The organism is Streptomyces sp. NPDC044571 (assembly GCF_040647115.1).
Classification (GTDB): domain Bacteria; phylum Actinomycetota; class Actinomycetes; order Streptomycetales; family Streptomycetaceae; genus Streptomyces.
In genome coordinates, this window is record NZ_JBEZBN010000047.1 from 1 (window position 1) to 49,083 (window position 49,083).

42 protein-coding genes are annotated in these 49,083 nt (G+C 72.1%); 10 read left to right on the forward strand and 32 right to left on the reverse strand.

Translation table 11 applies throughout. The features are described from left to right. Positions 1–209: 209 nt before the first annotated feature. The 4 genes from AB0B01_RS23205 to eccB all read right to left on the reverse strand — a co-directional run bounded on the left by AB0B01_RS23205 (position 210) and on the right by eccB (position 4,012). Positions 210–518 (reverse strand): WXG100 family type VII secretion target, encoded by a 309-nt coding sequence (locus AB0B01_RS23205; RefSeq protein ID WP_361722222.1) that lies wholly within the window; start codon positions 516–518, stop codon positions 210–212. A gap of 56 nt (positions 519–574) precedes the next feature. Beyond that, entirely contained in the window at positions 575–913 is a 339-nt protein-coding gene (locus AB0B01_RS23210) for a hypothetical protein (RefSeq protein ID WP_361722225.1), read from the reverse strand. Between the two features lie 214 nt (positions 914–1,127). After that, entirely contained in the window at positions 1,128–2,393 is a 1,266-nt protein-coding gene (gene mycP, locus AB0B01_RS23215; protein ID WP_361722228.1) for a type VII secretion-associated serine protease mycosin, read from the reverse strand. An 11-nt stretch (positions 2,394–2,404) separates the two neighbouring features. After that, complete coding sequence (eccB, locus tag AB0B01_RS23220) at positions 2,405–4,012, reverse strand: type VII secretion protein EccB (RefSeq protein WP_361722231.1); 1,608 nt, start codon at positions 4,010–4,012, stop codon at positions 2,405–2,407. 274 nt (positions 4,013–4,286) lie between these two features. Between eccB and eccE the strand changes: the two genes are divergently transcribed. From eccE to AB0B01_RS23235, 3 genes are all read left to right on the forward strand, one after another. Beyond that, positions 4,287–5,561, forward strand: coding sequence for a type VII secretion protein EccE (gene eccE / locus AB0B01_RS23225; protein WP_361722234.1), 1,275 nt, complete (start codon positions 4,287–4,289; stop codon positions 5,559–5,561). Next, complete coding sequence (locus AB0B01_RS23230; protein ID WP_361722237.1) at positions 5,558–6,256, forward strand: hypothetical protein; 699 nt, start codon at positions 5,558–5,560, stop codon at positions 6,254–6,256. The genes eccE and AB0B01_RS23230 overlap by 4 nt, the downstream gene beginning before the upstream one ends. A gap of 214 nt (positions 6,257–6,470) precedes the next feature. Then, a complete protein-coding gene (locus tag AB0B01_RS23235; protein ID WP_361722240.1) occupies positions 6,471–8,897 on the forward strand; it encodes an SCO5717 family growth-regulating ATPase in 2,427 nt (808 codons plus the stop codon). 125 nt (positions 8,898–9,022) lie between these two features. On the opposite strand, the gene AB0B01_RS23240 is transcribed toward AB0B01_RS23235, so the two are convergent. From AB0B01_RS23240 to rimP, 8 genes are all read right to left on the reverse strand, one after another. After that, positions 9,023–9,979 (reverse strand): bifunctional riboflavin kinase/FAD synthetase, encoded by a 957-nt coding sequence (locus tag AB0B01_RS23240; RefSeq protein ID WP_361722243.1) that lies wholly within the window; start codon positions 9,977–9,979, stop codon positions 9,023–9,025. A gap of 400 nt (positions 9,980–10,379) precedes the next feature. Beyond that, complete coding sequence (gene truB, locus AB0B01_RS23245) at positions 10,380–11,288, reverse strand: tRNA pseudouridine(55) synthase TruB (RefSeq protein WP_361722246.1); 909 nt, start codon at positions 11,286–11,288, stop codon at positions 10,380–10,382. Next, positions 11,285–11,734 carry a 30S ribosome-binding factor RbfA gene (gene rbfA, locus AB0B01_RS23250; protein WP_030011581.1) on the reverse strand — a complete coding sequence of 150 codons (450 nt, stop codon included), beginning with the start codon at positions 11,732–11,734 and terminating at the stop codon, positions 11,285–11,287. Before rbfA ends, truB begins: the two co-directional genes overlap by 4 nt. A 28-nt stretch (positions 11,735–11,762) precedes the next feature. Further along, positions 11,763–12,056, reverse strand: coding sequence for a DUF503 domain-containing protein (locus tag AB0B01_RS23255; RefSeq protein WP_361722249.1), 294 nt, complete (start codon positions 12,054–12,056; stop codon positions 11,763–11,765). A gap of 154 nt (positions 12,057–12,210) precedes the next feature. After that, entirely contained in the window at positions 12,211–15,330 is a 3,120-nt protein-coding gene (gene infB / locus AB0B01_RS23260; RefSeq protein WP_361722252.1) for a translation initiation factor IF-2, read from the reverse strand. A gap of 156 nt (positions 15,331–15,486) precedes the next feature. Beyond that, complete coding sequence (locus AB0B01_RS23265; RefSeq protein ID WP_356847814.1) at positions 15,487–15,774, reverse strand: YlxR family protein; 288 nt, start codon at positions 15,772–15,774, stop codon at positions 15,487–15,489. 119 nt (positions 15,775–15,893) lie between these two features. Beyond that, positions 15,894–16,904 carry a transcription termination factor NusA gene (nusA, locus tag AB0B01_RS23270; protein WP_361722255.1) on the reverse strand — a complete coding sequence of 337 codons (1,011 nt, stop codon included), beginning with the start codon at positions 16,902–16,904 and terminating at the stop codon, positions 15,894–15,896. Positions 16,905–16,906: 2 nt separating this feature from the next. Then, positions 16,907–17,419, reverse strand: a complete 513-nt coding sequence (rimP, locus tag AB0B01_RS23275; protein WP_361722258.1) for a ribosome maturation factor RimP — start codon at positions 17,417–17,419, stop codon at positions 16,907–16,909. A 155-nt stretch (positions 17,420–17,574) separates the two neighbouring features. Between rimP and AB0B01_RS23280 the strand changes: the two genes are divergently transcribed. Genes AB0B01_RS23280 through AB0B01_RS23295 form a run of 4 tightly spaced genes read left to right on the forward strand, consistent with a single transcriptional unit; the run spans position 17,575 to position 20,553 of the window. Further along, positions 17,575–18,126: a hypothetical protein gene (locus AB0B01_RS23280; protein ID WP_361722261.1), complete on the forward strand. Its 552-nt coding sequence runs from the start codon at positions 17,575–17,577 to the stop codon at positions 18,124–18,126. Then, on the forward strand, positions 18,123–18,581 hold the full coding sequence (locus tag AB0B01_RS23285) for a ferritin-like domain-containing protein (protein ID WP_361722264.1): 459 nt from the start codon (positions 18,123–18,125) through the stop codon (positions 18,579–18,581). The genes AB0B01_RS23280 and AB0B01_RS23285 overlap by 4 nt, the downstream gene beginning before the upstream one ends. A 16-nt stretch (positions 18,582–18,597) precedes the next feature. Next, on the forward strand, positions 18,598–19,500 hold the full coding sequence (locus AB0B01_RS23290) for an aminoglycoside phosphotransferase family protein (RefSeq protein ID WP_361722267.1): 903 nt from the start codon (positions 18,598–18,600) through the stop codon (positions 19,498–19,500). Positions 19,501–19,554: 54 nt separating this feature from the next. Continuing rightward, the gene (locus AB0B01_RS23295; RefSeq protein ID WP_361722270.1) at positions 19,555–20,553 is read left to right on the forward strand and encodes an SPFH domain-containing protein; all 999 of its coding nucleotides are present in this window, start codon (positions 19,555–19,557) and stop codon (positions 20,551–20,553) included. A 99-nt stretch (positions 20,554–20,652) separates the two neighbouring features. On the opposite strand, the gene AB0B01_RS23300 is transcribed toward AB0B01_RS23295, so the two are convergent. The 13 genes from AB0B01_RS23300 to AB0B01_RS23360 form a co-directional block, all read right to left on the reverse strand. Then, entirely contained in the window at positions 20,653–22,356 is a 1,704-nt protein-coding gene (locus AB0B01_RS23300) for a proline--tRNA ligase (protein WP_361722273.1), read from the reverse strand. 65 nt (positions 22,357–22,421) lie between these two features. Continuing rightward, a complete protein-coding gene (locus tag AB0B01_RS23305; protein ID WP_361722276.1) occupies positions 22,422–22,994 on the reverse strand; it encodes a GNAT family N-acetyltransferase in 573 nt (190 codons plus the stop codon). A gap of 49 nt (positions 22,995–23,043) precedes the next feature. Continuing rightward, positions 23,044–23,886, reverse strand: coding sequence for a GNAT family N-acetyltransferase (locus AB0B01_RS23310; RefSeq protein WP_361722279.1), 843 nt, complete (start codon positions 23,884–23,886; stop codon positions 23,044–23,046). Positions 23,887–24,025: 139 nt separating this feature from the next. Further along, positions 24,026–25,183, reverse strand: a complete 1,158-nt coding sequence (ispG, locus tag AB0B01_RS23315) for a flavodoxin-dependent (E)-4-hydroxy-3-methylbut-2-enyl-diphosphate synthase (protein WP_361722282.1) — start codon at positions 25,181–25,183, stop codon at positions 24,026–24,028. Positions 25,184–25,358: 175 nt separating this feature from the next. After that, complete coding sequence (locus AB0B01_RS23320) at positions 25,359–26,660, reverse strand: site-2 protease family protein (RefSeq protein WP_361722285.1); 1,302 nt, start codon at positions 26,658–26,660, stop codon at positions 25,359–25,361. Continuing rightward, positions 26,657–27,910 (reverse strand): 1-deoxy-D-xylulose-5-phosphate reductoisomerase, encoded by a 1,254-nt coding sequence (dxr, locus tag AB0B01_RS23325; protein ID WP_361722288.1) that lies wholly within the window; start codon positions 27,908–27,910, stop codon positions 26,657–26,659. The genes AB0B01_RS23320 and dxr overlap by 4 nt, the downstream gene beginning before the upstream one ends. Before the next feature lie 21 nt (positions 27,911–27,931). Beyond that, positions 27,932–29,266 (reverse strand): hypothetical protein, encoded by a 1,335-nt coding sequence (locus AB0B01_RS23330; RefSeq protein ID WP_361722291.1) that lies wholly within the window; start codon positions 29,264–29,266, stop codon positions 27,932–27,934. 68 nt (positions 29,267–29,334) lie between these two features. Continuing rightward, positions 29,335–31,278 carry an acyl-CoA dehydrogenase family protein gene (locus AB0B01_RS23335; protein ID WP_361722294.1) on the reverse strand — a complete coding sequence of 648 codons (1,944 nt, stop codon included), beginning with the start codon at positions 31,276–31,278 and terminating at the stop codon, positions 29,335–29,337. 274 nt (positions 31,279–31,552) lie between these two features. Then, the gene (locus AB0B01_RS23340; protein WP_361722297.1) at positions 31,553–31,891 is read right to left on the reverse strand and encodes a type II toxin-antitoxin system PemK/MazF family toxin; all 339 of its coding nucleotides are present in this window, start codon (positions 31,889–31,891) and stop codon (positions 31,553–31,555) included. Then, positions 31,885–32,229, reverse strand: coding sequence for a hypothetical protein (locus AB0B01_RS23345; RefSeq protein WP_361722300.1), 345 nt, complete (start codon positions 32,227–32,229; stop codon positions 31,885–31,887). The genes AB0B01_RS23340 and AB0B01_RS23345 overlap by 7 nt, the downstream gene beginning before the upstream one ends. Positions 32,230–32,466: 237 nt before the next feature. Next, entirely contained in the window at positions 32,467–33,912 is a 1,446-nt protein-coding gene (locus AB0B01_RS23350) for an aldehyde dehydrogenase family protein (protein ID WP_361722303.1), read from the reverse strand. A 168-nt stretch (positions 33,913–34,080) separates the two neighbouring features. Then, on the reverse strand, positions 34,081–35,661 hold the full coding sequence (locus tag AB0B01_RS23355) for a PucR family transcriptional regulator (RefSeq protein WP_361722306.1): 1,581 nt from the start codon (positions 35,659–35,661) through the stop codon (positions 34,081–34,083). A gap of 87 nt (positions 35,662–35,748) precedes the next feature. Then, the gene (locus tag AB0B01_RS23360; RefSeq protein WP_361722309.1) at positions 35,749–38,112 is read right to left on the reverse strand and encodes an ATP/GTP-binding protein; all 2,364 of its coding nucleotides are present in this window, start codon (positions 38,110–38,112) and stop codon (positions 35,749–35,751) included. 245 nt (positions 38,113–38,357) lie between these two features. Here AB0B01_RS23360 and gabT point away from each other — a divergent pair, with 245 nt between their 5' ends. Both gabT and AB0B01_RS23370 read left to right on the forward strand, forming a co-directional pair. Continuing rightward, on the forward strand, positions 38,358–39,692 hold the full coding sequence (gene gabT / locus AB0B01_RS23365; protein WP_361722312.1) for a 4-aminobutyrate--2-oxoglutarate transaminase: 1,335 nt from the start codon (positions 38,358–38,360) through the stop codon (positions 39,690–39,692). A 430-nt stretch (positions 39,693–40,122) separates the two neighbouring features. Continuing rightward, on the forward strand, positions 40,123–40,593 hold the full coding sequence (locus AB0B01_RS23370) for a phosphatase PAP2 family protein (RefSeq protein ID WP_361722315.1): 471 nt from the start codon (positions 40,123–40,125) through the stop codon (positions 40,591–40,593). 164 nt (positions 40,594–40,757) lie between these two features. On the opposite strand, the gene AB0B01_RS23375 is transcribed toward AB0B01_RS23370, so the two are convergent. The 7 genes from AB0B01_RS23375 to AB0B01_RS23405 form a co-directional block, all read right to left on the reverse strand. Further along, entirely contained in the window at positions 40,758–40,925 is a 168-nt protein-coding gene (locus AB0B01_RS23375; protein WP_361722337.1) for a hypothetical protein, read from the reverse strand. Between the two features lie 135 nt (positions 40,926–41,060). Further along, on the reverse strand, positions 41,061–42,479 hold the full coding sequence (locus tag AB0B01_RS23380) for an FAD-dependent oxidoreductase (protein WP_361722317.1): 1,419 nt from the start codon (positions 42,477–42,479) through the stop codon (positions 41,061–41,063). Between the two features lie 21 nt (positions 42,480–42,500). Continuing rightward, the gene (locus AB0B01_RS23385; RefSeq protein WP_361722320.1) at positions 42,501–43,307 is read right to left on the reverse strand and encodes an ABC transporter permease; all 807 of its coding nucleotides are present in this window, start codon (positions 43,305–43,307) and stop codon (positions 42,501–42,503) included. Next, positions 43,307–44,236, reverse strand: a complete 930-nt coding sequence (locus AB0B01_RS23390) for an ABC transporter permease (RefSeq protein WP_361722322.1) — start codon at positions 44,234–44,236, stop codon at positions 43,307–43,309. The genes AB0B01_RS23385 and AB0B01_RS23390 overlap by 1 nt, the downstream gene beginning before the upstream one ends. Continuing rightward, entirely contained in the window at positions 44,233–45,384 is a 1,152-nt protein-coding gene (locus AB0B01_RS23395; protein WP_361722325.1) for an ABC transporter ATP-binding protein, read from the reverse strand. Before AB0B01_RS23395 ends, AB0B01_RS23390 begins: the two co-directional genes overlap by 4 nt. 68 nt (positions 45,385–45,452) lie before the next feature. Beyond that, positions 45,453–46,703 carry a spermidine/putrescine ABC transporter substrate-binding protein gene (locus AB0B01_RS23400; protein WP_361722328.1) on the reverse strand — a complete coding sequence of 417 codons (1,251 nt, stop codon included), beginning with the start codon at positions 46,701–46,703 and terminating at the stop codon, positions 45,453–45,455. 49 nt (positions 46,704–46,752) lie between these two features. Next, positions 46,753–48,267, reverse strand: coding sequence for a gamma-aminobutyraldehyde dehydrogenase (locus tag AB0B01_RS23405; RefSeq protein ID WP_361722331.1), 1,515 nt, complete (start codon positions 48,265–48,267; stop codon positions 46,753–46,755). A 182-nt stretch (positions 48,268–48,449) separates the two neighbouring features. Between AB0B01_RS23405 and AB0B01_RS23410 the strand changes: the two genes are divergently transcribed. Then, positions 48,450–49,001, forward strand: coding sequence for an NADAR family protein (locus AB0B01_RS23410; RefSeq protein ID WP_361722334.1), 552 nt, complete (start codon positions 48,450–48,452; stop codon positions 48,999–49,001). Positions 49,002–49,083 lie beyond the last annotated feature (82 nt).

Sequence of the window (49,083 nt, forward strand, 5' to 3'; positions counted from 1 at the left end):
GCCAGAAGGGCGTCCAGGTTTGTCTTCACACACTGACCAACGGGCGCCCTTCGCCATGGTCGCGACCAGCACAGACATCGGACTCATTCATCTAGGCCGCTGCCGGACGCTTCCGGATACGACGACGGGGCGCGCCCGATGCGGGCGCGCCCCGTGGTCACGTACGGCAGGGCCCGGCAGGCCCCGGTGGGCCGGGAGGCCCGGGTGGCTCAGTAGGCCTCGGTGAACAGGCGCGAGGCCTTCACGTCGGTGGCCCGGTACTGGCCCTTGCCGTGCTCGATGAGCGTGGCGACCTTTTCCAGCTGGTGGTGCATGTGGTCGGCCTTGGCCTTGTACTTCCCCTGGAGGGTGACGTAGGCGGCGTGCGCCTCACCGTCCCAGGTGTCGGTCACGACCTTCAGGGCCTGGTCCATCTCCTGGAGGTCCGTGACGATCTTCTTCGAGACGATCCGGATGCGGTTGGCCATCTCCTGGACGCTCTCATACCGAACCCGGGTGTGCCCGTCGGTACCAGCCATGATCTTCTCCTTCGCGCGGGGCTGAGTGGGGAACGACGTGACGTGACGACGTCAGGTCAGATGCTGTTGAGACCCGAACCCGAACCGCCGCCGGAGGACTGGACGGCCTTGAAGGCCGCGCGCACGTCGTCGTCCTGGGCGTTGCTCAGGTTCTTGGTCTGCGCGACCGCGTTGTGCAGCACTCCGAGCAGCCGTCGGATCTCGTCGTGGTCCTCGTTCACGACCGTCTGGGCGTCGATGAAGCCCGAGGCACCCACACCGGTCCAGCCGGCGCTCACCGTGGCGAGGATGTCGGCCAGCTCGCGGGACTGGGTGGTGACGGCGTTGGCCGTCGTCTCGATCTTGTTCTTCGCCTGGACGATCGGATCGTCTGCGAGACCGAAATTGTTGCTCATCCGAAGCTCCTCACTTCTCAATTCGCCGGCAGAACCGGCGGATTGCGCAGCAGAGCGGACGTTCCCGGCACGGTTTTGAGCCACATGCTTCCGGAACTCCCCCTCCGCTTCACGCGATCCCCCGATCACAGTCGTGAAGCCTGGTGTCACTCTAGCCAGTTCATCGCACTGCCCCAACACCGGTGGGCTGCTTCCGTTGATGAACTGTGACTGTTCACTGCAAACGGCGACGGCGTCGCCGTGCGTCACGGATGACGGTCGCCGTACCGGTGATGACCGCGATCAACACGCCCCCGATGCCCAGAGCGTACGTCCCGAACCGCTCCTCGCGCTCCTGCGCCGTCTCCGACAGCTGCATCGGCGCCGCCTCCGGGGCGGCCGCCGGGGGCGGTCCGGGGTCCGGGACGGGCGCCTTCGGGGTGTCGTGGTCCTGGGTGAGCGCGCGCACCGGGTCGACGACGCCCCAACCGACGTAGTCGTCACGGCCGTTGACGGAGCGTTCGGCGGTGCCCTCGATCTGCCAGACGACCTGCTGCGGCGTCCACTCGGGGTGCTTGGCGCGCAGCAGGGCCGCGACGCCGGCGACGTACGGGGCCGAGAAGCTGGTGCCGTTGTCGATGCACTGGCCGAAGCCCGGGACGGTGGAGACCATGTCGACGCCGGGTGCCGCGACCCCGATGAAGTCGCCCGGCTGGGAGAAGGCGGCCCGCTCGTTGTTGCGGTCCGAGGAGGCGACCGCGAGGACGCCGGGGAAGGCCGCCGGGTAGGTGCGGTGCTTCTCGCCGGTCATGCCGTCGTTGCCCGCGGAGGCCACGACCACGATCTTCTGGTCGATGGCCCTCTGGACCGCCTTGCCGAGCTCGGAGTCCGCGCTCAGCGCGGCGTCGGTGTCCTGGGAGATGTTGATCACCTGGGCGCCCTTGGCGACCGCGTGGTCGATGGCCTGGGCCAGGCTGAGGGCGTTGCCCTTGCCCTGTCCGTCGTTCTGCCGGATGGGGATGATCGTGGCCTCCGGTGCCAGCCCGACGAAGCCCGTGCCCTCCTGGGGGCGGGCCGCGATCAGCCCGGCGACCTTCGTGCCGTGCCCGACCGTGTCGATCGTGCCGTCGCCGCCCTTGGGGTCGAGGAAGTCCTTGCCGGCGCCCGTGTCGACGGCGGCGCTGAGCTGCGGGTTCGCCCGGTCGACGCCGGTGTCGATGACGGCGACGCGCACGCTCTTGCCGTCCTTGTCCTTGCCCTTGGTCTGCGCCCAGAGCGCATCGAGCAGGAGCCGCTGCAGGGCCCAGGGGCGGTCGGCGATCTGCTTCTTCATGGGGAAGGTGCACTCGCCTCCGCCGCTGAGCAGCAGGGCGGGCGGCGGTGTCTGCTGCGGGGGCGCGGCCGCGGTGGCAGCGGCGTTCGCGGGGTTCACGGCGCAGACCGCGGCAAGGGTGAGGCCCGCGGCGAGGAGCGCGCCGCGCCGGTACGTGGGAGTGGGCATCGGCGGTGTCCTCACGAACCCTGCGGCTGGCGGGCCGAGTTGGTGTCCAGGCGGGGCCCCTTGGAGAGGAACTCCGACCAGGCGATGGGCACCAGGGCCGGTACGACGCCTCCGTAGCCGAGCCGGACCTGCGCCTGGCTGGGCTCGGGGCGGCCGTCCGCGGTGCCGGTGGCGCCCGCGGCGCCCTGCTGCTGGTCGGGGGCGCCGATCTTCGACTTCTCGGCGTCGCTGTCGCCGTTGGCCTGTACGGCGTACCGCAGGCCGGTGTCGGTGACCAGGAACAGGGCGCCCCCGGCGGTGGTCTGCTTGCCCTGGACCTGGGTGTAGAGCAGTCCGGAGCCCGGGGTGACGTAGGCGCTCGTACCGCTGGCCGTGATGTCGATGGGGAAGCCGGTGCCGGCCCAGGTGCTGAGCGTCTGGTTGCCCTGGCCGTCCACGGAGCGCAGGACGTTGCAGATCGTGTCGCGGGCGCCGGCGCCCGCGGCGGATCCGGTGGTGGCTGCGTCGGCGGGTGCGGTCTGGTTGATCCGCTCCGACTTCTTCTGCGGCCACTTGGCCTCGCCCTTGAAGGGGGCGGTGTCCGGGTTGAGCGACTGGAGGTCGACCTCACGCGGCTTGCCGTGCATGTTGAGGCCGTCGGTCGCGGGCGCGGAGATCAACAGCCAGGCGACGAAGTCGGAGACCGGGGCGACCTTGCCGGGCAGCACGACGTAGTGCTGCGCACCGGACCCGGTCTGCGCCTTCAGCACCATGCCGACCTTGTTGTCGGCGCTGGTCAGGCCCTGGACGTCGGCCTTCGTGCCGGCCGCGGCGGGCAGCTGCGGGAAGGCGAGGTCGTCGCCGGGGTCGAGCGTGGCCAGCCACTGCTCCGTGACCTGCTGCGGGGTGGCTCCGGTGCTGCCGACCAGCGCGTTGGTCATCTTGCCCGCGTCCGCGGTGCCTTCGGGGAACTTGTACTTGTGGCCCGTCGCGTCGACCAGGTAGCGCTCCTTGCCCGCGCCCGTGCTCTGGACGTACAGCATCTGGCTGTCGGTGACCTTGCGGGCGTCGTCCATCAGCCCCGCCTCGCGGTCGGCGAGCACGAAGGTGGCGGTCTGCACGGTCTTGGAATTGCCGCCCGGCGCCTGGCAGACGGCCCAGCGCTTGGCCTTGCCAGCGTCCCCCTTCGCGGGCAGCCGGTCCGGGGCGTACGGGATGCCGATGATGGGGCCGCGCGGCGGCTTGCCCGCGTCCAGGACCTTGTCCTCGACCTGGATGACCTTGAACTTCTGCGGATCCAGCAGGAGTCGGGCGGACGCCAGGTTCAGCACCGGGTGCAGCCGGGTCTGGTCCTTGCCGTTCACCTTGGTCGTCAGCACCACGTACCGGGTGGTCGACTGCTTGCCGACGATGACCTTCGTCCCCGGCTCGTCCCAGCCCTTGGGGGCCTGCGGCTTGAACATGCCCCAGGCGCCGAATCCGGCGAGGACCAGTGCCCCCACCACCATTCCGGGCAGGACCGCACGCAGCGGGCGCGGCGCACCTTCCTCGGAGCCCGTCGCGGAGGGCTGGAGGAACGCGGCCACCGTGCGCCGCTTCGCAAAGGTGTACGCGTTGAGTTCATCACGCCGTGATGCCATGACCGCCTGCTTCTCCCCGCACGGCCCGGTCGGTGGTTACGGTCCCCGGGCCTCGATTGTCGGACCGGGCACCTACTATGCCTCTTGACGGAGGGTGCGCACGGGCCGGGTAGGGTGGGGCGGCCGCTCAACTCCTTCCGGACCGCACTATTCAGGGTCTTCGGGGCATCGGGGCTGTGGGAATGGATTGGGGAGATTCCGGGAGCGCGCGGCGGGCGGCGCGCAGCTCCGGTACTCACGGGGTCTGGCCCCGGGAAGGGGAGGTGGGCGAGTGATGGCCACCGCGACGCAGCCGCGCACCGGCGCGGCCGCACCCGTGCGCGGCGGGGTGACACCGCATCCGAAGTCGAGCCCTGGCCGCTTCGGTCCGTTCCGATTGCAACAGCTCGTGCTGCTGCAGGTCGCCGCGGCCGCCCTCTTGGTGGCCTGGGTCGTGGAGCCGCTGCTGCTGGTTCCCGCCGGCGCCCTGGCCCTCGCCCTCGTGGTGCTCGCGGTCGTACGCCGCCACCAGCGCTCCCTGCCCGAGTGGATCGGCGGCGCGCTCGCGCTGCGGGCGCGCAGGCGCCGTGCCGCGGCTTTCGCGGTCCCGGCCGGGACCGAGCCCGGGCTGGCCCCGCTCGTCGAGGCCGATCCCGCGCTGCGCACCCTCACCTTCAGCGACCGCGACCGGCGGCCGGTCGGGATGGTGGGCGACGGGACCTTCCTGACGGCCGTGGTCCAGGTCGACATGGACGCAACGGCCCTGCGGCCCGACCGCGGTGCCCGGCCGCTGCCCCTTGCACTCGTCCGGGACATCCTCGAAGTGGACGGCATCCGGCTGGAATCGGCGCAGCTGGTGCAGCACACCCAGCCGGCGCCCGCACCGCACCTGCCGGCCCAGTCGATGGCGACGCGCAACTACGCGCCGCTGCAGGCCCAGACGGGCACTCCGGCGGTGCGGCTGACGTGGATCGCGCTCAAGCTCGACCCGGAGCTGTGCCCCGAGGCGGTCACCGCGCGCGGCGGCGGGCTCGCGGGCGCGCAGCGCTGCGTGGTGCGGGCGGCCGACCAGTTGGCGAGCCGGCTGACGGGGGCCGGCTTCCGGGCGACGGTGCTGACGGAGCAGGAGCTTACGGCCGCGCTGGCCACCTCCTCGTGCGCGAACCCGATGGCGATCACCCAGGCGGGCCGCTCGTCGAGCACCGGCCGCCGGACGGAGGAGACGGCGCGGATCTGGCGCTGCGACGACCGGCGGCACACCACGTACTGGATAGGCCGCTGGCCGCAGCTGGGCGGTGCCGGGGCGGCGTCGCTGCCGCAGTTCGTGGCGCTGCTGACCTCGCTTCCGGCCCTGGCGACGAACTTCAGCCTGACGATGGCTCCGGCGGAGCGCCAGGGCGTCACCCTGACCGGTCACGTACGGGTGACGGGCCGCAGCGACGAGGAACTGGTGGCGGCCCGCCGGGAGCTGGAGCGGACGGCCCGGGGCGTACGGACCGGCCTGGTCCGGCTCGACCGTGAACAGGTACCGGGGCTGCTGGCTTCGCTGCCGCTGGGAGGGGCGCGATGAGGGGCGGCTTCGGGCTGATCGGCCCGCGCCGGGAGCGGCACGTCGTGCCGGCGGCGGATCTGGACGCGCTGGCCCTGCCCGTCGGGGACGACGGGGTCGTCATCGGCGTGGACGCCGAGGGACGGCCGGCGGTGCTGGGCGTCAACCGGCCGACGCCGTACGAGGTGACGCTGATCGGCGGCCTGTGGACCGCGCAGGTCCTGGCGCTGCGCGCGGCGGCCACGGGTGCACGGGTCGCGGTGGAAACCGGCCGCGGGGCGGTCTGGTCCGGGCTGGCCCAGGCCGCGGGCGGCGGGCAGCAGTGTGTGACCCTGCACGAGGTGGGCCGGGTGCCCCCGCAGGGCGCGTCGGCGGGCAGCCCGGTGCTGGTGATCCGCGACTGCGGGATGCGGCCGCCGCGCGGGCGTGTGGTGGCGGGCCCCTGGCAGTCGGTGCTGACGCTGCTGCCGTACCTGAGCCCGACGGCGCCGCGGCTGCTGCAGAACTCCTCACTGGTGGGCGTGCAGCGGGTGTCCCCCGACGAGGCGGAGCAGATCGGCCGGCTGATGAACCTGCCGCAGGCGGCGGTGGATTCCCTGCCGACGCTGGGCGACGGCGTGACGCTCTGGTGCACGGGGCGCGACCGCCAGTTCGTCATGACCCAGGGCACCGACGCGGAGACCAACCTCCTGGGGCCCTCCCGCCGCATCGACTGACCGCGGGAACGGGAAGGCAGTGACGGTCGCTCAGAGGGCGGCCGCCCCGTGGGAGAGGCCGCCGCGGCCGGCCCCGTGGAGCCGGCTCCGACCGCCCCTGGCACCGTGCGGCGACCACCGGGGGCGGACACTGGCCTCAGGGCCCGATTAGGCTGAGTGCGGGCGCGGCGTCGAGGTGGGCGCCGGACCGGTGTTCGACAGACCAGGAGGACCAGTGAACGGCGATCGGAACGAGAGGCGCGGCGGGACGTGGGACGTCCCGACGGACGATCAGTCCGACGCGGAGCCCGAGATGACGGGCGAGTTCACCATCGACTACACCCCGCCGGCCTGGTACACCCAGGGCGCGGCCCCGGCCACGCCGGTACCCGACCTGCCCGCGGGCAGCGGCTTCGAACCCCACAGCCCTTCGGATGTGGGCTCGCCGCCGACCATGCGGATCGCTCCTCCGGCCCCGCGCACCCCGGCGGACGACGCGGGTACCCCTGCGCCGCCCGCGGCTCCGGCCGAGCAACCGCCGGGGCCGCCCGCGCCCGTGAGCGCCCCGGTGGACGACGCCGCGCCCGCACCTTCGCCGGCGCCCGTGCCCGCGCCCGCGCCCGTGGCCCTGGCGAAGCCCGCCGCCGAGGCGCCCGTCCCGGTCCAGCGGCACGACACTCCGCCCGACGGGACGGCCATCCCGTTCGCCGCCGTGGAGCCCCCGGCGGAGCAGCGGTCCGCGCCTGCGCCGGTGGAGGACGCCGCACCCGCGCCCTTCACGCCCCCGGCACCCCCGACCCCGGAAGCGGTCACGGACCCCGTCCCGGCACCCTTCCCGGCCCCGGTCACGGACGCGGCCCCCGCGCCCTTCACGCCCCCGGCACCCCCGACCCCGGAAGCGGTCGCGGACGCCGTCCCGGCGCCCTTCGCTCCCCCGGGCGCGGACGCCGTGCCCTCGCCGTACGCGGCGCCGACACCGGCACCGGATGCCGAACCGGTGGCGGACGCCGCGCCCGGGCCCTACGCGGCACCGGCTCAGGCTCCGGCTCCGGAGGCGCCTTCTCCCGTCAGTCCTGCGGATGCTCCTCACCCGCCCGTGGCGACCTCCTTCGAGGGATCCGGCGGCGAACTCCCCGCGCTGCCGCCGTCGTTCGCCCCGCAGAACGGGTACGGCTTCCCGCCACCGGCCTCCCCTGCACCCGGCCCGGCCCAGCTGTCGCAGCCGCAGCCGCAGCCGCAGAACGGGTACGGCTTCCCCCCGTCGACCTCCCCGGCACCGGCACCCGGCCCGGCCCGGCAGCAGCCCCAGAACGACTACGCGTTCCCCGCTCCGGCGCCGGCTCCGGCACCCGCCCCGCCCCACGTCGACCCCCGCACCGGCGCCCCGTGGGCGCCCGCGCCCCAGCCGGCACCGGGCCCGCAGCCGCACGACCCGCGCTACCAGCCCGGCCCGGCCTCCGGCGGAGCGCCCCTCGGGTACACCGCCGCCGTCGAGCTGTCCTCCGACCGCCTGCTGCGCGGCAAGCAGAAGCCCAAGCCGCAGCGCTCCGGCTTCCGCTTCGGCGGCAAGGCCGCCGAAGCGGAGCGGCTGCGCAAGCTGGAGCTCATCCGCACCCCGGTGATGTCCTGCTACCGCATCGCCGTCATCAGCCTCAAGGGCGGCGTCGGCAAGACCACGACCACCACCGCCCTCGGCGCCACCCTGGCCACCGAGCGCCAGGACAAGATCCTGGCCATCGATGCCAACCCGGACGCCGGCACCCTCGGCCGCCGCGTCCGGCGCGAGACCGGGGCCACGATCCGGGACCTGGTCCAGGCGATCCCGTACCTGAACTCCTACATGGACATCCGGCGGTTCACGTCCCAGGCTCCTTCCGGCCTGGAGATCATCGCCAACGACGTGGACCCGGCCGTTTCCACGACCTTCAACGACGAGGACTACCGCCGCGTCATCGAGACGCTCGGCCGCCAGTACCCGATCATCCTGACCGACTCGGGCACGGGCCTCCTCTACTCCGCCATGCGCGGGGTCCTGGACCTGGCCGATCAGCTGATCATCATCTCGACCCCGTCCGTCGACGGCGCCAGCAGCGCGAGCACCACGCTCGACTGGCTCTCCGCGCACGGGTACGGGGACCTCGTCTCGCGCTCCCTCACCGTCATCTCGGGGGTCCGTGAGACCAGCAAGATGATCAAGATCGAAGACATCGTGCAGCACTTCGAGACGCGGTGCCGGGGCGTCGTCGTCGTGCCGTTCGACGAGCACCTCGCGGCCGGTGCCGAGGTCGACCTCGACCTCATGCGGCCCAAGACCCGGGAGGCGTACTTCAACCTCTCCGCCCTGGTGGCGGAGGACTTCGTACGGGCTGCCCAGCAGGCCCCCCAGGGCCACTGGGGCGCCCCCCAGCAGCCCCACCAGCCGCAGCAGCCGCAGCAGCCCCAGCAGCCGCACCCCGCTGCGCAGCCCTACGGCCAGCCGCAGGCCCCGTCCCCGTACCAGCAGCCGCCGCAGCCGTACGTCCAGCCCTACCCCCAGCCCGGCCAGCCCTGGCAGCCGCAGCAGCCCCACCAGCCACAGCCACAGCCACAGCCCCAGGCCCCGCAGGGACCGCAGGGACCGCAGGCACCGCAGCAGCCCCCGCGCGACCCGCGCCTCGGCTGACGGCAGCGGGCCAGCCGGCCAGCCGGCCGACCGACCACGGCAGCGCGAAGGGCCCGTACCTCCCCCGGCGGGGAGGTACGGGCCCTCGTGCGTTCCGGCGCGGCAGCAGCGTCCGCCGCCGCGGCTCAGTGCTCGGCGTCGTACGCCTCGGTCAGCGTGCGCGCCCGCTTCACGTCGTCCGCGATGGCCTCCAGCAGGCCGTCCAGCGAGTCGAACTTCGCCATCCCGCGCACGTACGCGAGGAAGTCGATGGTCACGTGCAGGCCGTACAGGTCGAGGCCGACCCGGTCGATCGCGTACGCCTCCACGGTCCGCTCGGTGGCGTCGAACTGGAGGTTCGTCCCCACCGAGATCGCCGCGGGCATCCGCTCGCCGTTGGCCGTGAGCCAGCCCGCGTACACGCCGTCCGCCGGGATGGCGGTGTGCGGCGGCGTCTCGACATTGGCCGTCGGGTAGCCGAGTTCTCGGCCGCGCTGCGCACCCCGGACCACGACGCCCTCGACCCGGTGTGGCCGGCCCAGCACCTCGGCCGCGCCCTGCACGTCCCCCTCCGCGACCAGCTTGCGGGCCAGCGTCGAGGAGAACGGCACGCCGCCGCCCGCCTCGCCGCGCGCCACCAGGTCGACGACCTCGACCTGGTAGTCGTACGTGGAGCCCAGTTCACGGAGGAAGTCGACGTTCCCGGCGGCCCGGTGGCCGAAGCGGAAGTTCGGGCCCTCGATGACGGCGCGGGCGTGCAGCTTGTCGACGAGCACCTTGACGATGAAGTCGGCCGGGGAGAGCTGCGAGAACTCCGCCGTGAAGGGCAGGACCAGCAGCGCGTCGACGCCCAGCTCGGCCATCAGTTCGGCACGACGGTCGTAGGGGGCCAGGATCGGCGGGTGGCTGCCGGGGCGCACGACCTCGCTGGGGTGCGGGTCGAAGGTGACGACCACGGACGGGATGCCGAGCTCGCGCGCCGTGGCGACGGCACGCCCGATGATCAGCTGATGACCCCGGTGCACGCCGTCGTAGGAGCCGATGGTGACGACGCTGCGTCCCCAGTCCTGGGGGATGTCCTCCAAGCCACGCCAGCGCTGCACTGTGACCGCTCCTCGCCCGAACCGTTGAGGCCCTGTATGCCCTGTCCTGATTGCCGATTGCAGGTCTAAGACTGCCATGCCGGTGCCCGGGGCCCCGCATCGGTATCCGGGTCCGCGGCGCTCTGTGTCATCTCGGCGACACGGCGTCGCGCGAGCGGTGGCCGCAGCGGCCCGGCGGTCCACGGCGCACGGCGGATGCGACGGCGGAAAGCGCCCCCTTGCGCTCCGTCAGTCACTCCGCGCGCCTGCTCGGACGGGTGAATACGGGGGCTCGGGTGGAAAGAGACCTACCCGAGGGGGGTCGTGGAGCGGTGAGCGGCGGGTGATGTGCGCTCACCGCTCCACGTCATTGCGGTCTGGCATTGCGGATGGGGCACTGCGGATCGGGCGTCACTGTGGATCAGGCGAAGACGGCCAGCGACTTGGCCTTGCCGCCCTTGTTCTCCACGAGCCCGAGCAGCCGGCCCTCGGGGCCGAAGACGGCCACGGGCCGGCCTGCCGGATAGGCGTCCGGCATCTCGATGCGCACGCCGTTGGCGAGCAGCGAGGCCCGGCGCGCGTCCAGGTCCCAGCGGGGGAAGGCCGCGGCCGCCGCCTCGCCGATCGGCATGACGGTGAGCTCCTCCTGGAGCTGGTCCAGGGTCCGCGCCCGGTCGAGCTTGTACGGGCCCACCCGGGTGCGCCGCAGCGCGGTCAGGTGCCCGCCGACCCCGAGGTCGGCGCCCAGGTCGCGCGCCAGGGCGCGGATGTACGTACCGCTGGAGCAGACGACGGAGACGACCAGGTCGACGACCTTGGTGCCGTCCTCGGCCTCCGCGTCCCGCATGTCGTACACCTGGAAGGACGAGATGGTCACCGGCCGGGCCGGGATGTCGAAGTCCTCGCCGTCCCGCGCGCGCTTGTAGGAGCGCACGCCCTTGATCTTGATGGCGCTGACCTTGGACGGCACCTGCATGATCTCGCCGGACAGCTTGGCGATCCCCGCGTCCACGGCCTCGCGGGTGACCCCGGAGGCGTCCCTGCTGGAGGTGATCTCGCCCTCCGCGTCGTCCGTCAGCGTGTTCTGGCCGAGGCGGATGGTGCCGAGGTATTCCTTCTCGGTGAGCGCGAGGTGGCCGAGGAGCTTGGTGGCCTTCTCGACGCCCAGGACGAGCACACCCGTCGCCATCGGGTCGAGCGTGCCGGCGTGGCCGACGCGGCGGGTCTTGGCGATCCCGCGCATCTTGGCGACCACGTCGTGCGAAGTGAAGCCGGACGGCTTGTCGACGATGACAAGGCCGTCCGGCGTCGTGCCTGCGTGCTTGCTCATTCCGCGGCTGCGTCCTCGTCGTCCTCGCCCGGCTTCTTGTACGGGTCGGCGTCGCCGGCGTACTGGGCACCGGAGGACACCTCGCGCACCTGCGCGTCGGAGGCGCGCGCCTTGTCGAGGAGGTCCTCGATGGTCTTGGCGTTCTCCGGGAGGGCGTCCGCGACGAAGGTCAGGGTCGGCGTGAACTTGGTACCCGCCGCCCGGCCGACCGCGGAACGCAGTACGCCCTTGGCGCTCTCCAGGCCCGCTGCCGCGCTGGCCCGATCCTCGTCGTCGCCGTACACCGTGTAGAAGACCGTGGCCTCCCGCAGGTCGCCGGTGACCCGGGTGTCCGTGATGGTCACGTGCGTACCGAGGCGGGGGTCCTTGACACCACGCTGCAGCTTCTCGGCCACCACCTCCCGGATGAGGTCCGCCAGCTTCTTCGCCCGCGCATTGTCGGCCACTGGTCCGTCTCCTTCTTATGTCTTGCTATCAGTCTTCATCACCGTGCAGCTGCCGTCTCACCGACAGCAGCTCCACTTCCGGACGCGCCGCGACCAGCCGCTCGCAGCGGTCCAGCACGTCCGAGAGGAACCCCGTGTCCCCACTCACCAGAGCGACCCCGATTCGGGCCCTGCGGTGCAGATCCTGATGGCCCACCTCGGCCGCGCTCACGGAGAACTTGCGTTGGAGCTCGGCGACGATGGGCCGGATCACGGAGCGTTTCTCCTTCAGCGAGTGGACGTCGCCGAGGAGCAGGTCGAAGGACAGAGTCCCCACGTACATTCAGTTCCGGATGTCCCGCCGGTGCGGGTTAGGTGGCCTGCCGGGCCGTCGCGCGGCAGGATCACCAGAACCGTACACGCAACGGCCGGGGCCGATCGACGGATATTCCGCCGACCGGCCCCGGGCTTACGACACCGTGCGATGTGCCTCGCGCTTACGCGCGGGGCTTCTCGCGCATCTCGTACGTCGCGATGACGTCGTCGACCTTGATGTCGTTGAAGTTTCCGAGGTTGATACCACCCTCGAAGCCCTCGCGGATCTCGGTGACGTCGTCCTTGAAGCGGCGCAGACCGGAGATGGTGAGGTTCTCGGCGATGACCTTGCCATCGCGCAGGAGCCGCGCCTTGGTGTTGCGCTTGACCTCGCCGGAGCGGATGAGCACACCCGCGATGTTGCCCAGCTTGGACGAGCGGAAGATCTCGCGGACCTCCGCCGTACCGAGCTCGACCTCTTCGTACTCCGGCTTGAGCAGACCCTTGAGGGCCGCCTCGATCTCCTCGATGGCCTGGTAGATCACCGAGTAGTAGCGGACGTCGACGCCCTCGCGCTCCGCCATCTGCGCGGCACGGCCGGCCGCACGGACGTTGTAGCCGATGACGATGGCGTCGGAGCCCATCGCCAGGTCGATGTCGGACTCGGTGACCGCACCCACACCGCGGTGCAGGACGCGGATGTCCACCTCTTCGCCGACGTCGAGCTGGAGCAGCGAGGACTCCAGGGCCTCGACCGCACCGGACGCGTCGCCCTTGATGATGAGGTTGAGTTCCTGGACCAGACCGGCCTTGAGGACCGAGTCCAGGTCTTCCAGGGACACCCGGCGGACACGCTTGGCGAAGTTGGCGTTGCGCTCGCGCGCAGCACGCTTCTCGGCGATCTGACGGGCCGTACGGTCCTCGTCGACGACGAGGAAGTTGTCGCCGGCGCCGGGGACGTTGGTGAGACCCAGGACCAGGACGGGGGTCGACGGACCCGCTTCCTCGACGTTGTTGCCCTTGTCGTCGAGCATCGCGCGGACTCGGCCGTACGCGTCGCCCACGACCATCGTGTCGCCGACGCGGAGGGTACCGCGCTGGACGAGGACGGTGGCGACGGCACCGCGGCCGCGGTCGAGGTGGGACTCGATCGCAATACCCTGAGCGTCCTGCTCCGGGTTGGCGCGCAGGTCGAGCGAGGCGTCGGCGGTGAGGACGACGGCCTCCAGCAGGGAGTCGATGTGCAGACCCTGCTTGGCGGAGATGTCGACGAACATCGTGTCGCCGCCGTACTCCTCGGCGACCAGACCGAACTCGGTGAGCTGACCGCGGACCTTGACCGGGTCGGCACCCTCGACGTCGATCTTGTTGACCGCGACGACGATCGGGACGCCGGCGGCCTTGGCGTGGTTCAGCGCCTCGATCGTCTGCGGCATGACGCCGTCGTTGGCCGCGACCACGAGGATCGCGATGTCGGTCGACTTGGCACCACGGGCACGCATGGCGGTGAACGCCTCGTGACCCGGGGTGTCGATGAAGGTGATGCGACGCTCTTCGTCGTTCACCTCGGTGGAGACCTGGTAGGCACCGATGTGCTGGGTGATGCCGCCGGCCTCGCCCGCAACGACGTTCGTCTTGCGGATGGCGTCGAGCAGTCGGGTCTTACCGTGGTCGACGTGACCCATGACGGTCACGACCGGCGGACGCGGCATGAGGAATTCCTCGCCGCCCTCGTCCTCGCCGAACTCGATGTCGAAGGTCTCCAGGAGCTCGCGGTCCTCCTCCTCCGGGCTGACGATCTGAACGGTGTAGTTCATCTCGCCGGCGAGGAGCTGGAGGGTCTCGTCGGAGACGGACTGCGTGGCAGTGACCATCTCGCCGAGGTTCATCATGACCGCGACCAGCGACGCCGGGTTGGCGTTGATCTTCTCCGCGAAGTCGGTGAGGGACGCACCGCGCGACAGGCGAACGGTCTCGCCGTTGCCGCGGGGCAGCATCACGCCGCCCACGGACGGGGCCTGCATGGCCTCGTACTCCTGGCGCCTCTGACGCTTCGACTTGCGGCCGCGACGGGCCGGACCGCCGGGACGGCCGAAGGCACCCTGCGTGCCACCACGGGCACCGGGACCGCCGGGACGGCCACCGAAGCCGGGACGGCCGCCGCCACCGGCACCGGCGGGACCGCCGCCGAAGCCGCCGGGACGCGGGCCGCCGAAGCCGCCGCCGCCCGCGGGACGCGAGCCCGGACCGGCCGGACGGCCGGCGAAGCCGCCGCCGGGACGACCGGCGCCACCGGGACGCGGGCCACCGGCACCGGGACCGCGGCCGCCGGGGCCGCCGCCGGGACGGGGACCGGGACCACCGGCAGCGGGACGCTGCGGCATCATGCCCGGGTTCGGACGGTTACCACCGGGAGCACCACCCGGACGCGGGGCGCCGCCCTGCGGACGGGGCATGCCGCCCGGGGTCGGACGGGCGCCGCCGGGACCCTGCGGACGCGGAGCGCCGCCGGGACCACCCTGCGGGCGCGGAGCACCCTGGCCGCCGCCGGCGCCGGGGGCACCGGGACGGGGCGCACCGGCCGGACGGGGCGCCTGCGGGCGCGCCATACCGGTGGAGCCGCCGGAGGTGAAGGGGTTGTTGCCCGGACGGGGACCGGCCGGACGGGCGCCCTGGGGACGCGGGGCCTGAGATCCACCGGGGCCACCGGCGGGACGCTGTCCCTGGGCACCGGGGGCGCCGGCCGGACGCGGGGCGCCGGGACGGGCACCGGACTGACCCGGGGCCGCGGGACGCTGCTGCGCCGGACGCGGGCCGGGGGTCGCACCCGGACCGGCGGGGCGCTCGGCGCGCGCCGGGGCGGCCGGAGCCGACGGGGGCGCGGTGAACTCGGTCGCCACGGGAGCCGCCGGAGCGGGCTTCGGGGCGGCCGGGGCCTTCGGGCCGGGACGCGGGCCGGAGGCGGCCGGCGTCACCGGGGCGGGCGCGGCCGGAGCCTCGGCAGCGGCCGGCTTGGGGGCCGGGGCGCCGGGCTTGGGGGCAGCGGGACGTGCAACGGCGCCGGGGGTGGGAACCCCGGGCTTGGCGGGCGCGGCCTTGCGGGGCGCGCCCGGCTTCGCAGCGGACTTGCCGGCGTTGCCGCCGGGCCCCTGCAGTGCGTCAGTCAACTTGCGTACAACCGGCGCCTCGATCGTCGAGGACGCCGAACGGACGAACTCACCGAGTTCCTGGAGCTTGGCCATGACGACCTTGCTCTCAACTCCGAACTCCTTGGCGAGTTCGTATACCCGGACCTTAGCCACTTCGCTCCTTTTAGGTCCGGGTTACGCCGGACCGTTGCTACTTCATGGGCGTACTCATCGCGTACTCATCGAGTGCTCATCGCAATCTCGACCTACTTCCAACTCGCGAGGTACCTGACCGCACGGGGTATCCGTGCCGTGCTCTTCGTACGTTTCTTACGGTGTCGCCTCGGCCTGGTCGGCCACGGCCTTGTGCAGCTCCGCCGTGTCGAGTGCTCCCGGAGCCCGCAGGGCCCGGGGGAACGCTCTGCGGCGGACCGCCTTGTCGAGGCAGACCACGGCAGGGTGCAGGTATGCACCCCGGCCGGGCAGCGTACCGCTTGGATCAGGGACGCATTCGTCCTCGATCGCCACGATGCGCAGCAGATCGCTCTTGGCCGCTCGCTCCCGGCACCCCACACAGGTGCGTTCGGGGCATGCGCGGGCTTGCGTCCGGCCAGACACGCCTAAGTCTACCTCCCCGCACCGACCTCACCCCTTCGGGCGAAAAATCGAACGGACGTTGTCGGGTTCTGCTGTCCTGATCCTGTCTACCCGCCGGACAGCTCCGACGGGTACCGGATTTATTCCCCGCCCCGGTCCCGCTCTGCGTCCGGGGACGGCTCGGTGTCGGGACGGATGTCGATGCGCCAGCCGGTGAGCCGCGCGGCGAGGCGGGCGTTCTGGCCCTCCTTGCCGATCGCCAGCGACAGCTGGTAGTCGGGCACGGTCACCCGGGCGGAGCGGGAGTCCCAGTCGACGACCTCGACCTTGCTCACCCGGGCGGGTGACAGCGCGTTCGCGACCATCTCCGCCGGGTCGTCCGACCAGTCGACGATGTCGATCTTCTCGCCGTGCAGCTCGGCCATGACGTTGCGGACGCGGGCGCCCATCGGGCCGATGCAGGCGCCCTTGGGGTTGAGGCCCGAGCGGGTGGAGCGCACGGCGATCTTGGTGCGGTGACCGGCCTCACGGGCGATCGCGGAGATCTCCACGCTGCCGTCGGCGATCTCCGGGACCTCCAGCGCGAACAGCTTCTTCACCAGGTTGGGGTGGGTCCGCGACAGGGTAACGGACGGACCGCGGACACCCTTCGCCACCCGTACGACGTACGTCTTGATGCGCAGGCCGTGGGTGTACTCCTCGCCGGGGACCTGCTCCTGCACCGGCAGGATGGCCTCCAGCTTGCCGATGTCGACGAGGACGTTCTTGGGGTCCTTGCCCTGCTGGACGACACCGGTGATGACGTCGCCCTCGCGGCCCGCGAACTCGCCGAAGGTCAAGTCGTCCTCGGCGTCGCGCAGACGCTGGAGGATCACCTGCTTGGCGGTCGTGGCGGCGATCCGGCCGAAGTCCGACGGCGTGTCGTCGAACTCCTTGGGCTCCTGCCCCTCCTCCAGGTCCCGCGGGTCCTCGGTCGCCCACACGACGACGTGGCCGTTGGTGCGGTCCAGCTCCACGCGTGCGCGCCGGAAGCTTCCCTCGGTGCGGTGGTACGCGATGAGGAGGGCCGACTCGATCGCCTCGACGAGCAGGTCGAAGGAGATCTCCTTCTCCCGGACCAGACCCCGCAGGGCACTCATGTCGATGTCCACGGCTACGCCTCCTCTTCCTTCTTGTCCTTGCGGTTGAACTCGATCTCGACACGCGCCTTGGCGATGTCGGTGAAAGCAATGCGGCGGGCGGTCGCCTTGCGACCCTTCACACCCGGAACTTCGAGGTCCAAACCCTCGTCGTCGACGCCGAGGATGCGGGCGACCAGTTCCCCGGCACCCTTCTCACCTTCGGCGGAGAGCTGGAACTTCACGAGACGGCCCGTCGCCCGGACGTAGTGACGGTGCTCGGTCAGCGGGCGGTCGGCGCCCGGCGAGCTCACTTCGAGGACGTACTCGTCCTCGCCCATCACGTCGGATTCGTCGAGCTTGTCGGAGACCTCGCGGCTCAGCTCGGCACACGCGTCCAGCTCCACGCCCTCGTCGGAGTCCACGATGATGCGAAGCATCCGGCGCTTGCCCGCCTTGGACATCTCGATGTCCTCAAGATCCAGGCCCTTGGCGGCGACGAGCGGCTCCAGCAGTCCGCGCAGCCTGTCGCTCTGGGTGGTGCTCATCCGGGTGACTCCTCGGCCGCGTGTGCTGTTGTGGTTTTCCGTCGCGTGTCAGGTCAAAGGGTATCCGGTCGCGGAGGGTGTTGCCGTCCGCCCTGTGGACGGGGCCCCGGGTACGGTGATCACACCCTGCCGGACCCCACCTCAAGGACGTCGCCGTGCCCTGGACCATGTCTTCGAGGCTCTCGCGAAGGAGCCTGCTCGCCGGCGCCGTCGGCGTCGGCGGCGCCGCGTTGCTCACCGGGTGTTCCGACGGCGCCGGCGCGGCCGGCGCGGACACCGGCGTTCCACTCGAACGGCGGATGCGTGCATCGGCCGTTCGGGACAGTGAACGACTGCTGGAACGCTACGACGCCACCACCGCCGCCCATCCGGCCCTCGCCGGGCGCCTGGCACCGCTGCGCGCCTCGGTGGCGGCGCACGCCACCGCCCTGGCCGCGCCGGAGGCCGCCTCCGCGCAGCCCTCCGGCGCGCCGTCCGCCGCCTCACCCGCACCGGCCGGTGCGGCCGCCCCGAGCGGCGAGCCGGTGCCGGCCGGCCCGGAGGAAGCCCTGACCGCGCTCGCCGACGCCGAGCGCAGCCTGGCCGAGGCCCGCACCATCGCCCTGTCCGGGGCGCCCGGGGAGCTGGCCCGGCTGCTGGCCTCGGTGGCGGCGTGCGGCGCCGTCCACGCGTACCTGCTGACCTCGACCCCCGGAGCCACACCGTGAAGCCCGAACCCTCCCCCGCCAACCGGGCCCTGGAGGCCGCGCAGTCCGCGCTCGCCGCCGAACACGCCGCGGCGTACGGCTACGGCGTGATCGGCGCACGCGCCGGGGCCGCCCGGGCCGCCGAGGCCCGCGAGGCGTACGGCGGCCACCTCGCGCGGCGTGACGCCCTGGCCCGCACGGTGCGCGAGATGGGCGGCTCGCCCCGACCCGCGGAAGCGGCGTACGCCCTGCCCTTCGAGGTGCGCGGCCCGGCCGACGCGGAGCGGCTCGCCGCCGAGATCGAGGACCGGGTGGCGGGCGCGTACTCCGATCTCGTGCGGGCCTCGGACGGCCGGCTGCGCCGGGAGGCGGCCGACGCGCTGAGCGCCGCGGCCGTGCGCGCGGCGCGCTGGCGGGGTGTCGGCGTAGCCTTCCCTGGGCTCACGGAACGCGCCGACCGAGCCCCCACCAGCTGAAAGGGACCACGCACGCATGGCTTTCGAACCGCCGCAGCGGCTTGTACGGGCGCTCGGCGAGACGCCGGAATCGGCGCAGGACGCGGACTGGCTGGAGCAGCTGCCCCGGCTCACCGAGGCGGCGCTGGCCCGCCGTGACGTCCGGGCCCAGCGGGTGCAGGCGCCGGGCGGCCGGAGCAGCCTGGTCGTCCTCGTCCAGTACGCCGACGGCACCCCGGCCGCGCTGAAGCTGGCTCCCCCGCACGCCCGGCCCGACCGGGAGCTGGCCGCCCTGGCGCACTGGGGCGGTTTCGGAGCCGTACGGGTCCTCGACACCCGCCACCACGCGCAGGACGGGGCGCTGCTGCTGGAACGGCTGCACCCCGAAGTGTCGCTGCGGTCGCTGCCGGAAGCGAAGGCCCTGCTGGAGGCGTGCGGGACGCTGCGCCGGCTGTGGGTCGCCCCGCCGCCGGGGCACCCCTTCGAGACGGTGGAGCAGCGCACCGCCCGGCAGGCGGAGGCCCTGCGCAAGGCCCCCGCGGAGGCCGAGGCGCTGGCCTCCACCGCGCTGGCGATCCGCGAGGAGCTGACCGCCCTGCCCCCCGAGGAACTGGTGCTGCACGGGAACTTCCGGCAGGGCAAGGTGCTGGCGGGCGAGCGGGCCCCGTGGCTGGCGGTCGGCCCGGACCCGCTGGTCGGCGAGCGGGCGTACGACCTGGCCCGGCTGGTGCGGGACCGGCTGGAGGACCAGGTGGCGTCCTCGGCCGGGGCCGCGGGCGCCCGGCGCCGGGTGAACCGGCTCGCCGACGCGCTGGAGGTGGACCGGGACCGGCTGCGGGGCTGGACGGTTTTCCGGGCGGTGGAGTCCGGGAACCGGGCCCTGGCCGCCGGGCGGCGCCAGGAGGCGGAGCTTCTGTTGGAGTTCGCCGCCTGGTTGTAGGGCATACCGTGGATAGGGGTACAGGCCCGGCAGGAGGCCGTCCGGGAGGCCGTCATGGTCCAGGAACTGCTGACAGCGGCAATCGCGGCGGGCGTGGGAGTCGCGGCGCTCGCCGGCGCTGCCGCACGAGTGGTGAGGCAGTACGAGCGGGGCGTTGTCTTCCGCTTCGGCCGGCTGCGGGAGGGCGTCCGCGGGCCGGGCTTCACCATGATCGTCCCGGGGGTCGACCGGCTCCGCAAGGTGAACATGCAGATCGTCACGATGCCGGTGCCCGCGCAGGAGGGCATCACCCGGGACAACGTCACCGTGCGGGTCGACGCCGTGGTGTATTTCAAGGTCGTGGACGCGGCGAACGCGATCATCGAGGTGGAGGACTACCGCTTCGCGGTCTCGCAGATGGCGCAGACCTCGCTGCGCTCGATCATCGGCAAGTCGGACCTCGACGACCTGCTGTCCAACCGGGAGAAGCTGAACCAGGGTCTTGAGCTGATGATCGACAGCCCGGCGGTGGGGTGGGGCGTCCAGATCGACCGCGTCGAGATAAAGGACGTCTCCCTGCCGGAGACGATGAAGCGCTCGATGGCGCGGCAGGCGGAGGCGGACCGCGAGCGCCGGGCTCGGGTGATCAACGCGGATGCGGAGCTCCAGGCTTCGAAGAAGCTGGCGGAGGCGGCGGCGGTGATGTCGGAGCAGCCGGCGGCGCTGCAGTTGCGGTTGCTGCAGACGGTGGTGGCGGTGGCTGCGGAGAAGAACTCCACGCTGGTCCTGCCGTTCCCCGTGGAGCTGCTCCGCTTCCTGGAGCGCGCGGCGCCCGCGCCGGGCGCCGCACCCGGCGCCGCGTCGGGCGAAGCGCCGGGCGAAGCTCTGGCCGAGGCGCCGGGCGCCGTGCCCGGCAAAGCCCCGGAGCCGGACCGCGAGACGGTCACCGGCCCGGCCCCGCCGGGGGTTTCCGCGGCGGCCGGCGCTCCCGGCGAGGCCCTGGATCCGCCGGCCGTCGGCCGGTCCGTGGACGGCTCGCCGCCGCCCGCGGAGGCCGACGAGCCCTGCGGTTAGCCGCTGCGCGGGACGGGCTTCTTCCCCATCCCGCCCCTCTCCGGAACCGGGCTCCGCCCGGACCCGTGAGGCGCGAGGGTCCGGGGGCGGAGCCCAGGGCTATCCGGCAGCCGTCAGCCGGGCGAGGGCGTCGGCCAAGGGGAGTTCCTCGCGGGTGCCCGTGGCGCGGTGCTGGAGTTCGACCACGCCGTCCGCGGACCGGCGCCCCGCCACCAGGATCCACGGGACGCCGATCAGCTCCGCGTCCGTGAGCTTCACGCCCGGCGAGAGCCCCGCCCGGTCGTCCAGGAGGACCCGCAGGCCGGCCTCCGCCAGAGCCGTGGCCGCCGATTCCGCGAGCGCCAGCTGCACGGCCTTGCCCGCCGCCACCACGTGCACGTCCGCCGGAGCCACCTCGGCCGGCCACGCAAGTCCCCGTTCGTCCGCGGTCTGTTCGGCCAGCGCAGCCACCGCCCGCGAGACGCCGATCCCGTACGAGCCCATCGTGACCCGCACCGGCTTGCCCTCCTTGCCGAGCACGTCCAGGCCGAAGGCGTCCGCGTACTTGCGGCCGAGCTGGAAGATGTGCCCGATCTCGATGGCGCGGTCCAGCCGGAGTCCGGCGCCGCAGCGCGGGCAGGGGTCGCCCGGCTCCACGACCACCACGTCCAGGTACCGGTCGACCTCGAAGTCCCGCCCGCACACCACGTTCCGCGCGTGCGTGTCGGCCCGGTTGGCTCCCGTCACCCACGAAGTGCCGGGCGCCACACGGGGGTCGGCGAGGTAGCGGACCTTGCCGAGGCCCTGTGGGCCGACGTAGCCGCGGACCAGGTCGGGACGGTCGGTGAAGTCCTCCGCGGTCACCAACTCCACGACCGCCGGGGCGAGATGCTCGGCGAGCTTGCCGAGGTCCACCTCCCGGTCCCCCGGCACGCCCACGGCCGTGATCTCGCCGTCGACCTTCACCAGCAGGTTCTTCAGCGTCGCCGACGCGGGGACGCCCAGGTGGGCCGCCAGCGTCTCGATCGTCGGGGTGTCGGGGGTGTCCACCTCCTCCAGGGCGGGGTGTTCGGCGTCCACGGGGGTCAGGGCGAAGGTCACCGCCTCCGTGTTCGCCGCGTAGTCGCACGACGGGCAGTCCACGAAGGTGTCCTCCCCGGCCGCCGCCGGCGCCAGGAACTCCTCCGACGCCGAACCGCCCATCGCCCCGGACACCGCCGAGACGATCCGGTGGTCCAGCCCCAGGCGCGTGAAGATCCGCTGGTACGCGGCGCGGTGCAGGGCGTAGGACTGCTCCAAGCCCTCCTCGCTCACGTCGAAGGAGTAGGAGTCCTTCATCTGGAACTCGCGTCCGCGCAGCACTCCCGACCGCGGCCGGGCCTCGTCCCGGTACTTGGTCTGGATCTGGTAGAGCATGACCGGCAGGTCCTTGTAGGAGGTGCACTGGTCCTTCACCACCAGGGTGAAGATCTCCTCGTGCGTGGGCCCGAGCAGGTAGTCGGCTCCCTTGCGGTCCTTGAGCCGGAACAGCAGGTCCCCGTACTCCGACCAGCGTCCGCTGACCTCGTACGGCTCCTTGGGCAGCAGCGCCGGGAGCAGCACCTCCTGGGCGCCGATGGCGTCCATCTCCTCGCGGACGATGCGCGAGACGTTGTCCAGGACCTTCTTGCCGAGCGGCAGCCAGGTCCACACACCCGCGGAGCTGCGCCGGACGTATCCGGCGCGGACGAGGAGCCGGTGGCTGAGCGTTTCGGCGTCGGCCGGGTCCTCGCGGAGGGTCTTGGCCATGAGGCGGGACATGCGCTGCACGTGTTGCGTAGACATGCCGCGAGGCTATCGGGGGCCGCCGGGGCGCCGGAAACGAATTCGCCGCCTCCGGTGACCGGCGGTCAGGGGCGGCGCAGCGGCAGCGGGGCCCCCATGACCGCGTACGGAAGGCCGGCGCTCGGGAAGTGCACCTGGCGGGCGAGGTCCCGGTAGCCGAGGGCCCGGTAGAGGCTGCGGGCCGGGCTCTCGGTGTCGATGGCGGACAGGATCGAGCGGGGCTCCTCGGCGGTGTCGGTGATCCGGGTGATCAGGGTGCGGCCTACGCCGTGCCCCTGGAATCCGGGGTGGACGTGCAGCTCGGTGATGACGAAGGAGTCGTCGAGCCAGCCGTCGTGACCCTCGGCCCGCAGGTACGGCTCGACGACCGAGGACCACCAGTACGCCCGGTCGTTCGGCATTCCGTACACGAACCCGGCGAGCGCCCCGTCCTGCGTGAACGCCCCGAGGGCGCGGGCTCCGCGGCAGCCCATGTGCCGCTGGACGATGTAGCGGCGGATGCCGATCTCCTCCTCGCTGAGCCCGAAGGCGACGGCCTGCACGCGCAGGGCCTCGTCCACGCGGGCGGCGAGGTCGAGGGGACCGATGCGGAGTCCGGCCGGGCGGGCGGGGTCATGGCCCTCGGAGGTAGGCAGCATGCGGGTGACCTTACTGGGCGGTCCGGGCCTGCCGGTATGCCCCCGGCGGTCAGAAGAGGACGCTCATGAAGGCGCCGACCTCGCGGAAGCCGACCCTCCGGTACGCCGCCCGCGCAGCGGTGTTGAAGTCGTTCACGTACAGGCTGACCACGGGCGCGACATCGCGGAGCGCGAACTCGACGACGGCCGCCATCCCGGTCTCGGAGTGGCCCCGCCCGCGGAACTCGGGGTCCACCCAGACGCCCTGGATCTGGCACGCGTGCGCGGTCGCGGCGCCGATCTCCGCCTTGAAGACGACCTTGCCGTCCTCGACGCGGGCGAAGGAGCGGCCGGTGCCGACGAGCTCGGCGACCCGGGCCTGGTAGAGCAGGCCGCCGTCGCCCGCGAGCGGGGAGACACCGACCTCCTCGGTGAACATGGCCACGCACGCGGGCATGATCAGGTCCATCTCGTCCTTGCGGATGCGGCGGACCAGCGGGTCGGGCCGCACCTCGGCGGACCGCCGGTCGGTCACCATGAGCGGCTGGTGGGAGCGGACGTCCCGGGCCGGCCCCCAGCTGGGTTCCAGGAGCTGCCACAGCAGCCGGGTCGCCTCGGCGGGGCCCACGATGGAGGAGCAGCGGCGGCCCGTGCGCCGCGCCCGGTCGGCGAAGGCGCGGACGGCGTCGGGGCCGGCACAGACGGGGACCAGGTTGGCGCCCGCGTAGCACAGGGAGCGCAGCTCTCCGTCGGCGTACCAGCCCCACATCTCGCCGCCCAGGCGCCAGGGGTCGAGTCCGGCGACCTGGACCCGGGAGGTGACGAAGGCGTTCTCGACCGGCTGGCGCCCGAGGATGCCGAGCGCGGCGTTCAGATCGCTGGGCTCAAGGACCCGGGTGGTGGTCTGCGTCAACACTGGGGCCTCACCATAAAGTCTGCTGATCTCCGAACTGTACCCGCCGCCACCTGAGGATGCCTGGTCCCGCAGGTCACGAAAAAGCCCCGGCCCCGCCCGCGAGCTGCGGGAACGGGCCGGGGCTCGGGGCCTGGGCTCAGACGCCGATCGCGACGGTCGGCTCGCCCGAGGGGATGCCGTCCTTCTCCATCTGCTCGGCGATCTTCATGGCCTCTTCGATGAGGGTCTCCACGATCTTCGACTCGGGGACGGTCTTGATGACCTCGCCCTTGACGAAGATCTGGCCCTTGCCGTTGCCGGAGGCGACGCCGAGGTCGGCCTCGCGGGCCTCGCCGGGGCCGTTGACGACGCAGCCCATGACCGCGACGCGCAGCGGGACCTCCATGCCGGTGAGGCCCGCCGTGACCTCCTCGGCCAGCTTGTAGACGTCCACCTGGGCGCGGCCGCAGGAGGGGCAGGAGACGATCTCCAGGCGGCGCGGCTTGAGGTTCAGCGACTCCAGGATCTGGATGCCGACCTTGACCTCCTCGACCGGCGGCGCGGACAGCGAGACGCGGATGGTGTCGCCGATGCCCTCGGAGAGCAGCGCGCCGAAGGCGACGGCGGACTTGATGGTGCCCTGGAAGGCGGGGCCGGCCTCGGTGACGCCGAGGTGCAGGGGGTAGGTGCACTGCGCGGCGAGCTGGCGGTAGGCGTTGACCATGACGACCGGGTCGTTGTGCTTGACCGAGATCTTGATGTCGCTGAAGCCGTGCTCCTCGAAGAGGGAGGCCTCCCACAGCGCCGACTCGACCAGCGCCTCGGGGGTGGCCTTGCCGTACTTCTTCAGCAGCCGGGCGTCGAGCGAGCCCGCGTTGACGCCGATCCGGATCGGCGTACCCGCGTCGGCGGCGGCCTTCGCGATCTCCTTGACCTTGTCGTCGAACTGCTTGATGTTGCCCGGGTTGACGCGGACGGCGGCGCAGCCCGCGTCGATCGCGGCGAAGACGTACTTCGGCTGGAAGTGGATGTCGGCGATGACCGGGATCTGCGACTTCTTCGCGATGACGGCGAGGGCGTCGGCGTCGTCCTGGGTCGGGCAGGCCACGCGGACGATCTCGCAGCCGGAGGCGGTCAGCTCGGCGATCTGCTGCAGCGTGGCGCCGATGTCGGAGGTACGGGTGGTGGTCATGGACTGCACCGACACGGGTGCGTCGCCACCGACGGCCACCGAACCGACCTGGATCTTGCGGCTGACCCTGCGGTCGGCAAGCTTCGTCGGCACGGCCGGCATTCCGAGAGAGATGGCAGTCATCTGCTGTGCAACCCCAAGGTGTGGATCAAGGTCCCGAGATCGGCGGGCTCCAGCCTTCGAGGTTACGCCAACCACGCGGCGGGCCGTGCACCCGAGGGGGCCCCACCACCCGAACGTAGGGAGCCGGGCACGCTTCGTGCCCGGCTCCCCGCGTCGTGGCGCACATGCGGTCGAACTAGGTGATCTTGATCGGGTTCACCACGTCGGCCACGAGGACGAGCAGGGTGAAGCAGACGAAGACGCCGGCCACCACGTACGCCGCGGGCATCAGCTTCGCGACGTCGAACGGGCCGGGGTCGGGGCGCCGGAAGACCCGGGCCACCGTGCGCCGGACCGACTCCCACAGGGCGCCCGCGATGTGCCCGCCGTCCAGCGGCAGCAGCGGCAGCATGTTGAACAGGAACAGGGACAGGTTGAAGAAGCCGACGAGCTGGAGGAAGAACACCAGCCGCTGTTCGGCCGGGATGTCCAGCGTGGCGATCTCACCGCTGATCCGGGCCGCGCCGACGATGCCGGTCGGGGAGTCGGGCTCCCGCTCGCCGCCGGCGAAGGCGGCGTTCCACAGAGCCGGGATCTTGGACGGGAGCTTGACGAGCCCCTGCACGCTGTTGTCGACGACGTCGCCCATCCGGTCCACGGACTGGCCGAAGGTGAGCGGGGCGATCTCGCTCCTGGGGCTGAAGCCGAGCCAGCCCGCCGTCACGTACTGCCCCTTGACGTACCCGCCGTGGCCGTCGGTCTTGGCGACCTTGTTCTCGATCAGGTTGACCGGGAGGGTCAGGCTCTGCCCGTCGCGGACGACGGTGACGGTGGCGGGGCCGACGGTGTCGCGGATCCGCTTCTGGAGGGCGGCCCAGTCGGTCACCCGGTGTCCGTCGAAGGCCACGATCCGGTCGCCCGCCCGCAGGCCGGCGGCCTTGGCCGGGGCCACCGGGTCGCCGTCCCGGCAGACCTCCCGCTTCTCGCTCTGCTGGATGACGCACGGCGAGACCGTGCCGACCTGGGTGGTCGTCCGGTCGACGCCGAAGGTCATCCAGACGCCGAAGAAGACCGCCAGCGCCAGCACCAGGTTCATGAAGGGGCCCGCGAACATCACGATCACGCGCTTCCAGGGCTTGCGCGTGTAGAAGAGCCGCGTCTCGTCGCCGGGCTTCAGCTCCTCGTACGCCGCCGACCGCGCGTCCTCGATCATCGAGCGGAACGGGGAGGTCGAGCGGGCGGTGACCTTGCCGTCCTCGCCGGGCGGGAACATCCCGATCATGCGGATGTAGCCGCCCATCGGGATGGCCTTGATGCCGTACTCGGTCTCACCCTTGTGCCGCGACCAGATGGTCGGGCCGAAGCCGACCATGTACTGGGGCACGCGGATGCCGAAGATCTTGGCCGTGGAGAGGTGGCCGAGCTCGTGCCAGGCGATGGAGACGAGCAGCCCGAATACGAAGATGAGTATTCCGAGCACCGTCATGAGTGCTGTCATGCGCGCGCCTCCACGGCGGCCCGTGCCGCCATCTCCTGGGCCCGGGCCCGGGCCCAGGCCTCTGCTTCAAGGACGTCCTGGACGGTGAGGGAGGTTCCCGCGTCCGGCGTCCCGTGCTCGTCGACCACGGCAGAGACCGTATCCATGATTGCCGTGAACGGCAGCCGACCGGCCAGGAACGCCTCCACGCACTCCTCGTTCGCCGCATTGAAGACGGCGGGGGCCGTGGAGCCGAGGGTGCCCACGTGCCGGGCCAGGGCCACCGAGGGGAAGGCCTCGGTGTCCAGCGGGAAGAACTCCCAGGTCGAGGCCTTGGTCCAGTCGAAGGCGGGGGCCGCGTCCGGGATCCGCTCGGGCCAGCCGAGGCCGATCGCGATCGGTCCGCGCATGTCCGGCGGGGTGGCCTGGGCGAGCGTGGAACCGTCCGAGAACTCCACCATCGAGTGGACGTACGACTGCGGATGGACCACGACCTCGATGCGGTCGAAGGGAATGTCGTAGAGCAGGTGCGCCTCGATCACCTCCAACCCCTTGTTGACCAGGGTCGCCGAGTTGACGGTGATCACCGGGCCCATGGCCCACGTGGGGTGGGCGAGGGCGTCCTGCACGGTCACGTGGGCCAGTTCGGCGCGGGTGCGGCCGCGGAAGGGGCCGCCGGAGGCGGTGACCACGAGCTTGCGCACGTCGGCGCGGGTACCGGCGGCCAGGGCCTGGAAGAGGGCCGCGTGCTCGGAGTCGACCGGGATGATCTGGCCGGGCCGGGCGAGGGCCTTGACCAGCGGCCCGCCCACGATCAGCGATTCCTTGTTGGCCAGGGCCAGCGTCCGGCCCGCCCGCAGCGCGGCGAGGGTCGGCGCGAGGCCGATGGAGCCGGTGATCCCGTTGAGGACCGTGTGGCACTCGGAGGCGGCCAGCTCGGCTGCCGCGTCGGGCCCGGCCAGGATCTGCGGCAGCGGCTCGGAGGCACCGTACTGGGCGCTCAGCGCTTCTTTCAGGGCCGGTACGACGTCCTCGCGGGCGACGGCCACGGTGTTCACCCGCAGCAGCCGCGCCTGCTCGGCCAGCAGCCCGACCCGGCCGCCGGCGGCGGACAGCGCGGTCACCCGGAAGCGGTCCGGGTGGCGCAGGGCGAGGTCGATGGCCTGGGTCCCGATGGACCCGGTGCATCCGAGGATGACGATGTCCCGTCGGCCTTCCGCGGGGTCGAAGAGGACGTGCGGATCGGCGAGGGGGGCTGGGCGGTCGCTCATGCCCCCCATTGTCGCGGCAACTCAGAAGCGGTTGGACACGGAGTCCCCGTGAACGACACCGGCGAGTAGTTCGGGGAGCGTCCCGGCGAAGTCGGGCAGCGCGCGGGCGGCCCGCCACCAGGCGTCGGTGTCCGCGGCCAGGGCCGCGCCCAGGAGCCGGTCGGCTTCGGCGCGGGCCGCGAGGACCGCCTGGTGCCGGTCGTGGCGGTCGGGGTAGTCGGTGTCCCCCAGCCAGTGGTCCTCGTCCAGGGCCCAGGCGGCGGGGGCCTTGTGCCGGATCACGTCCTCGCCGGTGAGCAGGCCGCGGTCGAGGCAGGCGCGGACCCACCGGATGTCCTCGTGGAGGTCGCCCATGGCGTTGGGCACTCCGAGGCTGGCCAGGGCGAGTTCCCTGCTCAGCGGGTCGCTCGGCCACCACGGGGAGCCGGGCGCCAACGCGTCCACGGCCTCGTCGAGGCCCGGGACGGCGGCTGCCGCGGAGCCCGTCGCGGAGACCGCCGCGGCGGTTCCGTCGGCCACCGCGGACGCCAGTTCCGGCAGGGTGCCGGGGAAGCCGGGGGCGTGCCGCCGCAGCTCCGCCCACAGGCGCGGGTCGTCGCCGAGGGCCGGGCGCAGCACCCGCATCAGGGCGGAGCGCATGCCGGCCCACTCGGCCAGGTTCCAGGCGAAGCGGCCGATGGCGTGGGCCTGTCCCAGCAGCAGGGTCCGGTGGGCCGGTGCCACGGCGGCGGCGAGCTCGTCGAAGGTGAGGGTCCCGGTGCGGACGGACCGCACGGCGGGGCGGATCCAGGCGGGCCCGTACCTCTCCTGGCCGCGGGTGTCGAGCAGGGCGAGGCAGACGCTCCGCTCCAGCCCGGCCACCAGCAGCAGGGCCTCCACCGAGCCGGGCGGCAGCGGGGCGCGGGCATGCTCGCGCAGCAGGACTTCGGGGTCGAGCTCGTGCGGGAGGGACAGCACGTCGAGCGGGATCCGCGGTCGGCGGCTGCCGTGCCGGCGCAGCAGCGCTACGAGCTCCTCGGAGGTCAGCGGGGGCCCGGGCTCCCGGCCCAGTTCGGCGTGGAGGGTGGCGAGCAGCCCGGGCGAGGGGGCGGGGCGGGCCGCGTACCGGGCGGGCCCGGGCAGGCCGGGGAGCGGGCGGCCGAGCACGTGCGGGTTGCGGGCGATGGTGCGGCGGTCCTCGTCCGTGCCGTCGCGCAGGAGCAGCGTCACGACGGGGGCCGGCAGGTACTCGTCGCGGCACAGGAACCGGCGGGTGGGCGGATCGAGCCGCCCGAGGAGGTCGGAGGTGACGGCGTCGGGTGCGTGGCGCAGCAGGAGCGCCACGCACCAGGCGAGCCTCCGACTCTCCCTGTCCACGTTCACATGCATCCGATTCCCCGTCGCCGCTCGCGTACGCCTGTTCGGCGTGCGGCGATGATCGCAGGTCAGCGAATGGGGCGGTGCACGTTTTTCTGTGTGGAGGGGCCGGGGGCGGCGTCCGCGATCCAGGGGCCGTCGCCGGACGGGTCGAGCACGCCCTCCTCCAGCCAGGCGTAGGTGCCGGACAGCACCCCGGCGACGACCTTGCGGTCGAGGTCGTCGGTGTTGGACCAGAGCCGGCCGAAGAGTTCCTCGACCCGGACCCGCGACTGCCGGCAGAAGGCGTCCGCGAGCTGGTAGGCCTCGCGGCCGTGCTCTCCCGCGCCGCGCAGGTGTTCGGCGCGTACGCAGGCCGCGCTCATCGCGAAGAGTTCGGCGCCGATGTCGACGATCCGGCCGAGGAAGCCCTGTTTGGTCTCCATGCGGCCCTGCCAGCGCGCCATGGCCAGGAACATCGTGCGGGCGAGTTTCCGGGCGCTGCGCTCGACATAACGCAGGTGGCCGGAGAGGTCGGTGTGCCCGGCGGGGTGGAAGGCGCGGTAGCTGGCGGGGAGCTGGCCGGGCCCGGTGGCCAGTTTGGGCAGCCAGCGGGCGTAGAACCCGGCGGCGCGGGCGCCGGCCCTGGCCTTGTCGCCGAGTTCCTTGTCGGGGTCGATGAGGTCGCCGGCGACCGAGAGGTGGGCGTCGACGGCCTCGCGGGCGATCAGCAGGTGCATGATCTCGGTGGAGCCCTCGAAGATCCGGTTGATGCGCAGGTCGCGCAGCATCTGCTCGGCGGGGACGGCGCGCTCGCCGCGGGCGGCCAGTGACTCGGCGGTCTCGAAGCCGCGTCCGCCGCGGATCTGGACCAGTTCGTCGGCCATCCGGCAGGCCATCTCGGAGCCGTAGAGCTTGGCGAGGGCGGCCTCGATGCGGATGTCGTTGCGGTCCTCGTCGGCCATCTGGGAGGCGAGGTCCACGACCGCTTCGAGGGCGAAGGTGGTGGCGGCGATGAAGGAGATCTTGGAGCCGACCGCCTCGTGCCGGGCGACGGGCCGGCCCCACTGCTCGCGTACGGCGGACCACTCGCGGGCAATCCTCAGGCACCATTTGCCCGCCCCGACGCACATGGCGGGCAGGGACAGCCGGCCGGTGTTGAGGGTGGTCAGGGCGATCTTGAGCCCGGCGCCCTCGGCGCCGATCCGCTGGGCGGCCGGCACGCGGACCCGGTGGAAGCGCGTGACGCCGTTCTCCAGGCCGCGCAGGCCCATGAAGGCGTTGCGGTGCTCGACGGTGATCCCGGGTGAGTCGGCCTCGACGACGAAGGCGGTGATCCCGCCGCGGTGGTTCTCCGTCTTGGGGACCCGCGCCATCACCACCAGCAGGTCCGCCACGACGCCGTTGGTGGTCCACAGCTTCACGCCGTCGAGGATGTACGCGTCCTCGCCGTCCGGTACGGCGGTGGTCGCCAGCCGGGCCGGGTCGGAGCCCACGTCCGGCTCGGTCAGCAGGAAGGCGCTGATGGCCGTGGTGGCGCAGCGCGGCAGGTAGGTGTCCTTCTGCTCCTGCGTGCCGAACATCTTCAGCGGCTGGGGGACCCCGATCGACTGGTGTGCCGAGAGCAGGGCGCCGATGGCCGGGCTGACGGAGCCGACGAGGGCCAGCGCCTTGTTGTAGTACACCTGGGTCAGGCCGAGACCGCCGTACTTGGGGTCGATCTTCATGCCGAGGGCGCCGAGCTCCTTGAGCGCGCGCACGGTCTCGTCGGGGATCCGCGCCTCGCGTTCGATCCGCGCGGGCAGGCCTGCGGCGAGCTCGCGCTCGCAGAAGTCCCGCAGCCGGGCCAGGAAGGCCTCGCCGCGCCGGACGTCCTCGTCGGCGGGCATCGGGTGCGGGTGGATCAGGTCGAGCCGGAAGTGCCCGAGGAACAGTTCCTTGGCGAAGCTGGGCTTGCGCCAGTCCTGTTCCCGGGCCGCTTCCGCGACCTGCCGTGCCTCGCGCTCGGTCACCTTGGGCTGTGTTGCGGACATGAGGGGACTCACCTCGCCAGCCGGAGTCGTCGGACCGGCCCTACCGGCCGGTGCTACCTGTGAGTCGTACCCTGCTGGGCCCTCCGGGAAAAGCCGGGGCGGTCCGAGTGAGGGAAAACGGCCCCGACTGGACACCTACCTCCGGGCGAGTGAGCCGAAGGGGGCGCGTCGGCGAAGAAGGCCGAGCGCCCGGGGAAATCGCGAGGAACGAGCGATTTTGATGGCGGCGCAGGCCGCGCACGGAGCACGACGCCTGGGCTTCCGCCCTCCGACGTCAGTGCTGTAGACCGAGGATCAAGCGGACGGAATCTTCCACGCGACGCAGCTCACCCGGGGCAAGCAGCCCGAGCTTCCTCCGCAAGCGCGATTTCGCCACTGTGTGAAGGTCCGCGCAGTTCACGTACGACTCGTCGTACACCAGGCCCGCGTCAGGCCCGATGGGAGCATGGGTGGTCTGCGGACCGGAAGTGCCGGTGATCAGCGCGACCGTAACGGAGGTGAGCGGTTCCGCGATCCGGTTGACCGCAAGGACAACAACGGGATGCGGTCCCACCGGCTGGGGCAATGCGCAGACCCACACTTCGCCACGCAGAGCCGTACCGGGGCTCACCACTGCATATCGTCCGCTGCCGCAAGCTCGGCGTCGCTCGGCTCGACCACACCCTCAGGCAGAGGCGCGGATTGCTCCCGGTAGAAGGCACGGATCTCCTCGGCCGCCCCCACCTCAGCCGCTTCCCGCGCAAGGAGCCTCAGGCCTTCGCGAAGGGCATCGGAGGTCGAGCCGAGATGCAGCGTCCGCATGACATCCTGAAGGGCCTGCATCTCATCGCTGCGGAGCCGGACCTGTGCCAACCTGCTGGGCCCGAGCACGGCCGTGGCCGCGTTCCGCTTCGCTGTCTTCGCGGCGGCCTTCTTGGCTTGCCGCTTTTCGGGAACGGGTGCGGCGTCCACGCCTCCTCCACTCTGTCGTACAAATGTCATACAGCCAGTGGGGGCCCGCTGGTCGACGCCCGTCAAGCAACTCAACCAGGTCGCGCGCTCTGCCGTTTGGCGACTCGGGCATGTTCCCACCAGCTCACGAAGAGTCAGCCAGGATTCGACGTTTCCGCAGGTCAGAGCGGGTAAAAAGGGGGACGGCCGGAGCCCCCGCACAGTAGGCTCCGGCCGTCGGCTTGTGGGTCGTACGAATCAGATGTCGAGGCCGGTCAGGACCAGGACCCGCTCGTACGTGTAGTCGTCCATCGCGTAGCGGACGCCTTCGCGGCCCACGCCGGACTGCTTGACGCCGCCGTACGGCATCTGGTCGGCGCGGTAGGACGGCGCGTCGCCGACGATGACACCGCCGACCTCAAGCTCGCGGTGCGCGCGGAACGCGGTCTGGATATTGCGGGTGAAGACGCCGGTCTGCAGGCCGAACTTCGAGTCGTTGACGGCGGCGAAGGCCTCGTCGGTGTTCTCGACCTTCTGCAGCGTCAGGACCGGCCCGAAGACCTCCTCGCGGGCGAGGGTGGTGTCGGCGGGCAGTTCGGCGATGACGGTGGGCTCGTAGGAGGCACCGTCGCGCTTGCCGCCGGTGAGCAGCTTGGCGCCGGCGGAGACGGCTTCGTCGACCCAGGACTCGACGCGCTTGGCGGCGTCCTCGGAGACGAGGGGGCCGACGTCGGTGGCGTCGTCGCCCGGGTCGCCGGTGACCTGGGCCTGGACCTTCGCGACGACCTTTTCGACGAGGCGGTCGTAGACGGAGGCGTCGGCGATGACGCGCTGCACGGAGATGCAGGACTGGCCGGCCTGGTAGTTCGAGAAGGTCGCGATACGGGTCGCGGCCCAGTCGAGGTCGGCCTCGGAGGACCAGTCGTCGAGGACGACGGCGGCGGCGTTGCCGCCGAGTTCCAGGGTGCAGTGCTTGTGGGGCACGGACTGCTGGATGGCGTAGCCGACCTTGTCGGAGCCGGTGAAGGAGATGACGGGCAGGCGCTCGTCCTTGACCAGGGCCGGCATCTTGTCGTTGGCGACGGGCAGGACCGACCAGGAGCCGGCCGGGAGGTCGGTCTCGGCGAGCAGCTCGCCGAGGATGAGCCCGGAGAGCGGGGTGGCCGGGGCCGGCTTGAGGATGATCGGCGCGCCGACGGCGATGGCGGGGGCCACCTTGTGGGCGCACAGGTTCAGCGGGAAGTTGAACGGCGCGATGCCGAGGACCGGGCCCTTGACGAAGCGGCGGGTCAGGGCGAGACGGCCGACGCCGCCGGCGTCGGTGTCGAGGCGCTGGGCCTCTCCGCCGTTGAAGCGGCGGGCTTCTTCGGCGGCGAAGCGGAACACGGACACGGCACGGCCGACCTCGCCGCGGGCCCACTTGATGGGCTTGCCGTTCTCGGCGGAGATCAGCTGGGCGATCTCCTCCGTGCGCTCGACGAGCCGCTTGGACACGTGGTCCAGGGCGGCGGCGCGCACGTGGGCGGGGGTCGCGGAGAATTCCGCCGTCACGGCGTGCGCCGCGGCCACGGCCTCTTCGACCTGGGCGTCGGTGGGCACGCTGACGGTGCCGACGAGCCGGTTGTCCCACGGGGAGTGGACGTCGAAGGCGGCATCGCCGGTGGCCTGGCGGCCGGCGAGCCAGAAGGCGTGGGTGGAAGTCATGCGAATCCCGGCCCTTCGGATGTGTGCGGGTCCTTGTCTCCTCCACCGTAGGACTCCGGCGGGGTTTCGTTGTTTGTCCGGGGTGGAGTACCCGAGGTTCCGGCCGCGCCGCTTTGTCACTGTCGTGGGCGCGTACCCGTTGTGGCGTCCGGGCGGGCGGGCTCCCGGCTAGGCGGGGGTGCCGGTGGCCTTGAGGGCGAGCCAGAGTTCCATGCGGACGTCCGGGTCGTCGAGTGAGCGGCCGAGGATCTCCTCGACGCGCCGCATGCGGTAGCGCAGGGTGTGCCGGTGGACGCCGAGGTCGGCCGCGGCGGCGTCCCACTGGCCGTGCCGGGAGAGCCAGGCGTGCAGGGAGGCCACGAGGTCTCCGCGGCCCTTCTCGTCGTGTTCGCGCAGGGCCCGCAGCGTGCCGTCGGCGAAGGCCCGCACCGCCTCGTCGGCGAGCAGCGGAAGGACCGATCCCGCCGCGAGGTCCTCGTGTTCCACCATGGGGCGGCCGCGGCGCCGGGCCACGGCGAGGGCCTGGTCGGCCTGTTTGTACGCCGCCGCCACCCCGGCGGGCCCGGCGGGGGCGGACAGGCCGACGACCAGTTCGTCCGGCTCCGGTCCCACGGTGTCGCGGCCCCGCCGCGATTCCAGCGCCTCGGCGTGGTCCGCGCAGGCCTGTACCGCGGAGCCGCCGTCGGCCGCGAGGACCACCAGCCGGCCCGGTCCGGGCACCACGAGCAGGGCTTCACCGGCGCGGGCGGCCGCGGACTCGACCGTGTCGGCCAGCAGGGCCAGCCCTTCCGGCTGGGCCGTTCCCGGCAGCGCCGGCTCGGCGACGATCAGCCGGAACGGCGCCTCCAGCAGCGCCCCGTACAGGTCGCCGGCGACCTCCTGCGCGTGCTCGGCCTCCCCGGCGAGCAGCATGCGCAGTACGGCGGCGCCGAGCCGGGATTCGGCGTCGTGCAGCGATCGCGAGCGTTCGGTGGTGAGGGTCAGCAGGGCGACCGCCGAGTGCACGGCGTACCGCTCGGCGGTGCCCAGGGGGGCGCCGGTTCCGACGGCCAGCGCTCCGCGGGCCCGCCGCCCGGTGCCGAGCGACTGGAGTTCGACCCGGTCCTCGGATCCGCCCACCACGGCGCTCGCCGGGGCGGGGCGTTCGCGCAGCCGTTCCACGTCGGGGGTGAGCCGGGCCGCGCGGCGTGCCGCCCACTCGGGGGCGGCGGCGACCACGGCGCCGGAGGTGTCGTAGAGCGCGGCCCAGCCGTGTACGTGCGCCGCGAGCTTCGCCAGCAGTTCGGCGGGGCCGTCGGCGGACAGGGCGGCCCGGGTCAGTTCGCGCTGCGCTTCGAAGCCGGCGGTCACGGCCCGGTACTGGTCGGCGGCGAGCGCCGCGGAGACGGCCTTGCTGATGGCGAGGAAGGGGGTGCGGCGGGGTACTTCCAGCAGCGGCAGGTCTTCCTCGCGGGCGGCTTCGAGGAGTGCTTCGGGGATGGACTCGTAGTTGACCCCGACGGCGAAGCCGATGCCGACGACTCCGGCCGCGGCGAGGCGGCGTACGTAGCGGCGCATCTCGTCCGGATCCTCCGCGTCCAGCTTCATCGCGGTGATCAGGAGCAGTTCTCCGCCCTCCATGTAGGGGACGGGGTCCGCGAGCTCGCTGACGTGGGCCCAGCGCACGGGGGTGTCGAGGCGGCCCTCCCCCGCCCGGACGCTGAGCTTGAGCGCCGAGTGCTGGACGAGTGAGGCGAGGGTGAGCGGCATCGGTGAGGGGTGGCCTTAGCGGGGAGAGGGATTTCGCCGTGTCGTATGAACGGCCTTCCTCGATTCTGCCACCCCGTACGGGTCGGCTCAGCCGGTGTCCGCCAGCCGGACCAGCAGCGGGGCCGCCCGTTCGCCCCGGACCGAGGTCAGGGAGAGCACCGCGTGTCCCGGCGGCACGGCGTGCGCCAGCTCGGAGGCCGACCACCGCTCCCGTTCCACCTGGCGCACGGTCACGGCGTCGGTGGTGACGGCCTTGCCGGTGACGAGCTTGCGGAAGGCGTGGATGGCCCGGGTGAGCGGCTGGTCGGCGAAGACGGTGCGGTGGGTGACGTCCCGCGTTTCCACCCACTCGGTGCCCCAGGCCTCGGCGAAGCGCTTGCCGTCCCAGGTGGTGACCCCGGAGAAGGCCATCCGGCAGCCGACGGCCCCGAGCAGCGGTGTCCGCAGCGCCTCGGGTACGTCGTCCAGCGTGCGCAGGGTCAGCAGCACGCCCGCGTTCGCCGAACGCAGCCGCTGGACGCCGCGCACGGTCTCGGGGGTCAGGGTGTGCGAGGCGTCGTCGAGGGCCAGGAAGGCGAAGAGGGAGCGGTCGGCGCGGGCTGCCGCCGCGGCGTTGAACTGGGCGAGCAGGAGGCGGGCCAGTATCCGGGAGGCATCGGCGTGGGCGCGCTCGGGGAGGTCGACGCGGACCCGCAGCGGGTGTTCCAGGGTGCGCAGGGAGAAGGGGCGGCCCTCGCCGGTGGTGTCGAAGAAGCCGGTGAAGGCGGGCCGGTCGAGCAGGGCCACCCGGTCGGCGAGCAGCGGCCCGGGGTCGCCCTGGGCCCCGTACTGCCGGGCGCGGGCGTCGAGCTCGCGCAGCATCGGCTGCTGCCCGGCGGCCTCCAGGGCGGTGCGCAGCGGGTCGAGGGTGGCGGGCACCTGGTCGAGCAGCTCGCGCAGCTCCGGCACCGCGGGGAACCGGCCGTAGGCCGTCCGGAACGGCCCGAGCAGCTGGGCGAGGGCGGTCGCGGCCCGGCGCACGTCCAGGCCGGGGACATCGCCGACGAAGGCCTCGGCGAGCAGGCCGGCGGCCTCGTCCGGGTCGGTGGCACCCCCGTAGAGGTCCAGGTCGTAGACGGAGTCGGGGTCGCCGACGCGGACCACGACGTCGTAGGCGGTGTCCGGTCCGAGCCGGGTGCCGGCCGAGGCGACGGCGACGACGGCGGCCTGGCCGGCCAGCGCTTGGAGGGCGAGCGATTCGACGACGGGGCGGACGAGGTGGCGGGTCTTGCCGGCGCCGGAGGGGCCGACGGCGAGCAGCGAGGTGCCGAGCACGCCGGGGTCGAGGGCGAGTCGGGTCCCGCGCCGGGCGTACGGGGTGCGCTCGCCGTCGTCGACCGCGCCGAGCAGGACCTGCCGGGTCAGCAGGTCGTGCCGGGCGGCCCGGACGGGCAGGTCCCGGGCCTTGGAGGGGTGCAGGCAGGCGGCGGCGCCCTGGGCCCGCACCGCGTCGGCGAAGGCCGCCGCCCGCGAGGGGTCGGCCCGTACGGAGTCCCAGGCCCGCCGGATCCGCGTGTAGTCGACGTCGTTCATCCGCCCGGCCCCGGCTTCGGCGCCGAGCCGGTCGGCGATCTCCGGGAGCCCGGCGGCGCGCACCTCGGGCCAGCCGGCGGGGTCCTCCTCCGGGTGGGAGGGGGCCGGGGCGGCGGCGCCGCCGGGGGCTGCCGTTCCGGCGGGGCGGGGACGCAGTCTCCGGAGCAGGCCGGGCACCCCGCCGATCCAGGCGAAGGCCAGGACGACGGCCACGTCGACGGCGGTGTCCGCGGCGGTGACGAGTTCCTGGTTGGCCACCTGGTCGGTGCCGAAGGGCAGGAAGGAATAGACGAGGTCGCGCAGCGGCAGCTGGTAGTGGCCGATGAGCAGGATCGCCAGGTAGGCCGGGGGGACCGCGGCGGCGGCCTGCCACAAGGGGCCGCGGGCCGCGACGAGGCGGTTCCACGCGAGCCGCCAGCTGCCCAGCCGGCCGAAGCCGTAGAGCAGGGCGGCGTCGAAGAGGCACTCGTAGACGGGTTTGGCCCGCTGGCCCCCCGACCCGGGGACGGGTTCCCCGTTCCCCTGCCACCAGGCGTTGGGGGTGAACAGCTTCACCGGAGCGTCCCAGTAGGGCAGGTAGCCGTTGCGCATCAGCGACCAGACGAGGACGCAGGCGAGGAAGGAGATGACTGCGCCGCTCAGCAGCGCCCGGTCGGGCACCTCCGGGGACTCCTGGGCGGCGCGGGCGGTGTGGCCGTAGCGCCAGATGCCGGGCTCGGCGGCCGGGCGGGCCGTGCGCAGCCACTCGGTCAGGCCGGGGCCGGCGGCCGGGGGCTGGGCGGGCCTCGGCGGAAGTCCCGGCGGCGACGCCGGCCGGGGGACGTGCCCGGTGCGCGGCGGCCGCTTCTCATCGGTGCCGTGCGTGCCGTCGGTGTCCATGAAACCCCTGCCCCCTGCCCGTGCCTGCGCTGCGTCACGCGGAGATCAATGTAGTGGCCCCGCGGCGGCGATGGGCCCGTACCGCGGCAGCGTCCACAAGACAGCCGAGAGGTCCTTCCTATGGCCGTCGCGGACAAGGACACGCGGGTACCACTCCCGAACGGAGCATGCAGTACCCCCTCCGGCGGGCCTAGCCTGCGGACAAAGACACAAGTGCGTCCGAAAACACCCCCCAGGAGCCCTCCATGACCGCTGTCCCGCAGGAGCGCAAGCTCGTCACCGCGATCCCCGGCCCCAAGTCGCAGGAGCTGCAGGCCCGCCGTCTGGAGACGGTGGCCGGCGGCGTGGGCTCCGTGCTGCCCGTCTTCACGGCCCGCGCGGGTGGCGGCATCATCGAGGACGTCGACGGCAACCGTCTGATCGACTTCGGTTCCGGTATCGCCGTGACCTCGGTCGGCGCCTCCGCCGAGGCCGTCGTGCGCCGCGCGTCCGCGCAGCTCGCCGACTTCACCCACACCTGTTTCATGGTCACCCCGTACGAGGGTTACGTGGAGGTCTGCGAGGCCCTCGCCGAGCTGACCCCCGGTGACCACGCGAAGAAGTCCGCGCTGTTCAACTCGGGCGCCGAGGCCGTCGAGAACGCCGTCAAGATCGCCCGTTCGTACACCAAGCGCCAGGCCGTCGTCGTCTTCGACCACGGCTACCACGGCCGTACGAACCTGACGATGGCGCTGACCTCGAAGAACATGCCGTACAAGAACGGCTTCGGCCCGTTCGCCCCCGAGGTCTACCGCGTCCCGGTCGCCTACGGCTACCGCTGGCCCACCGGTGCCGAGAACTGCGGCCCCGAGGCCGCCGCCCAGGCGATCGACCAGATCACCAAGCAGATCGGCGCCGACAACGTCGCCGCGATCATCATCGAGCCGGTCCTCGGCGAGGGCGGCTTCATCGAGCCGGCCAAGGGCTTCCTGCCGGCCATCGTGAAGTTCGCCAACGACAACGGCATCGTCTTCGTCGCCGACGAGATCCAGTCCGGCTTCTGCCGCACCGGCCAGTGGTTCGCGTGCGAGGACGAGGGCATCGTCCCGGACCTGATCACCACCGCCAAGGGCATCGCGGGCGGTCTGCCGCTCGCCGCCGTGACCGGCCGCGCCGAGATCATGGACGCCGCGCACGCGGGCGGCCTGGGCGGCACCTACGGCGGCAACCCGGTGGCCTGCGCCGGTGCGCTCGGCTCCATCGAGACCATGAAGGAGCTCGACCTCAACGCCGCGGCGAAGAAGATCGAGTCCGTCATGAAGGCCCGCCTGACGGCCATGCAGGAGAAGTACGAGATCATCGGCGACATCCGCGGCCGCGGCGCCATGATCGCGATCGAGCTCGTCAAGGACCCGGTCTCCAAGACCCCCTTCCCGGAGGCGGCCGGCGCGCTCGCCAAGGCCTGCCACGCCGAGGGCCTGCTCGTCCTCACCTGCGGCACCTACGGCAACGTGCTCCGCTTCCTGCCGCCGATCGTCATCGGCGAGGACCTGCTGAACGAGGGCCTGGACATCATCGAGGCCGCGTTCGCGGGCATCTGAGCGAACGTCCGAACACAGGGACCCACCGGTACCGCCGGTAACGGTCGGGCACTGTGAAGAAGATGTGGGGGGCCGATGGCAGGACCGCGATCCTGCTGTCGGTCCCCTTTCTGCTGCCGTACGGTTTCTGCAGATGAGTGAGACACCCCGTTCCCGGGAAACCGGGGGCGACTCCAGTACCGGGCTTCCCCAGCGCCGCACTGGGCATGCGTTCGCGCACACTCACCTCCGATCGGACGGCCGTCCGCCCCAAACCCCCCGGGGCGCACGGCAACCCGGTCAGGGCGGCCGCCCCGGAACCATCCCCCCTGTTCCGGGGTGGCCGGCCACTCTCCTCCTTCTCTCCCTGCTCGGCCTGGTCCTGACGACCTGGCAGGTCCTGGCGGCGGGTCCACTGCTCGCGCCGGACGAGAGCCTCAGCCGCGCGGTGGTGCGTACGGTTCCCGACGCGGTCACCGAGCGCCTCAGCGACCTCGGCAACATCCCGGTCGCCGTACCCGTCCTGGCCCTGGCGATGGCGTACGCCGCCTGGCGCGGCAACCGCATCGGAGCCCTGACGGCCGGTGCGGCCATGGCGTTGGTGCCGGCCGTGATCGTGCCGCTGAAGGAGTGGACCGCCCGGCCGGGGCCGCTGGAGCCCTGGGCGGCCGGCTACTACCCCTCGGGCCACACCGCCACCGCGGCGGTCGCGTACGTCGGCGCGGCGCTGCTGGTCCGCCCGTACGCCCGCCGCGGCTGGCCGCTGCCCCTCGCCCTCGCCCTGACGGGCGCGACGGCCGCCGGGCTGGTCCTGCGCGGCTGGCACTGGCCGCTCGACGTCCTGGCCAGTCTCTTCCTGTGCGCACCGCTGCTCCTGGCCGTCGCCCGCACCGCGGCTCGTACTGTAGGACCGCGGACTTAGGCTGTCGCCGATCTCGCTCTCTCTGCCAGGGAAGGCGGCGGGGGGGTCCGCTCGCCCCGGCCGGATCCTGCACCACTTCGGCACGGACCGGCCGGCGGTCGCCGACCAGCGGCACCCCGGGGAGGCAGGTCGGCGCCGGCGGTCACGGGGTCAGGGGCCGGCCGTCAGGGGCCGGACCGGCCCGCCTCCCCCGCCGACCGCGCTGCCGCCTCGTGCATGGCGAGCTCCAGCACCGCGGGGCCCGTGAGCGTCCCGCTCCCGTCCGGGACCACCCGCCGGCGCACCCCGCCCGCCGCCCGGCCGGGATACGGCACGGCCACCCAGCCCGGCATCGCCCGTCCTGCGTTCCCTGTAGGTGAGGGGGTCCTCACCCGGGGAGAGCGGGGCCGGGCACGGTCATGACGCGGGTTTTCCTCCTCCATGGAGGCGAAACGGCTCGGGGAGCGCGGCGGCGCACGCCCGCGCACTCAGCTGTCGAAGCCGAGACCGAGGCGGTCCAGGACCTTCAGCCAGAGGTTGCGGCGGCCTCCGCGGGCGTCCGCACGGGCCAGGGACCACTTGGTGAGGGTGATGCCGGTCCAGGCGAACGGCTCCGGCGGGAACGGCATCGGCCGGGACTTCACCATCTCCAGCTCGGTCCGCTCGGTGCGCGCCCCGTCCAGCAGGTCGAGCATCACCTCGGCGCCGAAGCGGGTGGCGCCGACGCCGAGCCCGGTGTAGCCGGCGGCGTAGGCGACCCTGCCGGAGTGCGCCGTGCCGAAGAAGGCGGAGAAGCGCGAGCAGGTGTCGATGGCCCCGCCCCAGGCGTGGCTGAACTTGATGCCCTCCAGCTGCGGGAAGGCCGTGAAGAAGTGCTGCGCCAGCTTGAGGTACGTCTCGGGGCGGTGGTCGTACTCGGAGTCCAGCTTGCCGCGGTAGGGGTAGACGGCGTCGTAGCCGCCCCAGAGGATGCGGTGGTCGGGGGTGATGCGGAAGTAGTGGAACTGGTTGGCGCTGTCGCCCAGGCCTTGGCGGTTCTTCCAGCCGATGGCCCCCAGCTGCTCGTCGGTCAGCGGCTCGGTCATCAGCGCGTAGTCGTAGACGGGGACCGTGAACGGGCGGATCCGCTTCACCAGCGAGGGGAAGATGTTGGTGCCGAGGGCCACCCGGCGGGCGAAGACCCGCCCGTACGGGGTGCGTACCGCCATCCCGGCGCCGGAGGCGGCCAGCGAGAGGCCGCGGGTGTTCTCGTAGATCCGCACCCCTAGGTCCAGGCAGGCCTGCTTCAGGCCCCAGGCGAGCCGGGCCGGGTTGAGCATGGCCACGCCGTCGGTGTCCCACAGGCCCGCGAGGAAGGTCGGGGAGTCGATCTCGGCGCGCAGCTCGTCGCGCTCCAGCCAGCGGGAGCCGGCCGCCAGGCCCAGCTTCTGGGCCTCTTCGTACAGTTCGCGCAGCTCGCCGACCTGGTGGGGCTCGGTGGCGACGTCGATCTCGCCGGTGCGCTCGAAGTCGCAGTCGATCCCGTAGCGGGCGATGGCCGCCTCGATCTCGTCGAGGTTGCGGGCGCCCAGCTCCTCCAGCTTGGCGAGCTCCCCGGGCCAGCGGGCCAGACCGTTGGCGAGGCCGTGGGTGAGGGAGGCCGCACAGAATCCGCCGTTGCGCCCGGAGGCGGCCCAGCCCGCCTCCTTGCTCTCGATCAGGACCACGTCGCGTGCGGGATCACGCTCCTTGGCGATCAGGGCGGTCCACAGCCCGCTGTACCCGCCGCCGATGACCAGCAGGTCGCAGGCCTCGTCCGAGGTCAGCGCCGGCTGCGCGGCGGGCTTGCCGGGGTCGTCGAGCCAGTACGAGACCGGCAGTGCTTCGGAAAGGGATTGCGCAACGCTTCGCATGGCGACTGGGGCCATGTCTTCCAACTCCCTACGGGGTTACTTGGCTTGTGCCTTCTTGCGGCGGCTGCCGACCAGCTGGGCGGCGAAGACCACCAGCACCGCGATGACGAACATCGCCGTGCCGATGACGTTGATCTGCACGGGCGTACCGCGCTGGGCCGATCCCCACACGAACATCGGGAAGGTGACGGTGTTGCCCGAGTTGAAGTTGGTGATGATGAAGTCGTCGAACGAGAGCGCGAAGGACAACAGCGCTCCCGCCGCGATACCAGGTGCCGCGATCGGCAGGGTGACCCGTACGAAGGTCTGCACCGGGCCCGCGTAGAGGTCGCGGGCGGCCTCCTCCAGCCGCGGGTCCATGGACAGCACGCGCGCCTTGACGGCGGCGACGACGAAGCTGAGGCAGAACATGATGTGGGCGATCAGGATCGTCCAGAAGCCCAGCTCGATGCCCATGTTGAGGAACAGGGCGAGCAGCGAGGCCGCCATCACGATCTCGGGCATGGCCATCGGCAGGAAGATCAGGGAGTTGACCGCGCCCCGCGCCCGGAAGCGGTAGCGGACCAGCGCGAAGGCGATGGCCGTGCCGAGGACGGTCGCGCCGAGGGTGGCCCACAGCGCGATCTGGAGCGAGAGGGACAGGGAGCCGCACAGGTCGGCGACCCCGCAGGGGTCCTTCCAGGCGTCGAGCGAGAACTCCTGCCAGGCGTAGTTGAAGCGCCCGGTGGGGTTGTTGAAGGAGAAGACCGTCACCACGACGTTCGGCAGGATCATGTACGCGAGCGTGCACAGCCCCAGTACGACGACGAGACGGCGGCGCAGCCAGCCGGTGAGCGTACGCATCAGACCAGGTCCTCCGTCCCCGCGCGGCGGATGTAGATGGTGACCATGATCAGCACGATGGCCATGAGGATGAACGACAGTGCGGCGGCCGTCGGGTAGTCGAGGATCCGCAGGTACTGCGACTGGATGACGTTGCCGATCATCCGGGTGTCCGTCGAGCCGAGCAGCTCGGCGTTGACGTAGTCGCCGCTCGCCGGGATGAAGGTGAGCAGGGTCCCGGAGACCACGCCGGGCATGGAGAGCGGGAAGGTCACCTTGCGGAAGGTGGTGGCGGGCGTGGCGTACAGGTCCCCGGCCGCCTCGTGGAGGCGGGTGTCGATGCGCTCCAGCGAGGTGTAGAGCGGCAGGATCATGAAGGGGAGGAAGTTGTACGTCAGACCGCAGACCACGGCCAGCGGCGTGGCCAGCACCCGGTCGCCCTGGGTGATGCCGAGCCAGGCGGTGACGTCCAGGAAGCCGATCTTGTTCAGGACGGCGACGACGGGTCCGCCGTCGGCCAGGATCGTCTTCCAGGCCAGGGTGCGGATCAGGAAGCTGGTGAAGAACGGCGCCACGACCAGCACGAGCAGCAGGTTGCGCCAGCGGCCCGCCTTGAAGGCGATCAGGTAGGCCAGCGGGTAGCCGAGCAGCAGGCACAGCACGGTCGCGGTGCCGGCGTACGCCAGGGAGCGCAGGAACTGCGGGTAGTACTCGGTCAGGGCGTCCCAGTAGGTCCGGACGTGCCAGGTGACCTCGAAGCCCTCTTCGAGGGAGCCCGTCTGCACCGAGGTGGAGGCCTGGTAGACCATCGGGAGCACGAAGAAGACCAGCAGCCACACGATGCCGGGGAGCAGCAGCCAGTACGGGACGAGCCGCTTGCGCCGGGAGGGCTTGTGCGCCGGGGGTTCCGCGGGCGCGGCGACCTCGGGCAGTGCGGCGGGGGCGGTCATGCGCTCTCCTCGACCGTCTCGATGCCCGCGTCGATGGACTGCGCGGCGTCGAGGCCGAAGGTGTGCTCCGGGTTCCAGTGCAGGACCACCTGGGCGCCGGGGGTCAGGCGGGCGTCGCGCTCGATGTTCTGGACGTACACCTCCAGCGCGGGGCAGACGGGGCTGTCGATGACGTACTGCGTGGAGACGCCGATGAAGGAGGAGTCGGCGATCCGGCCGTGGACCTTGTTGCGGCCGGCGGCGATGGCGCTCTCCTCGTCCGCGGGGACCAGGGAGATCTTCTCCGGGCGCACCCCGACCAGCAGCTTCCCGCCGGCCTTGGGCGCGGTCGAACAGCGGGCCGCGGGCAGCCGGAGCTTCGTGCCCGCGCTGGAGACGGCGACGTCGGTGCTGCCGGCCTCCACCACCTGGGCCTCGATGAGGTTCGAGGTGCCGAGGAAGTTGGCGACGAAGGTGGTGCGCGGGTTCTCGTAGAGCTCGGCGGGGGCGCCGAGCTGCTCGACGCGGCCGCCGTTCATCACGGCGACCGTGTCGGCCATGGTCATGGCCTCCTCCTGGTCGTGCGTGACGTGCACGAAGGTGATGCCGACCTCGGTCTGGATCCGCTTGAGCTCCAGCTGCATCTGGCGGCGCAGCTTGAGGTCGAGGGCGCCGAGGGGCTCGTCGAGCAGGAGCACCTGCGGGTGGTTGATGAGCGCGCGGGCGACGGCGACGCGCTGCTGCTGGCCGCCGGAGAGCTGGTGGGGCTTGCGCTGGGCGAACTGGCCGAGCTCGACGAGTTCGAGCATGTCCTCGACCTGCTTCTTGACGGACTTGATGCCGCGGCGGCGCAGTCCGAAGGCCACGTTCTCGTAGATGTTCAGGTGCGGGAACAGCGCGTAGCTCTGGAAGACCGTGTTGACCGGGCGCTTGTGGGGCGGCAGGTGGGTGACCTCGCGCTCGCCGAGGTGGACGGTGCCGGTGGAGGGCTCCTCCAGGCCGGCGATCATGCGCAGGGTGGTGGTCTTCCCGCAGCCCGAGGCGCCGAGCAGGGCGAAGAAGGAACCCTGGGGGATGGTGAGATCCAGCGGGTGCACGGCGGTGAACGTGCCGTAGTGCTTGCTGATCCCGGCGAGGCGGACGTCGCCGCCCGCGGTCTTGTCAGTCATGGACCTGGGCCTTCGGTGGTGGTGTCGTCACAAGGGGCGGAGCGCGGGTGCCGGTACGGGGCCGTTCGTCATGCTCCGATGAGCTTGGCGAACTTCTCCTCGTACGCGGTCTCCTCCTCGCTGGTGAGGGAGCGGAAGGCGTGCGCCTTGGCGGACATCGCCTTGTCCGGAATGATCAGGGGATTGTCCGCGAGCTCGGGATCGATCTTGGCAAGGTCTTCCCTGACCCCCTCGACCGGGCAGACGTAGCTGATGAAGGCGGCCAGCTGGGCGGCGATCGGCGGCTCGTAGTAGAAGTCGATGAGCTTTTCGGCGTTGGCCTTGTGCCGGGCCTTGGCGGGGACCAGGAGGTTGTCGCTGGAGGTGATGTAACCGGGCGCGGGGATGGCGTACTTGATGTCCGGGTTGCCGGCCTGGAGCTGGATCACGTCACCGGCCCAGGCCAGGCAGGCCGCGAGGTCGCCCTTGTCGAGGTCCGAGGTGTAGTCGTTGCCGGTGAAGCGCCGGATCTGCTTGGTGTCCACGCCCTTCTGGAGCCGGCCGATGGCCGCGTCGAAGTCGGCGGTGGTGAAGGTGGCCGGGTCCTTGCCCTGGTCGAGCAGGGTCATGCCGACGGTGTCGCGCATCTCGGTGAGGAAGCCGACCCGGCCCTTGAGGGTGGGGTCGTCGAGCAGCTGCGTGACGGAGTCGACCTTCTTGCCGCCGGTGGCCTTGGCGTTGTAGGCGATGACGGTGTCGATGCCGGTCCACGGGTAGCTGTAGGCGCGGCCGGGGTCCCAGTCGGGGGTGCGGAACTGCGGGATCAGGTTGGCGTAGGCGTGCGGGAGGTGGGAAGGGTCCAGTTTCTGGGCCCAGCCGAGCCGGATGATGCGGGCGGCGAGCCAGTCGGTGACGACGATCAGGTCACGGCCGGTGTCCTGGCCGGCCGCGAGCTGCGGGCGGATCTTGCCGAAGAACTCGACGTTGTCGTTGATGTCCTCGGTGTAGTTGACCTTGATCCCGGTCCGCTTGGTGAACTCGTCCAGCGTGGGGTGGGTCTTCTCGTCGTCGCTGATGTCCATGTACTCGGTCCAGTTGGAGAAGTTGACCTCCTTCTCCTGGGCCGAGTGGTCGTCGGAGGCCGCCGCCGTGTCCCCCGCGCGCTTGGCCGGCGGGATGCCGCAGGCGGACAGGGAGGCGAGGCCACCGAGGGTGAGCGCTCCGGCACCGGAGGCGCGCAGCAGTGAGCGGCGGGTGAGGGCGCCGCGCCCGCTGGTGAGGCTGCGCCGCATCGCGGCGAGTTGCGCCGCCGAGAGGCGGTCGGGCTCGAACTGCTCCATGCGCTGTGCCCTTTCGGGAGGTCGGCCGCTGGTCGAACGGCGGTGGTGGCTATCGGTCCCCGAAGATCGTGCGGTGCCAGTCCTTCGCGGCGACCGCCGTGTTGTCGTACATGACGTGCTTGACCTGCGTGTACTCCTCGAAGGAGTAGAGGCTCATGTCCTTTCCGAAGCCGCTGGCCTTGTAGCCCCCGTGGGGCATCTCGCTGATGATCGGGATGTGGTCGTTGACCCAGACGCAGCCGGCCTTGATCTCGCGGGTGGCGCGGTTCGCCCGGTAGACGTCCCGGCTCCAGGCGGAGGCGGCCAGACCGTACGGGGTGTCGTTGGCCAGCGCGATGCCCTCGTCGTCGGTGTCGAAGGGCAGGACGACCAGGACCGGGCCGAAGATCTCGGACTGGACGACCTCGCTGTCCTGGGCGGCGCCGGTGATCAGGGTGGGCCGGTAGTACGCCCCCTCCTCCAGCTCGCCACCGGGGACCTCGCCTCCGGTGACCACGGTGGCGTACGTGCGGGCGCGCTCCACGAAGTCGGCGACCCGGTCGCGCTGGGCGTGCGAGACCAGCGGGCCGAGGTCGGTGGCCGTGTCGAAGGGGTCGCCGAGGCGGACGCTCTCCATGAGCGCGGCGACGCGGGCGACGAAGGCGTCGTGCAGGGGCCGCTGGACATAGGCGCGGGTGGCGGCGGTGCAGTCCTGGCCGGTGTTGATGAGGGAGGCGGCGACGGCGCCGTGCGCGGCGGCCTCCAGGTCGGCGTCGTCGAAGACGACGAAGGGCGCCTTGCCGCCGAGCTCCAGGTGGAGCCGCTTGACGGTGGCGGTCGCGATTTCGGCGACGCGCTTGCCGACGGCGGTGGAACCGGTGAAGGAGGTCATGACCACGTCCGGATGCCCGACGAGGTGCTCGCCCGCGTCCCGGCCTGCGCCCGTGACGATGTTGATCACTCCGTCGGGCAGGCCCGCCTCCTTGGCCGCCTGGGCGAACATCAGCGAGGTGAGGGGGGTGAGCTCGGCGGGCTTGAGGACGATGGTGTTCCCCGCGGCGATGGCCGGGAGGATCTTCCAGGCCGCCATCTGGAGCGGATAGTTCCACGGGGCGATGGAGCCGACGACCCCGATCGCCTCGCGTCGGACGTAGGAGGTGTGGTCGCCGGAGTACTCGGCGGCCGCCTGGCCCTGGAGGTGGCGGGCCGCGCCCGCGAAGAAGGCGGTGTTGTCGATGGTGCCAGGGACGTCGAACTCCGTGGACAGCTTGATCGGCTTGCCGCACTGGAGCGATTCGGCGTGGGCGAAGTCCTCGGCCTGTTCGGTCAGCACGGCGGCCAGCCGGTGCAGGGCGTCCGAGCGCTCGCCCGGGGTGGCCGCGGACCAGGCGGGGAAGGCCCGCTTGGCGGCGGCGACGGCGTCGTCGACATCGGCGGTGGAGGCGAGCTCGTAGGTGAGCACCTGCCCACCCGTGGCCGGGTCGACGATGGTGTGCGACCGCCCCGAGGTGCCGGGCCTCAGCTGCCCGTCGATGTACTGCGCGCCGTCTGCGAAGCGGTCCTTGACCTGGAAGCGGTTACCCATGACGCTCTCACGCTCTCCGTAGCTTCAGCTCGAATTGAGTGCCGATCCTGGCAGAGGTGTTCCCCACCGCCAAGTGATTCCGTTGTTGCCTTTTGATTACGCGACGGAATCGGTCGACCATGTGTCAAGGGACACCTCAAAACCCGTACGAAGTGTCCGTGGCGACTGCAAGACTCGCGTGCATGGAGATGATCGACAAGTTGATCGAGCAGGTCAGCCGCGGTGAGCGGGTGAAGTACCTGCCGTTCTGGGGACACCGTCCGCGGCCGGACGGGACACTGGGGCCGAGCTGTATGAGCCAGTGGTGGCCCTCCCCCTTCACCGTGGGTGATGTCCGTTATGACACGGCCGAGCACTGGATGATGGCCGGCAAGGCACGGCTGTTCGGGGATTCCCAGGCCGAGCGGGCCGCCGTGGGGGCCGCGAGTCCGGCCGAGGCCAAGAAGGCCGGGCGGCTGGTGCGCGGCTTCGACGAGGCGGTCTGGGAGCGTGAGCGGTTCGCCCTGGTGGTGGAGGGCAGCGTGCACAAGTTCGGCTCGACGCCGGCGCTGCGCTCCTACCTGCTGTCCACCGGGGACCGGGTGCTCGTGGAGGCCAGCCCGCTGGACCGCATCTGGGGCATCGGGCTGGCGGCCGACGACGAGCGCGCCCTGGACCCCGCCCGCTGGCGCGGCCTGAACCTGCTGGGCTTCGCCCTGATGGAGGCCAGGGACCGGCTGCGGGCAGCGTCGTAGATCCGTGGCGCCGGCTCGGCGATGATCCGGGCGGCGGCGCGGTGGGCCTCGATGCGGGAGCGCGAGTTGCGCGCGTCCTTGG

Bases quoted from the DNA above. Each gene is read 5' to 3' on its own strand.
- AB0B01_RS23380 (WP_361722317.1), bottom strand. From the start codon at position 42,479: ATGGCCCCAGTCGCCATGCGAAGCGTTGCGCAATCCCTTTCCGAAGCA.
- AB0B01_RS23390 (WP_361722322.1), bottom strand. From the start codon at position 44,236: ATGACCGCCCCCGCCGCACTGCCCGAGGTCGCCGCGCCCGCGGAACCC.
- AB0B01_RS23320 (WP_361722285.1), bottom strand. From the start codon at position 26,660: ATGACAGCACTCATGACGGTGCTCGGAATACTCATCTTCGTATTCGGG.
- AB0B01_RS23305 (WP_361722276.1), bottom strand. From the start codon at position 22,994: ATGCTGCCTACCTCCGAGGGCCATGACCCCGCCCGCCCGGCCGGACTC.
- AB0B01_RS23360 (WP_361722309.1), bottom strand. From the start codon at position 38,112: ATGGACACCGACGGCACGCACGGCACCGATGAGAAGCGGCCGCCGCGC.
- AB0B01_RS23410 (WP_361722334.1), top strand. From the start codon at position 48,450: ATGGAGATGATCGACAAGTTGATCGAGCAGGTCAGCCGCGGTGAGCGG.
- AB0B01_RS23205 (WP_361722222.1), bottom strand. From the start codon at position 518: ATGGCTGGTACCGACGGGCACACCCGGGTTCGGTATGAGAGCGTCCAG.
- AB0B01_RS23230 (WP_361722237.1), top strand. From the start codon at position 5,558: ATGAGGGGCGGCTTCGGGCTGATCGGCCCGCGCCGGGAGCGGCACGTC.
- AB0B01_RS23335 (WP_361722294.1), bottom strand. From the start codon at position 31,278: ATGTCCGCAACACAGCCCAAGGTGACCGAGCGCGAGGCACGGCAGGTC.
- rimP (WP_361722258.1), bottom strand. From the start codon at position 17,419: ATGAGCACCACCCAGAGCGACAGGCTGCGCGGACTGCTGGAGCCGCTC.
- AB0B01_RS23300 (WP_361722273.1), bottom strand. From the start codon at position 22,356: ATGTCTACGCAACACGTGCAGCGCATGTCCCGCCTCATGGCCAAGACC.
- eccE (WP_361722234.1), top strand. From the start codon at position 4,287: ATGGCCACCGCGACGCAGCCGCGCACCGGCGCGGCCGCACCCGTGCGC.
- ispG (WP_361722282.1), bottom strand. From the start codon at position 25,183: ATGACTGCCATCTCTCTCGGAATGCCGGCCGTGCCGACGAAGCTTGCC.
- AB0B01_RS23355 (WP_361722306.1), bottom strand. From the start codon at position 35,661: ATGCCGCTCACCCTCGCCTCACTCGTCCAGCACTCGGCGCTCAAGCTC.
- AB0B01_RS23290 (WP_361722267.1), top strand. From the start codon at position 18,598: ATGGCTTTCGAACCGCCGCAGCGGCTTGTACGGGCGCTCGGCGAGACG.
- eccB (WP_361722231.1), bottom strand. From the start codon at position 4,012: ATGGCATCACGGCGTGATGAACTCAACGCGTACACCTTTGCGAAGCGG.
- AB0B01_RS23385 (WP_361722320.1), bottom strand. From the start codon at position 43,307: ATGCGTACGCTCACCGGCTGGCTGCGCCGCCGTCTCGTCGTCGTACTG.
- gabT (WP_361722312.1), top strand. From the start codon at position 38,358: ATGACCGCTGTCCCGCAGGAGCGCAAGCTCGTCACCGCGATCCCCGGC.
- AB0B01_RS23375 (WP_361722337.1), bottom strand. From the start codon at position 40,925: ATGCCGGGCTGGGTGGCCGTGCCGTATCCCGGCCGGGCGGCGGGCGGG.
- AB0B01_RS23295 (WP_361722270.1), top strand. From the start codon at position 19,555: ATGGTCCAGGAACTGCTGACAGCGGCAATCGCGGCGGGCGTGGGAGTC.
- mycP (WP_361722228.1), bottom strand. From the start codon at position 2,393: ATGCCCACTCCCACGTACCGGCGCGGCGCGCTCCTCGCCGCGGGCCTC.
- dxr (WP_361722288.1), bottom strand. From the start codon at position 27,910: ATGAGCGACCGCCCAGCCCCCCTCGCCGATCCGCACGTCCTCTTCGAC.
- AB0B01_RS23395 (WP_361722325.1), bottom strand. From the start codon at position 45,384: ATGACTGACAAGACCGCGGGCGGCGACGTCCGCCTCGCCGGGATCAGC.
- AB0B01_RS23255 (WP_361722249.1), bottom strand. From the start codon at position 12,056: ATGTACGTGGGGACTCTGTCCTTCGACCTGCTCCTCGGCGACGTCCAC.
- truB (WP_361722246.1), bottom strand. From the start codon at position 11,288: ATGAGCAAGCACGCAGGCACGACGCCGGACGGCCTTGTCATCGTCGAC.
- AB0B01_RS23400 (WP_361722328.1), bottom strand. From the start codon at position 46,703: ATGGAGCAGTTCGAGCCCGACCGCCTCTCGGCGGCGCAACTCGCCGCG.
- AB0B01_RS23405 (WP_361722331.1), bottom strand. From the start codon at position 48,267: ATGGGTAACCGCTTCCAGGTCAAGGACCGCTTCGCAGACGGCGCGCAG.
- AB0B01_RS23210 (WP_361722225.1), bottom strand. From the start codon at position 913: ATGAGCAACAATTTCGGTCTCGCAGACGATCCGATCGTCCAGGCGAAG.
- AB0B01_RS23350 (WP_361722303.1), bottom strand. From the start codon at position 33,912: ATGACTTCCACCCACGCCTTCTGGCTCGCCGGCCGCCAGGCCACCGGC.